Below are 57,671 nucleotides of genomic sequence, written 5' to 3' on the forward strand. Positions count from 1 at the left end.
GTAAAGAAACAGCACAAAACAAAAAAGCTTGTAGAAAAAACACCGTTTTCTCTACAAGCTGAGCCAAGGCTGAATGCCTTGGCTTGGCTTATCCTCCGATCATCTGCACGAATACAGGGATGACCAGAACCGTGACCACTCCTACTACGACAACCGCAATACTCGCCATCGCAGCTTCGACTTCTCCCATCTCGATCCCGACCGCTACACCGAGTGCGTGTCCGGACGTACCGAGAGCCAATCCTTTAGAAATCGGATTCTTCACTTTAAACACCTTCAAGAACAATGCTCCGAGTGCATAGACAATGACAGCGTTAAAGATGACTGCAAAGGCTGTGATGTCGCTGATGCCTCCGATGTCTTTTGATAAAGGAAGCGCAATTGCCGTTGTAGCCGCTTGCGGAAGCATGCTTTTCATCACGGCCGCATCAAGGTGAATGCCTTTTGCAAGCAAATAAACAATCGTGACAGAGCAGATAGAGCCGACAATAATGGAGGCCATGATTTGCCACCAGTATTTTTTCAGCTTGTCTCTTTGTTTGTACAAAGGAATGGCAAATGCGATCGTCGCAGGTTCAAGGAAAAACTTAATGATTTCTCCCCCGTTATTATAGTCCGCGTAGGAAAAACCGCCGATTTTTAAAAATGCGATCCCAAGCACCATGGCCACAAACAAAGGAGTTAAAAGGAAGAATCCTTTCGTTTTTTTAAATAAAAAGGTGCCGATGCCGAATGCAGCAAGTGATACGACAATTCCGAAATAAGGACTCATTGTGCTTTCCATGTGATGAACCTCCTGTTTCCTTAATGGTGAACGAGCTCTTTATTGTTCTGCTGGTTTTGCACTGTTTTTGTTTTCATGTCCGCTTCCGTTTTGTGCTTTCCGCTCAGCGAAAGAATCAGCTGAGAAAATAATCCCGTAGCTCCCAGCAAAATGATCGTTGCAAGCAGAATGACAAGAACGATTTGCAGACCGTATTGCTGCATCACACCAAGCGAATTCATAACAGATATACCTGACGGGACAAATAAAAATCCGATCAATGAGGTTAAAGATGTTCCAAGCGTTTCTACTTGTTCCAGTTTAATGACTTTCAAACATAATAGGAGAAATAATAAGACCAACCCTACAACCGATGCGGGGATAGGTATTGGGACAATAGCTGCAATCATGTTTGAGACCAGCATAATGACGGCAAAAATAAATGCTTGTGTTAAAAACCCGTACACTTTTTTAGCACTCATTTTCTTCACCTCTTTCTCTTTGGTACCCTCATTATAAATAAGAACCGCCTCTCATGAAGCGCTTACAAGATAACATGTCGATTAACGGAACTGAGTTGCAGAATCAAATGGCTGAAATGCAAAAAGCCGCCCGTCAAATATGGAGCAGCTTTTTCAATTCCTTCGCATATGTCCGGCTGACCGGTATTTTCGAGCCATCTTTCATAATCAAGTTATACGTTGAATTAAACCATGGCTGAATTTCTTTAATATATTCAGTATTGACGACAAAGCTCCGATGGACGCGGATGAAATCAGGATCAGGCAGCTTTTTCTCAATGACAACGAGTGTATCGCTGACCTTGTAAGATGTATCAAAGGTTTTTACATTCACATGACGATCTTCCGTTCCGGCATAGATAATGTCCTTCGTATCTACGATCACTATCGATTCTCCTACAGATAGCGCAAGTTTGTGCGGGCCGGCATGGCTGCTCAGATCTGTTTCCGCAATATCCCGATTACCTTTTTTATATTTTTTCAGCGTTTGCTGAATTCTTTCCTCATCAAAAGGCTTGGTTAAATAGTCAAGGGCGTCCACCTCAAACGCTTTGAGCGCATATTGATCATATGCTGTCGCAAACACAACAGCAGGAGGATGCTTCATTTTCTTCAACCGCTTTGCGATATCAAAACCGTTTTCTCCAGATAAATCAACATCTAAAAACAGCAAATCGGGTTTTTGATCCATCATTTGGTCAAAAGCAGATTCAATATTTTTCGCTTCATTGATTTCCATATCCTCATTGGTCCGCTTGAGCAAGTAAGCCAGCTCATCCCTTGCCAGCATCTCATCATCAACTATTAACACCTTGAGCATATTCTTCTCCCTCTTTCATCTGTTGCATTGGCACTTGAAAGGAAAACTCTGTCCCTTTATGAACCTCACTCCTGATATTCAGTGCGGCCTGCTGTCCGAATAAACCGATCAGCCGCTGATTCAGGTTATAAAGCGCTGTACCGGTTCCCTCCTTAGATGGGAATGGTCTCTGTCCCAATTCCGGCAGGACGTCTGGCGGAATTCCCCGTCCATTATCAGTCACTTTCATATAAACCGATGTATCATCAGATAAGACACAGACCGTAACCTTACACATGTCTTGTTTTTTCGAAAACGCATGCCGAAGCGCATTCTCCACAAGCACCTGTAAGACAAATGGAGGGATTTTAATTTGCTCCAGCCCGCTGTCGATATTGAGCTCAATCTTATATTTCCCGGGAAAACGCGCCTGTTCTAATGACAAATAGGCGTGCAGGTGGTTCAGCTCCCTTGAAAGCGGTATGAGGAGCTGTCTGGCTCCCTGAAGGTTTGAACGAAAATAAACACTGAGCTGCAATAAGAGCTTACGGGTTTTTTCAACATCCGTGCGGCATAATGCAGAAATTGTGTTGATCGCATTAAATAAAAAATGCGGATTCACCTGTGCCTGAAGCGCTTTGATTTCAGCATCCTTGAGAAGTTTGCTTTGGAGCTCTGCTTCCCCAAGCTCAAGCTGTGTCGAAAACAGCATGGCGAGCCCCTCAGCAAGCTCCTCCTCAACCTGGTTTAATCCCGCTGGATTTTTAAAATACATTTTTAAGGTTCCGATTGTATTGCCGTTTGATGTCAGCGGCAATACAATCGCCGCATGCAACGGACATTCAGAATGCGTACATTCAATCTCTTCCTGAGAAATGGCCTTCATGATTTCTCCTGTTTTAATTACTTTTTTGGACAAGCCGGTGATCAAGCTTTTTGATGGGATATGGTGATCCATTCCCGCGCCGACATGCGCAAGGATCTTCTCTTTGTCAGTGAGAGACACCGCATCTGTTCCCGTCAGCTTATGGATAATGGCCGCCACACTTTTACAGGAGTTTTCATTGAGTCCTTGGCGGAAAAATGGGAGCGTCTGGTCAGCGATCGTCAGCACTCTATGCGTTTCAAGCGCCCTCGCCTGCTCTTCCTTGCGAATGATCGCCTGAATGATCGACAGAAAAATAAAACTGCCTGTTCCGTTGATGAGTATCATCGGTATCCCGATCATGCTGACAAGTTCCCAAGCGTTACTGAACGGCTTTGCCATCAATAAAATGATCACCATCTGCAGGGACTCCATGCCGATTCCCACAAGAGCGGCGATACGCGGTGTCGGCATTCGGTAGCGCTTTGTAAAATACCTGCCGATCAAGCCTGCAAGAACACCCGCTAAAACGGACGATACCGCACAGCTTAAGGCCGTGCTACCGCCGAGCGAAAAGCGATGCAGTCCCGCCAGTATGCCGATTCCAGCCCCTACAAACGGGCCTCCGAGAAGGCCTCCGATTTCCACGCCCAAAATACGGGTATTCGCAATAGAGCCCGATGGATCTATTGCAAACACCCAGTCATTGTTTACTATCATATTTTTTTGAATTTCAATGCCTGTATAATTGCTGATGATGCTGAAAAGAGAAAAAATAGAAATTAAAACCGCTTTTCCTTTATAGCCGTCCTGATTTTGCAGCGCCTGTCTGAAAAGCTTCGTATGGGCGAGAATGAAGCCCAATATAACGATAATCCCTACCCTCTCAAGCATCATAATCATTAAATGGATCATGCATGTCACCTGTTCTTTCCATTTTCATTCTAGCATGTTTTTATCTATATGACTGTTTTTTTAAAATCATCTGAAAACATATTTCACAAGACTTTTATCTATTGTAAAATAAAACATGAGCCTTTTGGCAGCAAGATTTGAATCTGAAGCAGAGGAGAAGATCATGAAAGCCGTATTTTTTGATTTAGACGATACACTACTTTGGGACGAGAAAAGCGTCAGAACAACATTTGCAGAAACTTGTTTACAGGCAGAGAAAAAATATGGCCTTGACCCGCAGGCATTCGAGGCAGCTGTTCGTGAAGCGGCGAGAGAATTGTACATGTCATATGAGACGTATCCATATACAGTGATGATCGGCATAAACCCGTTTGAAGGACTGTGGTCCAATTTCTCAGAACCGATCAGTGAAGGATTTCAGAAGCTGAACAAAATTGTGCCGGAGTACAGAAGAGACGCATGGACCAACGGACTGAAAACGCTTGGCATCGATGATCCGGCATATGGCGAATACTTGGGAGAGTTTTTTGCGGCAGAACGCAGAAAACGCCCGTTTGTATATGATGAAACATTTGCTGTGCTCGATCAATTAAAAGGCAAGTATGAATTACTGCTTTTGACAAACGGCGATCCGAGTCTGCAAAAGGAGAAGCTCGCCGGCGTGCCTGAGCTCGCCCCTTATTTCAATGAAATCGTCATCTCCGGCGCTTTCGGAAAAGGGAAACCCGATGTTTCCATTTTTGAACACTGCCTTAAGCTGATGAATATTGATAAAGACGATGCGATCATGGTCGGCGATAATTTGAATACAGATATTTTAGGCGCTTCAAGAGCCGGAATCAAAACCGTTTGGATCAACCGGACGGATAAGAAAAACGAAACCGATGTGACGCCTGATTACATCATCAGCAGCCTCCATGATTTGTTTCCTTTGTTAGAGAAATAAAAAAAGCATGATCTCTTCAATGAGATCATGCTTTTTATGTTATTTTTTCGCTTCGGCTACTGCCTTTTTCACAAACTCATCAAGTGAGATGGTTTCAGAGTTCTGCTCTCCGTACTTACGGACGTTTACCGCTCCGTTTTCTGCTTCTTGGTCACCGACCACAAGCATGTACGGGATTTTTTGCATTTGCGCTTCACGGATTTTGTAGCCGATTTTTTCATCGCGGCTGTCGACTTCAACACGCAATCCTTCACGCTGCAGGCGTTCCTGCACTTTTTTCGCATAGTCTAAATGCACAGCCGGAGAAACCGGGATGACTTGGAATTGAACCGGTGCAAGCCATGTTGGCAGCGCGCCTTTATGTTCTTCGATTAAGAAGGCAACAAAGCGTTCCATTGTTGATACGACACCTCTGTGAATGACAACCGGACGGTGCTGTTTGCCGTCTTCGCCGATATAAGTCAGATCGAAACGTTCAGGCAATAAGAAGTCAAGCTGAACTGTAGACAAGGTTTCTTCTTTGCCGATCGCTGTTTTCACCTGAACATCAAGTTTAGGGCCGTAGAATGCCGCTTCACCTTCTGCTTCGTAGTAGTCATGGCCGATTTCGTCCATTGCCGCTTTCAGCATGGATTGCGCTTTGTTCCACATTTCATCGTCATCAAAATATTTCTCTGTGTCTTCAGGATCACGGTAAGACAGGCGGAATGTGTAATCACTTAAACCGAAGTCTTCATATACGTCCTGAATTAAACGAACCGTACGGATAAACTCATCCTTAATTTGATCCGGACGCACAAAGATGTGCGCATCGTTTAATGTCATGCCGCGCACGCGCTGCAGGCCTGACAGCGCACCTGACATTTCATAGCGGTGCATCGTTCCCAGCTCTGCAATACGAATTGGAAGCTCGCGGTAGCTGTGAATGTCTTGTTTGTAAATCATCATATGGTGCGGGCAGTTCATCGGACGCAAAACAAGAGTTTCATTGTCCATTTCCATCGGAGGGAACATGCCTTCTTGATAATGCTCCCAGTGTCCTGATGTTTCATACAGCTCTTTGCTGCCAAGCACTGGTGTATACACGTGCTCATAGCCAAGGCTGATTTCTTTATCGACAATGTAGCGCTCGATGACGCGGCGAATTGTCGCGCCTTTTGGCAGCCAAAGCGGCAGGCCTTGTCCGACTTTTTGAGAATTCGCAAACAGCTTTAATTCTTTGCCGAGCTTTCTATGGTCACGCTCTTTCGCTTCTTCAAGCATGCGCAGATGCTCTTCAAGATCAGCTTTTTTGAAGAAAGCTGTGCCGTATACGCGCTGAAGCATTTGGTTTTTGCTGTCACCGCGCCAGTATGCACCTGCAAGGCTTAACAGCTTAAACTCTTTGATTTTTCCTGTTGAAGGAACATGCACACCACGGCACAGGTCAAAGAATTCGCCTTGCTCATAAATCGAAACGGTTTCTCCTTCAGGTATCGCATCCAATAGCTCCAGCTTCAAGTCGTCGCCGATTTCAGCAAAACGGGCTTTCGCTTCTTCACGGCTGACTTCTTTCCGGACGATCGGAAGGTTCGCATTGACGATTTTTTTCATTTCTTTCTCGATCTTCGGCAGATCCTCCGGCGTAATCGCTTCTTCCATTTCTACATCGTAGTAAAAACCGTTTTCGATAACCGGACCGACACCGAATTTGACATCTTTGTAGATGCGTTTAATCGCTTGAGCCAGCAAGTGAGCCGTACTGTGGCGCATAATCTGAAGACCTTCTTCGGAGCCTTCTGTAATGATTTCCACTGTGCCGTCTTCATTGATCGGCGTTTTCAGATCGATTTCTTTTCCGTTCAGTTTTCCGGCTAATGATTTCTTCTTTAATCCCGGACTGATGGATGCCGCGATATCTTCTGTTGTTGTTCCTTTCGCAAACTCCTTGACTGCTCCATCAGGGAATGTGATTTTCACCATATCTGACATCTATGTCACTCCTTTTTTTGCATATAAAAACCCCGCCCCCTATGAAAGGGACGAGGTTGAATAAACGGAATCGTGGTTCCACCCTTTTTTCCGCAAAGCCAATACTCCGGCATCTGCGGCTCTAAGCTCTGTAACGGGAGTTCCCGTCAGCCATTACTGCTCCTTATCAAAGGGGTTCACAGCTGAAGTTCAAAGGCGGTAAAGCGAATGGTCCTTAGCTAGGAAGCTTGCAGCCGTGGCTTCCCTCTCTTTGAGCCGGTATCATTCCTTCGTGTCCTTATCAATACGTGTGTCTTTCTTAATCTCCTATGTATTATAAATTGTTCAATCTAAAAAATCAACACGCTCGCATTTCCTTTTTTCAAACCGACAGCCTTACATATGGAGGCTGCCGGCCTTTATCCTTCCGAGTGCTTTACCTGTATTTCCGCGTCTGAAAAAGCGTGCAGCGGAAACAGTTCCATTCGCTCTTGAAATACGTTTTGAATGGTTCTTGCCATCATATGCTCCGGCTGGTCGGTATAAAGCACCACTTCATCAGGCGCGATGGAAATGAGCGGCGCCAGCAAATGAGAATCAATGTACATAGGATGATCCCGGAGAAACCGCCTGTCTATGTATTTCATCTTTTCCCGTTCCGGCACATAGCGCAGCTCCCATAACGTAAATGAACCATCATGGACAATATGAACCTTTTTGATTCGCGGCTGTTTGGCTGTTACATAGTCTCTGAGCGTTTGGATAAAGTTTTGATATTCCTGTTCCATCTTATATTCATCTACCGCCGCTTCCGTAATGTCTCTCAGCTGCTTGTAGTATTGTCCAAGCCGGAAGGTCTGAAAGGAGCGAATGGAAAAAACCCCTTCCTCTAAACAGATCGTTTTGAGTTCATCCAAAATAGATTGTTTCCGTGAAAGCTTCAGCGGCTCAAACGGAAGATCTTCCGCTTCTCCTTCAATAATACTATGTGCGAGCTGAAGGATTTGCTGCTGTTCATCATGATCGGTGAAGCAGTATGTTCTCTCAATCAACGACAGCATATACTCGTCTTCTTTGCATTCTAAAAAAAATTTGACCAGAATCGGCTCCATAAAACGCTGAATAGAGAGAGCCGGCTTCGCTTTTTCAATCCCGATTTTTCGTATGCCTTCACAGACAATGATATTGTCCCGATCGTCCGAATGCTGAATCAGATGTAAAAAAGCGGCTGCATCATGGTCGTCTTCAAAGATTATTTCAAGCATGTTTGTCCCCCCTTACGGCATCTGTTACAAGTATATGGGGGATGTTTTTAAAATAGACGTAAAGGTCATTGGCAAATCTAATTTGATTCCTGGAACAAGTTTCGCATTTTCTTTCTGAAGATAATCGGCAGCGAGATAAACACGATATACAAAGCGAGGACCAAAAAGAAAGCGGGCAGATTGCCAGCCAAAAAGCTCGCACCCAGAACATTAAGCGCAATGGTTCCAGGGATGATTCCCGCTGCCGTCGCCGCAAAATACGGCAGCGCTTTGACATTGGAAAGGCCTGCCGCATAGCTGACGAAATCAAAATTGATCGGCAGGATTCTTAAAAGAAAGATATAAAAAAATCCGTTATCCTCCATCTGCTTCTGAATGGCTTCCAGCTTTTCATAATGGCCGTTCTTTTTCGCCGCAAACAAACCTGCCGCAAAAAATGATACAGCAGAAGCGCACATCGAACCGAATAACGTGTAAAGTGTGCCGAAAAGCGGGCCAAACGCAAGTCCGCCCGCTATAGAAATAACAGACACCGGAAATAACACAAGAGGCCTGACAATGGATATCCCGATAAATATCAGCGGTGCAAAGACCCCAAATGACAAGACCCACACCCTGACCTCTTTCGGCGATACATTCAAATACCTTTTATTTCCCCAAAAGAGTAAACCTGCAACGGCCAGCACTGCCAGCCATTTAAGAGCGGTTTTTCGTTTCATACCCTCAGTTCCTTCCCCTTTGAACCGCAGCGATTACGAATGGCGGCGGTTTTCTCCGTCAAGGCGGATCGGAGCAGCCAAATATAATATCCGCTCCATTAATCTTGCCGCTTTTACTTCTTCCTTTTCTCCCCTTTGCGAATACGTAAAATGATGCTTCAGCTCGTCGGGTGAGAAATTAGAAGAAAAGAACGTCGGCAGCTGCTGGGACATTCTGTGCTGAAGCACCGTCCCGATGACTTCATCCCTTACCCAGCTCGTCATTGATTCCGCTCCGATGTCATCAAGCATCAATACAGGTGTTGTTTTGACCATATTGAGCTTCTCTTCCAATGAATGGTCTTGCAGGGAGTTCTTGAGCTCTCTCACAAATTCGGGCACATAGACGATCATGGAGGAATACTCTTTTTCCGCCAGCTCATTGGCAATCGCAGCGAGCATAAACGTTTTTCCTACCCCGAACTTCCCGTATAAATAAAGACCTTTCCCTTTTCCCGTCTCATTATAGCTTTTCAGAAAATCTGTAACATGCTGGAACATCGCGAGCCTGCTCGGGTCACTGATATCAACCTGCTGGAATGTCGCTCCGAGAAGGTCCTTTTGGATATACATGCTTTTCATAAGAGATTTTTGTTTTTTCTGCTGGTCGAGCTTCCGTTTGACCGGACATTCATAATACTCAATATCAATAGCGCGGCCATTGACAACAAGCTTAGGATGATAGCCCTCGAGCAGATTGTTGCAATTTTCATCTTCCGAACAATAGGAGCAATTCTTGCTTTGCCCGATATATTCATAAAGCTTATTTAAGCTCTTTTCGATCATTTTTTGGTCAATGATTTCTTCGTTTTCCTTCAAAAACACCTGAACATCTTGATCATTCATGACTTTTTCTTTCATTTGTTCAAGACGTTTTTGGAAATCCGGTCTGCCGGTTACGCCCTGCAGGGAACGGCCGATTGGTTCCATTTATTCCTTCACCCCGCATCTCTGTCTTTAATAGGCAGAGTATTTTTTCAGTTTTTGCATCTCTTCCATCATCTTTTTCTTCTGTTCTTCCAAATCCTGCGGCTGCAGCTTCTGCTGTCCGGATTCTGAATCGGACGCTTTCTCCTTTTCTTTCATCCAGTCAGGAAGCTTTTCTTCCCGAATCACTTTTTGGTTTCGTTTCGAAGGCTGATTTGCTTTTCCTTCCGCCCATTCAAGGTATTGGCGGTTTTCTTCTATCGCGAGCTTCATCGCTTCTCTGACCGTTTTTACCTTTTTGCGCGCCCAATGTGAAGCAATTTTTTGGATATAGTTTTTCGACAGCTTCATGTCGGTTTTCAGCATGACGTAATAAATTAACACATTTGTCACGCCTGGCTCGAGCTTCTGTTCAAACATAATTTCTTCTATGATTTTCAAATCAGCTTTTGATGGCTCTGTTCCGTCGGCAATGTCCTGCAAAAGCTTCTTCGGAGAAATCGCCTCCAGCAATGCAATCAGCTTTCCGTCCAGCGAATCCTCTTCCGCCGGTTTTTCGCCTTCACGCAGGTGCACCGGCTGTGTTTTTTCCACTAAGTCAGGCAGCTGTCCGTTTCGTTCGATTTGATACCAGTCGCTTGCCGCTTTTCTTAAAGCCTCCGTCGTAATGACGTCACGCTCATCAATTGCGCTCATCACGACACTTTGCATCTGCAAGGGATCTATTCCATACAAATAAGAAAGCTTTTTGATCGTGTCGCGCACCTGCTGGGTCATCGCTTTTCTCGGAATCATCGTCTCAGAAAGTCCCGCTAAAAACAAATCAAAATCAAACACTTCCTCCGTTATGGTGTAAGAAGGAGCTTGTCCGACAGAAGTGTATTCTGTGCCTTGCGCAAGCCTCACCGTTTCTGCCATATCAGATGTGAGATTCCATTCACTCGGCTGCAGCGATTCAAACGCATGATTAAACGGCCGCGTAATGTCCTTCGCATCTTCGGAAATGGCCGGGTGCGTGAAAAATTGTTTTAATTGCTGATATTTTGTTTTTCCGACCCTATTGTACAGGAAAACATTCAGCATTCCGTCTTCAAAAAATTCATTTGGCCTGAGCGGCGGAAGGAGTTCATATATAAAGAGGCGCTCCTGCCGCTCGGATTCTTTCATATATACTTTCAGCAATCCGATGCCCTCGAGCTTTCCTTGTTCCTGATGGATCGTCTTTAAGTTGGACTGTGTCATCCCCATCAGCTGCCGATGTGTGGACTCTCCGCCCCACAGACGGTTTTGTTCAAGCTCTCCCCACAATGTCATATAAAGAGAGAATGCAACAGGGCCGATTAAGGGCTGATACAGTTGTGTGATAATTTGTCTGTCTATATCCTGCAGCATCGATCTGCTTTTGACCACATACGGATCTACAGGCAGTACATCTTTCCAATAGTCAGCCATACATTCTCAAACCTTCCGAATTTGTTTCTATCTTTCATTTTACACCGTTTCTTCTATCTATCAAATGCCAATTTTGCACATGAGAAAAGAGCTAGAAGAATCCTCTTAGCTCTTTTATCGTTCTTTCTTTATTAAGTCTTTTAACTCGTCGATAAAGACGTTTATATCTTTAAACTGCCGATAGACGGACGCGAACCGCACATATGCGACCTCATCAATCTTAGCCAGCCGGTCCATGACCATTTCTCCGACGAGCTCGCTTTTTACCTCGGAGCAGCCTTGATTGCGAAGTTCTTTTTCAATATCAAAACACATGTCTTCAAGCGTTTTGAGTGAAACAGGTCTTTTTTCGCATGCTTTTATGAGGCCGCGCAGCGTTTTTTCTCTGCTGAATTCCTCACGTACTCCTTCCTTTTTCACGACGATGAGCGGGGTTTCCTCCACTTTTTCAAAGGTCGTAAACCGGTAGTGGCAGGATTCGCACTCGCGTCTTCGGCGAATCGATTTTCCGTCATCCACAGGCCGTGAATCAAGGACTCGCGTTCCGTTATGCTGGCATGAAGGACATTTCAATAAAATCAGCTCCCAACTATTTCGTTCCCTGCAATGTATGTTCGGCAGCCTCCGCCTTTTCAAAATAAATGTGACAGCCATCTGTCGGGAGAGCCGTTGTGTAAGGCTGTGGTTACAGCATCAGGTGGTTTATGAGAATCTCTTTATTATTTTACAAAAAAAATGAAAAAAGAAAAAGCTGGCCGCCCTTGTTTCTTTATAAAAATAAAAGGAGCATAAGCTAAAAAGCGCATAACGGCTTTCTAGCTTCAGCTCCCTTTGTGTTCGTGTTTACTATAGTACTTTCGCTTGCGCCTGTTTAATTTGCACAGGCCCCATTCCTCTTGGTATTTCAATGTTTTCTCTTGTATCAGCATGCAATGCCTCTGCGATGTAGTCAGCAGCGACATTAGGATCTAAGTCTCCACAAGTATAAACATCAATGCTCGCATATCCGTGCTCAGGAAAACTGTGAATTGTTAAGTGTGATTCAGAAATAATCACAACTCCGCTTACGCCTTGCGGTGCAAATTTGTGAAATGCAACCTCGCGCACCTCAGCACCTGATTTTAGAGCAGCATTTACAAACGTTTTTTCAATAAAATCCATGTCATTCAGCTTATCAAAATCGCATCCCCATAGCTCGGAGATAACGTGACGCCCCATTGTTTCCATAGTCATGGACCCCCCTTAACAAGAATTAAAAAGTGAAATTCCAACAACTGGGTCGGCCATTTACCACGGGGGAAAGTTAGTCCGGAGAGGTCCTAACCCTTTAAGTAATTCCGAAACAGTCTCAAGCAAGAAGTTCACGAAAAATAGTATACTGTGTTTAAGTCTAATTTGCAAGGTGCGTTTTTTCAGAAATAGGCTGTTAAGGGATTTTTCTTCAAAGTGCGTCCATGACCTTATTTTATACAGCAGACGGATGTTTCATTCTTGCCGCTACATGGCGAATCAAATCAACAACTCTGCACGAGTAGCCCCATTCGTTGTCATACCATGCGAGTACCTTTACTTTTTTGTCTTCCATTACCATTGTCGTAAGCCCGTCAATGACCGCTGAATGCGGGTTCGTATTGTAGTCAGTTGAAACGAGCGGCTCATCTGAATAATCAAGAATGCCGTACATCGACGTTTTGGCAGCCCGTTTAAATGCCTCGTTGACTTCTTCAGCCGTTACATCTGTCTTCAAATCGACAACGAGATCAACCAATGAGACGTTCGGAACAGGGACACGCAAGGCGAGGCCGTGAAGCTTTCCTTTCAGATGCGGCAGCACGAGCGAGAGCGCCTTTGCCGCTCCTGTTGTCGTCGGAATAATGGATTCACCGCATGCCCGCGCCCGGCGCAAGTCTTTGTGAGGGTTATCAATATTTTTCTGGTCATTCGTATACGCATGGACTGTGGTCATTAGCCCGCTCTCAATGCCAAATTCTTCATCCAGCACTTTGACAACAGGCGCAAGGCAATTAGTCGTACACGACGCATTTGAAATAATGGCATGGCGTTCAGCGTCGAATTGATCCTCGTTTACTCCCATCACAATGGTAACGTCTTCATTTTTCCCCGGGGCAGTCAGAATGACTTTTTTCGCACCTGCTTCTATATGGCCCATCGCTTTATCTTTTGAATTAAATTTCCCTGTTGCTTCAACAACAATATCAATATCAAATTCCCGCCATGGGAGCTGTTTTGGATCACGGCTGTTTAATAAAAGCACTTTCTTTCCGTTCACGATCAGGCTGTCTTCACCAGCCACAACCTCTTTGTCGTACCTGCCGTGAATTGTGTCATACTTTATTAAATGAGCCAGCGTTTCTGCGGAATAGCTGGCGTTAATAGCCACTACTTGAATTTGTTCGTCTAACATTGCTTTTCTAAAAACCATTCTTCCGATTCTTCCAAACCCGTTTATCGCTACTTTTACCTTCATGTTGGACACCCCTTATCAATTATGTCATTCTAATTTGTTGTCATCTGAAATTAGTATAACACATTAAAACAAATTCGCCAGTACATATTGATAAAAACAACGATTACAATGCTAATTTATGATCCATGATATGTTTTCTAGCACACAAAATCAGGCGTAAGAACCAAAAAGCAGCCAGCGCTCCGCACTGACTGCCCCCATGTTTATGACTCCTGTTTTAACTTATCATTGAGCACACTTTCTTCAAGAACAGAAAATGTATCCCCGTACACTCTGTTAATATGATTCGCTCCCCAATCACACAGCATATCTAAAATCCCTTCTAAGCTGCGGCCGTATTCGCTGAGCTCGTATTCCACTTTGGGAGGAACCTGATTGTACACGATCCGGTTAATGACACCGTCCGCTTCCAGCTCACGAAGCTGCTGCGTCAGCATTTTTTGCGTAATGTTGGGCATCAAGCGCTTTAATTCACTCGTGCGTTTTTTTCCGTGCGTCAGATGGCATAAAATGACGCATTTCCATTTTCCGCCGATCACTTCCAGAGTCGCTTCAACAGAAATGTTATATTTTTTCTTCTCCATTACAGTTCATTCTCCTTACAGGCACTAAAAAGTGACTATAGCACTTAAAAGTACGTACTTTTCTTTCTTGATGATATCTTTCATAATCACATTTGCCGGCTGATTTGAATCTGCTCTTTATTTATATAGCTTACTCGGCAGAATTTCAATCATACAACACATCAAAAAGGAGGACCATGATGACTTCAGCCAATAAAAAAAGCAGCATTCCTGCTCTCCTGGCTTTGGCCGTAAGCGCATTTGCCATCGGGACAACAGAGTTTATCAGCGTTGGCCTTTTGCCGCTGATATCTGATGACATGCATATTCCGGTCACAACAGCGGGATTGACCGTTTCCCTTTACGCGCTTGGCGTTACGGTCGGAGCGCCTATCTTAACTTCATTGACCTCAAGCATGTCACGCAAGACGTTATTGCTTTGGATCATGTTCATTTTTATTGCCGGGAATACAATGGCCGCTACCGCCTCAAGCATCGGGATTTTATTAGCAGCACGTGTGATATCCGCTCTTTCACACGGTGTGTTTATGTCGATCGGTTCGACGATCGCTGCAGATATTGTCCCTGAGGATAAAAGAGCCAGCGCGATTTCCATTATGTTTACGGGCCTCACTGTGGCAACTGTAACCGGAGTTCCTTTCGGCACGTTCATCGGCCAGCAATTCGGCTGGCGTTTTGCCTTTATGGTCATTGTCGCAGTCGGAGTCATTGCTTTCATTACAAATGGCATTCTTGTCCCGTCCAAATTACGAAAAGGGACGAAAACAACGATGCGGGATCAATTGAAGCTAGTGACAAACGGCCGGTTATTGCTTTTATTTGTCATTACAGCGCTTGGATACGGAGGAACATTCGTTGTATTCACGTACCTGTCTCCCCTGCTTCAGGAAGTAACAGGTTTCAAATCCGGAACTGTAGCAGTGATCCTGCTCGGATACGGAATCGCTATCGCAATCGGCAATATGATTGGCGGAAAGCTGTCAAACCGAAATCAGCTTGCAGCTTTATTCTATATGTTTATCATACAGGCAATTGTTCTGTTTGTACTCACATTTACCGCTCCATATCAAACAGCAGGACTCATCACCATTCTCTGTATGGGCTTGCTGGCCTTTATGAATGTGCCCGGCCTTCAAGTGTATGTCGTCATGCTGGCTGAGCGCTTTGTCCCGAGTGCAGTTGACGTCGCATCCGCAATAAATATCGCTGCCTTTAATGCAGGGATTGCGCTTGGCTCATATCTTGGAGGTGTGATCACCGATTCAATCGGGCTGATTCACACTGCTTGGATAGGCGGATTAATGGTAGCCGGCGCAGTTATCTTAACAGGCTGGAGCCGCATGATGGAAAAACGGGATCTGCAGGAAGCCTGATCATTTCAAAGGAGGAAATCAACATGACAACACATTTACAAGCAACATCAACACTTTATAACGGAGTAAAAATGCCTTGGTTCGGCCTTGGCGTCTTCCAAGTGAAAGAAGGATCAGAACTGGTAAACGCAGTGAAAACTGCAATTGTTCACGGATATCGCAGTATCGATACTGCCGCTATCTATGGAAATGAAGCTGGCGTCGGAGAAGGGCTTCAGCAAGGCATTGAAGAAGCAGGCATCTCAAGAGAGGATCTGTTTATTACATCAAAAGTGTGGAATGCGGATTTAGGCTACGAGGAAACACTCGCCGCATTTGAAACAAGCCTGTCAAAACTCGGTTTGGACTATTTAGATCTATATCTTATCCACTGGCCTGTAGAAGGAAAATATAAAGAAGCCTGGAGAGCGCTTGAAACGCTGTATAAAGAAGGCCGCGTCAAAGCGATCGGCGTGAGCAACTTCCAAATCCATCATCTTGAAAACCTGATGGCTGCGGCTGAAATGAAGCCTATGATCAACCAAGTGGAATTTCACCCTCGCCTTACACAAAAAGAGCTGAGAGCATACTGCAAAAAACAAGGCATCCAGATGGAAGCTTGGTCACCTTTAATGCAAGGTCAGCTGCTGGATCACCCTGTACTGGCTGAAATCGCTCAAACCTATAACAAATCCGCAGCACAGATTATTTTACGCTGGGATCTGCAGCATGGCGTGATCACGATTCCTAAATCAACGAAGGAACACCGCATTAAAGAAAATGCCAGTGTATTTGACTTTGAGTTAACACAGGATGACATGAATCGAATCGATGCGCTAAATGAAAACCTGCGCGTCGGTCCTGATCCGGACAACTTTGATTTTTAATGACAAAAACACCGTTCATATTGAACGGTGTTTTGTATTATGCCCAGCGGCTGATGATTTCATCAAGCTGCTGCTTGGTCTCTTCAAGCGTGCCGCTATTGTCGATGACCTGATCTGCTTTTTCTGTTTTTTCCTTCAAAGGCATTTGAGCGCGGATACGACTGACTGCTTCTTCTTCCGTCAGCTGGTTGCGCTTCATCAGACGTTCCAGCTGAAGCTCCTTTGTCACACTGACCACAATAATTTGATCAACCAAAGATTCCAATTTACTTTCGAATAATAGCGGGATATCCAATACAACAAGCGCCTCCTGATTTGCAATCGCTTCATCACGGCGCTTAAGCATTTCCTGCCTGACTGCGGGATGTACAATTGCATTTAAAGCAAGACGCTTTTGTTCATTTGTAAATACCAGTGCCCCAAGCTTTTTTCGATCTATATCACCGTTTGGAAGCAGAATGTCTTCACCGAATTCGTCAATGATTTGCCGGTAGGCCGGCATCCCTTTTTCTACCGCTTGTTTGGCTATTGTATCTGCATCTATAACTGTTATTCCTTTTTCAATCAGCATATTGGCGACAGTGCTTTTGCCGCTTGCTATTCCTCCCGTTAAACCAATGACAAAGGTCAAGAGATCCACTCCTTTTTACAATTTCCAGAGACCAATCGTGATCAGCAGAAGCCCTGGCAAAAACGCCATTTTATCAATCCATTTCCACTTAGACAGAAAATGGCCGGCATTGATTCCGATTGATACAAATAATGAACTCATGACGGCCACGGCAATGCTCATCACAATCGGTGAAAAACCGAGAATGGCTGCGCCTATCCCTGCTCCGAAGGCGTCAATTGATAAGGCAAATCCCAATAAGACCGCCTCAATCCCGTTGATCACACCCGATTTGTCGATATCCGCACTCATGGGTTTTCTCAAAATATGAATCACAATCCCTAATGACCGGACCTCCAAATTAAGCAGCGTTTTTTCATGTAATAAGTATTCTTTGTCTTTTGTCGGTTTAAAAAACTGATACAGAACCCACGCTCCGATTCCGACCAATATCAAACCGCCAAGCTTCTCTGTCACATATACAGGAAAAAATTTTGTGAGAAAGCTTCCGATCAGCATGGAGATAAACATGACAGCACCGGAACAGCAGGCGATAACTAAAATCGCTTTAAACGGTATTTTCATTTTTCTCAATCCGTACGTAAATCCGACTGAAAAACTGTCCAAGCTGACAGCCAACGCCAGCAGCAGTATAGAAACCATTTGCATATCCGTTTCTTCCTTTCTGTTGGTGCTCTTGTATCAGATGTGAAATGCCCGGGTTCTTCACCATCATATATATGGAAAAGTGAAAAATCCGTGTTTCGAAAATGGCATTCTCTATTACAGAGTTACTGATATATGCACCGACAGCTTGGACGATGAAGCTTTATCTGCTTTTTTTCTGGCATTTGGCGCAAAAATGCGTGCCCCTGCCTCCGACGACGATTTTTGAGATCATTGTTCCGCAATTTTTGCACGGCTCGTCTTTTTTTCCATATACAAAATGCTGCAGCTGGAACATCCCGATTTCCCCTTGGGAGTTGATATATGAGCGGACAGTGCTGCCGCCCGCGTCAATTGCTTCCTGCAGGGTGTTTTTGATTTCAGCGTGAAGTGTTTTGATTGTCTTGTCTGATAATTGATTTGCTTTTGTTTCAGGATGGACACCCGCTCTGAAAAGAGCCTCGTCCACATAAATGTTCCCGAGTCCGACAACTGTTTTTTGATCCAGCAGGGCGGTTTTGACGGCACGGTTTGTTTTGGCAAGCCGTTCTTTTAAATACGCACTCGTAAATTCTTCTGCGTCCGGCTCAGGCCCTAATTGAGAAAGAGGGAGCTCGCCCGCTTCCTCTCCCGGTTTAAATAAGTGCATGGTGCCGAACTTCCGAACATCTCTGTAACGAAGCTGGGTTCCATCTGTCATCGTGAATATGACATGCACGTGTTTATCGTCTGGCTCCTCCGCTTGATGAAGCCCGTATTTCCCTTCCATTCGCAGGTGGGAAACCAAGACATAATGATCTAAATGAAACAGTAAAAACTTTCCCCGTCTTCCGACAGACTGTATCGTTTCTCCTGCTAGTTTTCGCGCAAATTCCTCCGGTTCGGCAGGCCGTTTGATGATATTCGGCCATCTGATCTCTACCGATTTGATTGTTTTTCCCTTTACAAGCCCGGTCAGCGTGCGCCGGACCGTTTCAACCTCTGGTAATTCCGGCACATCCATCACTTCCTATCTCTGTTTATTTCGCATCGTACCAAGACGGACCAGATGCATAGTCCACCTTTAACGGCACATCTAATGCAAGCGCATGCTCCATCACTTCAGGAACAAGCTTTTCAAGAATTTCAATTTCTTCCTGCGGCGCTTCAAAAATCAATTCATCATGAACTTGAAGCAGCAGCCTTGCCTTCAGCTGTTTTTCTTTCAGCTTGGCAGCCATATCAATCATGGCTTTTTTGATAATATCAGCGGCGCTTCCTTGAATCGGCGTATTCATTGCCGTCCGCTCCGCAAAACTGCGGATATTAAAGTTTCGGCTCGTCAGCTCGGGGATGTAGCGGCGGCGATGCATAAGCGTTGTCACGTATCCTTTTTGCTTCGCGTCCTGAACTGAATCTTCCATATATGCTTTTACGCCCTGGAAGCTTTCCAAGTAGCGGTCGATAAACGCTCCCGCTTCCTTTCGGGTTATGCCGAGGTTCTGTGACAGCCCGTAATCACTGATGCCGTATACGATGCCGAAGTTGACCGCTTTCGCCTGCCGTCTCATCGCAGATGTCACTTCATCCTCAGCGACATGGAACACATCCATCGCCGTTTTCGTATGAATATCCATATCATTCGTAAAAGCTTCGATAAGATTTTCATCCTTTGAAATATGGGCAAGCACCCGCAGCTCGATTTGTGAGTAATCGGCTGCAAAAATGAGCCAGTCTTTTTCAGACGGAACAAAAGCTTGGCGGATCTTGCGCCCTTCTTCAAGTCTGATCGGAATGTTTTGCAGATTCGGATCAGTGGAGCTGAGGCGGCCTGTTTGCGTTAAGGCCTGATTAAAGCGCGTGTGCACCTTGTGCGTATCTTTTCTTGTCACCTTTAAAAGCCCTTCGATGTAGGTTGATTGCAGCTTGCCGATTTGTCTGTACTGCAGAATATAGTCGACAATATCATGCTTGTCAGCCAGCTTTTCCAGCACATCGGCAGACGTTGAATAGCCCGTTTTCGTTTTCTTTACGACAGGAAGGCCGATTTTTTCAAACAGGATGACGCCGAGCTGCTTTGGAGAATTGATATTAAACGGCTCTCCCGCAATCTCATGAATTTTTTCTTCATATTCCTTCAGCTTCGCGCCCAGTTCTTCACCCATCCGTTTTAAACGGTCAACATCGACCTTGACACCAGTTGATTCCATTTCACCGAGAATAAGCGCCAGCGGCATTTCGAGCTCTTCAAACAGTTCAAGCTGATCGTTGTTATCCAGCTCTTGAACAAGCTTTTCCCGCAGGCTTTGAATCGCTAACGCTTTTCGGACAAGGTGCTCAGACAGTACATCTTCTGACGGAACCGCCCGTTTTGCTCCTTTGCCGTAGACTGATTCGTCGCTTGATACGATGTGCAGGCCGTAATCTTTGGCCACACTTGCAACGTCATCATATGAATTGCCCGGATTGATAATATATGCCGCAAGAAGCGTATCAAACTCGGCTCCTTTCAGCTCAATGCCCTGCCAGCGCAAAGCAACAACAGCCCGCTTGCTGTCGAAAACCCATTTCTTCTGGTCGTCATTTTCCACCCATTCTTTAAACACCTCAGACTCCACAGCAATGTCTTTCGGAATAAAATAAGATCCCGTTTCATTGACTATCGAAAATCCGAGAATCGGCTCTTCATGATAATTGTCGCCAACCTGTTCAACGACAAAGGCCGATGGAGAAGCCAATATGCCGCTTGTTACGTCTGTGACTGTTTCGATATTAATTTCTTCTAATGCCTGATCCTGCTCCGCTTCTTCACTGTCTTCTCCAAGACGTTCAAGAAGCGTGTTGAATCCTAGATCTTTAAAGATGGCAATGACCTGCTCACGATTAAAGCCTTGATATTCCAGAGCGGAAACAGACACATCAATCGGCGCGTCCGTCATTATTGTCGCAAGCTCCTTGCTCATCAATGCCTGATCCTTAAATTCCTCAAGCTTTTCCTTCAATTTCTTTCCGCTTACCTCGTCAATGGACTCCAGCAGCTTTTCAACAGAATCGAACTGTTTTAAGAGCTTAATCGCTGTCTTCTCACCTACGCCGGGTACACCCGGAATATTATCTGAGGCATCGCCCATCAAGCCTTTCATGTCGATGATTTGCTCAGGGGTAAGCCCGTATTTCTCCTTGACGTGCTCCGGTGTGTAAAATTCAACATCGGTAATTCCCTTTCTCGTGATGGCAACTGTCGTTTTGTCCGTTGCCAGCTGAGTTAAATCCTTATCTCCTGAGAAAACCTTTACTTCAAATCCGTCTTTTTCAGCCGATTTGGCTAATGTGCCGATAATATCGTCCGCTTCGTATTGTTCCAGTTCGTAGCGGCTGACCTGGTAGGCATCCAGCAGCTCGCGGATAAATGGCATTTGCTCTGAGAGCTCAGGCGGGGTTTTCTGTCTGCCGCCTTTATATTCTTTAAATGTGCCGTGACGAAATGTTGTTTTCCCGGCATCAAAGGCAACCAGCATGTGCGTCGGTTTTTCATCCTCAAGCATCTTCATCAAAATCATCGCAAAGCCGTATACGGCATTCGTATGAACACCTTTATCATTGCTTAACAGCGGCAATGCAAAAAACGCCCGGTAAGCCAGACTGTTTCCGTCTACAAGCACTAATTTTTTTCGTTCCGTCATTCAATATCCTCCTAAGAAGCCTCAAGCTTCTATTCATCTCTTACATAGTCTTTAGCTCCTCTTATTTTAACAAAGTTCAATTTGAAAGGAAAATACGTGAACGAAAAGAGAAGACGCAAAAAGGACGGGAACACAAAATGGTTCCCGCCGTCAAAATTGGCTCCTTGGATGAAGGGGTTCTACTACATCCTACCAGCTTAGGTTTAATCGTGCATAAAGATATTGTTAAACCTTTGTAAACATTAGGCGGATTTTTCAGCGGCCCGTTTCAGCGTCACGATAAAGACCGTTCCCCACCCCGGCTCGCTTGTGACATCGATTTTTCCTTCATGAGCCTCTATTAAATGTTTTACGATCGCAAGGCCCAATCCGGTTCCGCCCGAATTCCTGCTTCTGTCTTTATCTACACGGTAAAAACGTTCAAAGATGCGCGGTATTTCTTCTTTCTGAATGCCGATTCCGGAATCGGCAACTTCAATCTGAATGTCTTTTTCCCCGGGCTTTACATTGATGGCTACAGATCCTCTCTCAGGCGTATAAGTTAACGCATTGTTTACGAGATTAAGAAACACCTGTTTCAGCCTGTGCGGGTCACCTGATACATAGAGCGGGTCTTTCGGGACATTCAGTTGTAAGGAGATGCCTTTCTCATCCGCCTTATGCTTAAGCAGTGTTTCAATCTCACCAAGCATTTTGGCCGGCTCGAAGGTTTCAATGCTGAGCGTGAAATTTTGCTGCTCGATTTTTGAGAGATCCAGAAGGTCCTGAACCAAAGACTGAAGCCTTTCGCTTTCCTTCAAAATAATAGAGAGAAACTCAGAAAGCGCCTCTTTGTCCTCCATTGCCCCGTCCAATAATGTCTCCGTAAACCCTTTAATAGACGTAATCGGCGTTTTCAGCTCATGAGAAACATTAGCCACAAAATCCTTTCTCATCTGCTCTAACTTCTTCGTCTCCGTCATGTCATGGAAAACGAGCACAATTCCTTTCCATTCATCGTCCGGTCCCATAATCGGCACGCCGTCCACTTCAAAATATCGCCGTTCAATTTTGATCGGAAGCCTTAACAGCTTGCATTTTTTCGTCTCCGTCATAAAAATGTCTTCGACAAGCTGGATCACTTCTTCATGTTCAAATGCATCATGATAAAGACGGCGAAGCATCTGATTCGGATTGATATGAAACTGCTTAGCGTAAGACCTGTTTACGAGATTGATAAAGCCTCTTCCGTCGATCATAATCAGCCCGGAGCCGATATTTTCAATGACTGTCAGCAGCCGGTCGCGCTGCATTTCCTGCGTTCTCGTCATTTCCATCAGATCAACGGCCAAGCTGTTCATCGCACGGCCGAGCTTATCAGAGCGCCTGATATAGCCGCCGTACGTCCGGGCATCATAGTTGCCCTTGGACAGTTCTGTCGCTACGTTTGTTGCTGCTTCAATTGACCTTTTATAACGTGAGGTCATACTGGAATAAAAATAAATAATGACAATAAAAGCGGTACAAAGACTGGCCGTCAGCATCCCCCACATTTCGCCTTTCATGCCGTCGCTTTTTTCAGAAGCCGATAGCAGCACATATCCTGTTTTTTCACCTTTGCTTCTAAGCGGGAGTCCGTAATAAAGCTTATCATTCCCTGTTGAAAGGACACCCTCATGGCCGGAAACAAGAGCCCGCACCTTGTGAGAATCTGCGGCTCTTCCGTTTGACCCGTACAGCACCTTGCCGTCCGAATCGATAACGGATGCGCTCACATCAAGCGCACCGCCTGCATCTTTAATGATTTTCTCATTTGCAGGATCATCCAGATTGCCGGCATCAAGAAGCGCAGCCATGTATTTGGCTTCTTTTTTTATGTGTTCCTCTGCTTTTTTTTGCTCAGATGTTTCAAAGAGCTGCTGCAAAAACAGCCCGAGAACACTGAATACCAGAATCATACAGACAACGAGTACAGAAAAAAGGCGCACACGGTATTTACTCATTCATTTTTGGCTCCTCCAGTTTATACCCCAATCCCCTAATCGTTTTAATATAGATCGGTTTTTTCGTATTGTTTTCAATTTTGTCGCGGAGATGGCTGATATGCACATCAACGATTCTCGTATCTCCGGCAAAATCATAATTCCAGACAGCGCTCAGCAGCAGATCTCTCGTCAGCACTCTGCCTTTATGTCTGCCCAAATAGAGCAGCAGTTCGAATTCTTTCGGTGTCAGTTCAAGCTGATCTTCTTTAAAGTACGCTTCATAATGATCAGGCAGGATTTTCAGATCGCCAATCACGATCTGGCCTTCTATTTCATCGTTCTTCATTTCACTAGAGGGCGCAGCCATTTCCGAACGCCTTAAAATCGCTTTGACTCTTGCATTTACTTCCCTTGGACTAAACGGCTTGGTCATATAATCATCAGCACCGAGCTCAAGCCCTAATACTTTGTCGAATTCTTCATCCTTGGCTGTCAGCATTAAAATCGGAAACATCAGTTTTTGCTGCCTCAGCTGCTTGCATACTTCGATTCCGTCCAGTTTTGGAAGCATCACATCAAGCACAATCAAATCAGGCTTCTCTGTTTCCGCTTTTTTGAGTGCTTCTTCCCCATCCGAGGCGGTAATGACATGATAGCCTGACCGTTCCAAATTGTACTGTAAAAGAGTAACAATAGATTCTTCATCATCCACAACTAAAATTTTCTTGTTCATGCTGTGCCTCCAGTATCAAATTCCCCGACATCCTATTTGTCTATTTTATGTCATCTTAACATGTTTCATGATTTTATTTTAACGAAAGCAGGACATTCCGACAATTCGCCTTTTACACCATTTTTAAAAGAAATAAAGAAACTAATGATAACGCTTTCATTTATAGCAAAAAGAGAAAGGCTTTATCAAGCAAGCCTTTCTCTCTTTTTATTAAGATAATACTTTCATGACATTTTTGACAGATTCAACTGATTTATTCAGCTGTGCTCTTTCATAGTCTGTCAGTTCCAGTTCAATAATTTGCTCAAGACCGTTGCCGCCTACTATTGTAGGAACACCAAGGTAGATGCCTTCATAGCCGTATTCCCCTTCAAGATAAGCAATTGTAGGGAGGACGCGGCGCTGATCTTTCAAGATCGCTTCGACCATTTCTGTCAGTGAAGCCGCAGGCGCATAATACGCGCTTCCGTTCCCAAGAAGATTCACGATTTCGCCGCCGCCTTTTCTCGTGCGCTCCACAATGGCGTCAATCCGCTCTTTCGGAATGAGGGTTTCAAGCGGGATACCGCCAGCATAAGAATAACGCACAAGCGGCACCATATCATCACCGTGTCCGCCAAGAACGAAACCAGTCACGTCTTTCACTGACAAGTTTAATTCCTCTGCGACGAATGTTCTGAATCTTGCCGTATCAAGCACACCGGACTGGCCGATTACGCGCTCTTTAGGAAAGCCTGATTCTTTGTACACCGCATAAGTCATCGCATCAACAGGATTTGTCAGCACCACAATGATAGAGTCAGGAGAATATTTCACGATTTCTCGTGTAACGCTCCTCATAATTTTTTCGTTAGTAGAGACCAGATCATCTCTGCTCATGCCAGGTTTTCTTGCAATACCGGCTGTGATCACAACAATATCAGAACCCGCTGTATCCTCATAATTGGATGTTCCCGTAATTTTCGCGTCAAAGCCTTGAACAGGGCTTGCTTCAAACATATCGAGCGCTTTTCCCTTTGTCGGGTTCTCCAGCTGCGGAATATCAACGAGAACCACGTCTGCCAGCTCTTTTTGAGCGATTAAAAATGCAGTTGTCGCGCCAGTAAAACCTGCTCCGATAACAGAAACTTTTTTACGAGTATTTCCCATGTCTCTCTTCCCCTTTATGGCTAATTTTAGGCTGTTTCCTTGCTTAGTCCATGTTTTTAATCAGTTCTTCTCCGAACTCTGAACATTTCACTTCAGTCGCGCCATCCATTAATCTGGCAAAATCGTAAGTTACGACTTTGGAAGCGATTGTTTTTTCCATAGATTTGATAACCAAATCAGCCGCTTCGTTCCATCCTAAATGCTCGAGAAGCAGAACGCCTGAAAGAATAACTGAAGATGGGTTTACCTTATCAAGGCCTGCATATTTAGGAGCAGTTCCATGTGTCGCCTCGAAAATCGCATGTCCTGTTTCGTAGTTGATGTTCGCTCCAGGAGCAATACCGATTCCGCCGACTTGCGCAGCAAGCGCATCAGAGATGTAATCTCCGTTCAGGTTCATTGTCGCAACGACATCAAACTCGTTCGGACGCGTTAAGATCTGCTGAAGGAAGATGTCAGCAATGCTGTCTTTAATAATAATCTTGCCTGCTGCTTCCGCTTCGCTTTGCGCTTTGTTGGCAGCGTCTTTTCCTTGTTCTTCAGCAATACGGTCATATTGAGCCCATGTGAAGACTTTATCGCCGTATTCTCTTTCAGCCAGTTCATAGCCCCAGTTTTTGAAGGCGCCTTCTGTGAACTTCATGATGTTTCCTTTATGAACAAGCGTTACAGATTTGCGGCCATGCTCGATTGCATAATCAATGGCAGCTCTGACCAAACGGCTTGTTCCTTCTTCAGAAACAGGCTTAATGCCGATACCTGATGTCTCAGGAAAACGGATTTTGTTGACGTTTAACTCATTTTGCAGGAAGCTGATAAGCTTTTGCACTTCTTCAGAGCCTTTTGCGTACTCGATACCTGCGTAAATATCTTCTGTATTTTCACGGAAGATGACCATATCAGTATCTTCAGGGCGTTTTACCGGTGACGGCACACCAGTAAAGTATCTTACAGGTCTTAAGCAGACGAATAAGTCAAGCTCTTGTCTGAGCGCTACGTTCAAAGATCGGATACCGCCGCCGACAGGTGTCGTTAACGGCCCTTTAATCGCGATGAAATATTCGCGGATCACATCTAATGTTTCAGCAGGAAGCCACTCACCTGTTTTATTATAAGCCTTTTCTCCGGCATAAACTTCTTTCCACGTAATTTCCTTTTCGCCTTTGTATGCCTTTTCTACTGCTGCTTCCAAAACCTTCGAAGCCGCGTTCCAAATATCAGGACCGGTTCCGTCTCCTTCAATAAACGGGATAATCGGGTTGTTTGGTACGTTTAATACTCCGTTAGAAACTGTAATTTTTTCACCTTGTGCCACAATAAAAACCTCCCAGTATGTAATTCATATTTAGAAAACATTTTATTTTTCTGATATAGAAAACAAAATGATTTTTCTTAACATTCAATTTAAAGTGTAAACCATTTTTGATGTTCTGAACAAGAGGCTAACCTCATTGACGCAAGCCAGCCTCTAATGGTTCTTTAGGCTCTTTCTTCAATCGGAACAAATGCTTGTTTATCAGGACCTGTATAATCTGCGCGCGGGCGGATCAGACGATTGTTGTCATACTGCTCAAGGATATGAGCGAGCCAGCCGGACATCCTGCTTACAGCGAAAATCGGTGTAAACAAATCATGGTCAATCCCGAGGCTGTGATAAACAGAAGCCGAATAGAAATCAACGTTAGGCGGAAGCTTTTTCTCTGATGTGACAATGTCTTCTATGCGAATCGACATCTCATACCATTTGCTTTCGCCTGTCAGATTGGTCAGGCGCTTGCTCATTTCTTTCAAATGCTTTGCGCGCGGGTCGCCATGCTTATACACGCGATGGCCGAATCCCATGATTTTTTCTTTCTTTTCCAGCTTCGCGCGGATGTACGGCTCAGCGTTTTCCACTTCACCTATTTCAGTCAGCATCTTCATGACGCCTTCATTCGCACCTCCGTGAAGAGGTCCTTTAAGCGCGCCGATTGCTGCAGTAATGCCCGAATAGATATCAGAAAGCGTTGCGACGCAGACCCTTGCTGTGAACGTTGATGCGTTCAGTTCATGATCGGCATGTAAAATCAATGCTTTATTGAAGGCTTCAACCTCAATTGGCGAAGGCTCTTCACCGTTTAATGTGTAAAGGAAGTTCTCCGCAATACCGTAATCTTCTCTCGGTTCAACAGGCTCAAGACCTTTGCGAATTCTGGAAAACGCTGCAACCAGGCCAGGCACCTTTGCCTGAAGGCGGATCGCCTTTCTGTAGTTGGCTTCCGGGTTCATGGTATCAGCCTCGCTGTCAAGCAGGCCTAGTAATGAAATTGCTGTCCGAAGAGCAGCCATGGGATGAACATTTTCGAGGGAATAAGATTTGAAGTGCTCAATCATTTCTTGCGGAACGGCAGCTTCCTTTGCAAGCTGCTGCTTTAACTCTTCAAGCTCTTTTTTATTTGGCAGCCTTAAATGCCAAAGCAAATAGATGATTTCTTCGAAACTTGCATTCTCTGTTAAATCATCGATATCATACCCCACATATGTAAGGGTATCATCAATAATCGAACTAACAGATGATGTTGTTGCTACAACCCCTTCAAGACCGCGTGTCGCTGTCATATATAACATCTCCTTTTCAATAAATTTCCCCTTTAAGAGTGTTGTAAAAACATGTGGCTTACTTAAAAAGCATGATGCAAGTATCTCCTCTCCCCCAAAAAGAAAATGCTTACATTTTACTGCCTGCTGGTACTGAAACCCTTTGCTTATGAAAGAACATAACAAATTCTTATAAGCTTATTTAAGTTTAAGCCTATTCTCATTATAAACAATAATCAGACATTTGTTAAATGTTTACCTATAATTTTTTTTTTCATTCTGTGATTTTCCCGAAAAAACGCCTTTATTTGCGGGTTTTTGCATACAAAAAAAAAGCGGCTTTAAGGCCGCTTTTTTATGAAGTGAACAGTTTTACGAGCTGCATGGCAATATAAGCAATTCCCGCTCCGATCAGCGGACCCACCGCTACTCCGCCAAAAAGCGCCACTGCGAGAATGGTTCCGATCACAAGAGCAGTTGTGATATGCGGATCATTTTCCAGCAGAGTCAGGCCGTTTTTGGCAATCAGCGCCACTGCGATTCCCGCTCCCAAGGCGATCCATGCGTAGGAAGACCGCATCGCTTCTCCAAGCTGCTTAAATCCGATTTCTCCCGTGGCAATCGGAACTAGAACGGCGATGGTTATCACAGTCACACCCCAGTTAATGCCCTTTGACTGAATGGATGGAAATAATTTCTGGTCAAGTCCAACGATTTTGATAATCAAAAGGACGGATACAGCAAAGAGCAATGATTGGTTTTTTGCGATAAGTGCGATAGCCAAGAGTAAAATTAAAAATAAATTCGCTTGTGTAAACACATGCCATCCCTCCTTTAAAATGAATGTATTCATATTCAGACGGAGCGTGAATACATATAAAAAATAGGACATGCTGACGAGAGGAGGACCGTTATCATGAATCAATCTTATCTCACGATTTTTTTCAGAACCCTCTTTGTCATATCAATTACCGCAGGATTGATTGCTGCGGCCTATTATTCGTTTCCGTTAACTTATCCGTTCCTGATCGCCCTTATTCTTTCATCAGCAATTCATCCTGTTGTCGACTATTTAGACAAAGTGACAGGATTTCCGCGAACGATAAACGTTCTGGGCGTGCTTGCTTTTTTTCTTCTCGCAGCCTTCGGCGTACTCACCATTCTCGTAGCTGAAATCGTAACGGGAACAGCCTATCTTGCAAAAACACTGCCTCCGCATATCAGCACGTTTATCTCATATTGTGAAAAACTGTTTTCAACTCATATCGAGCCGCTCTATAACGAACTGACCCTTTTGTTTCAAGAATTGGAGACCAATCAGCAGGCTTCCATTGTCACTCATATTCAGGCACTCGGTGATTCCGCCGCTAAAAATGCCGGTCTGCTGCTGTCGCACATTCTAGAAATGATCCCGAGGTTTTTCGCGCTTCTTCCAAACACGGCGGCGGTTCTGATTTTTTCACTTCTCGCAACATTTTTTATGACAAAGGATTGGCACAAGCTAAAAGCCATGCTCGTTTCGGTTCTGCCGGATCGGGTCATAGCTAACAGCAGTGCGATCAGCGGTGAATTAAAAAAAGCAATGACCGGGTTTATCAAAGCGCAGGCCGTTCTCGTATTCATTACGATGGTGATTGTATTTATCGGCCTTTCGCTCTTAAAAGTTGAACACGCGGCAACAATTGCTTTTTTAATCGGGGTTGTTGATCTTCTCCCTTATTTGGGTGCGGGCTCTGTGTTTGTGCCGTGGATTTTATATCTATCGGTTACGGGTCAGCTGCCTCAGGCAATCGGAATCGGCGTGCTGTACCTTATCGTTCTTATTCAGCGGCAGCTGACAGAACCTAAAATACTCAGTAAGTCTATTGGGATCGATCCGCTGGCTACGCTCATTGCCCTGTTTGCCGGTTTTAAAGCATTCGGGTTTTTAGGACTGATTGCCGGGCCTGCTGTTCTCGTCATCATCCAAGCCTTTATCACAACAGGCACATTAAAGGAGATATGGTCCTATATCACCGTTCAGCAAAAATAAAAAGCAGCCCATATTGCATGGCTGCCGTTTATTATTTGACGATAATCCGCTTGTTCTTCGACATTCCTCTCAGCCATTTGAACAGAATCGGCTTACACCATCTGCGGGTAATCGGAATCAGCAGACAGGCGCCGGCCAAATCTGATAAAAAGCCCGGAAGCATCAGCAATAGACCGCCAATAAAAATGCACAGGCCGTCAGCAATCGCTTCTCCAGGCATTTTACCATATTGAAGATCACGCTGAACCTTGTAATACACTTCGGTTCCTTGTTTTTTTGCAGCTGCCGCGCCGATAATGCCTGTCAGAATCATGAGAAGGACCGTCGGCAAAATGCCGATCAGCTTGCCCGAAAAGAGGAATATGCCGATTTCTATTGCCGGAAACACAATAAAAAGCAAAAATAAATATCTCATATCCAAGCCCCCTACCCGTGTAACACGCCTCTGTTCAGCATAAGGCAAGATAAAGAGAAAAGGAAGGGATTCCCCTTCCGTTTTCATCTGTGATTAAAGGACGCTCGCACGGCCTTGGTAGACAGCGCCTCTGGCAGCGTCAACTGTAATTTCCTGGCCTTCTGTCAAAATTGAAGTCGCATTTTCCAAACCAACGATTACTGGAATGCCAAGACTTAATCCGACGACCGCAGCATGACTTGTTAAGCCGCCTTCTTCAGTAATAAGAGCAGACGCTTTTTCAAGAGAAGCGATCATATCACGGTCAGTGCTCTTTGTTACAAGTACCGCACCGTCAATCATTTTTTGCTCAGCTTCTTTTGTATTTTGTGCGATCACAACCGGACCGAAAGCTGATTTGCGTCCGATGCCTTGACCTTTAGCGATGATATCGCCGACAGTATGAACTTTCATTAAGTTCGTAGTGCCGGACTCACCGACAGTACCTGCCGTAATGACGATCAGGTCGCCGTGTTTTACCATTCCGCTGTTCAATGATTTTTGGACAGCGTCCTCAAGCATCTCATCTGTTGTGTTTGCGTTTTGGCCGCTTTCAGCGAATACGCCAGATACAAGCGCAAGTTTTCTGGAAACAGATTCATTTACAGTAACCGCAACAATTGGCGCCTTCGGACGGTATTTCGCGATCATGCGCGCTGTATGGCCGCTTTCAGTCGGTGTTACGATCGCAGCAGCACTCAAGTTAATCGCCGTATGTGCGACAGATTGTCCAATTGCATCTGTAATCGTCATGCCTACTTGATCTCTGCGTCTTGAAAGAATTTCTTTATAATTTAAAGCTTCTTCAGAACGAGACGCGATGTTATGCATTGTTTGAACCGCTTCAACCGGATAGTTTCCGGCAGCTGTTTCACCAGAAAGCATGATTGCATCTGTGCCGTCAAAGATCGCATTTGCAACGTCACTTGCTTCCGCACGAGTCGGACGCGGGTTGCGCTGCATGCTGTCAAGCATTTGAGTCGCTGTAATAACAGGTTTGCCAAGCGCATTGCATTTTTTGATCAGTTCTTTTTGCACGAGCGGCACTTCTTCAGCTGGAATTTCCACACCTAAGTCTCCGCGTGCAACCATTAAACCGTCAGACACTTCAAGAATCGCATCGATGTTGTCAACGCCCTCTTGGTTTTCGATTTTAGGAATGATTTGAATATCCTGAGCGTTGTGCTCTTCAAGAAGCTCACGGATTTCAAGCACGTCCGTAGAACGGCGTACGAAAGACGCTGCGATAAAGTCTACTCCCTGCTCAATACCAAAAACGATGTCTCGCGCATCTTTTTCAGTGATGCCTGGAAGGTTAACGCTGACGCCCGGTACGTTAACACCCTTTTTATTTTTAAGCGTTCCGTTGTTTAATACTTTTGTTTTGATCTCGCCTTTAGCGGCATCAACAGCAAGCACCTCAAGACCGATAAGTCCGTCATCTAACAGGATTGTTGAACCTGTTTCAACGTCATCAACTAAGCCTTCATATGTCACTGAAATTTTATCCGTTGTTCCTACTACCTCGTCCATTGAAATGATAAGCTCTTTGCCTGTTTCAAGCTCAATGCCGCCGTTTTCCATTGTATGTGTGCGGATTTCAGGACCTTTTGTATCAAGCAGGATACCAACGTTTTTGCCAAGCTTTTTGCTTGCTTCGCGAATATTTTTAATTCTTGCACCATGCTCCTCAAAATCTCCGTGAGAAAAGTTCAAACGAGCCACGTTCATTCCTGACTCCATTAATTTCGTAAGCATTTCAATGCTTTCACTTGCCGGACCAATAGTACAAACAATTTTTGTTTTTCTCATTTGGTTCACTTCCTTCTGAAATCTTCAGCCTTCAGCTGTGCGTTAAATAGACAATTCTTTTGAAAGCTGATACATGTTTTGCTCAACTGTGTGTTTTGTCTCCAGTATTTCTATAATATCATGGTCTACAAGCTTATTGTTTTGTATACCTACACAGCGTCCGCCTTTTCCTTCAAGCAGCAGTTCCACTGCATATGCGCCAAGACGGCTTGCCAGCACGCGGTCAGCAGCGCTCGGAGAACCTCCGCGCTGGATATGACCCAATACAGATACCCGAGTTTCAAGATTTGTTTCTTCTTCAATGCGTTTCCCGAACTCAACACCGCTGCCTACACCTTCGGCGACAATAATAATACTGTGTTTCTTGCCGCGTTCGTGGCCGCGTTTTAAGCGGGCAATGATTTCGTGCATGTCATAGTCTGCCTCAGGGATTAAGATTGATTCAGCGCCCCCCGCAAGACCGGCCCACAGTGCGATATCGCCGGCATGGCGGCCCATTACTTCGATCACATATGTACGTTCATGAGAAGTCGCTGTATCACGAATCTTATCAATTGCGTCAATGACTGTATTTAAAGCTGTATCGAAACCGATTGTAAAATCAGTGCCCGGAATGTCATTATCAATTGTACCCGGTACACCTACACATGGAAACCCGTGTTCCGTTAATTTTTTCGCACCCATATAGGAACCGTCTCCGCCGATGACAACAAGGCCTTCAATACCAAGCTTTTTCAGGTTTTCTATCCCTTTTTCGCGGCCTTCAACCGTTTTGAATTCAGGACATCTTGCCGTATAAAGCTTTGTTCCTCCGCGATGTATAATATCGCCTACAGATCCGAGCTCAAGCTTTTCAATCTTTCCGCTGATCAATCCCGTGTATCCGTTATAAATGCCGTACACTTCAACATCATGATAAATCGCTTTTCTGACTACTGCGCGAACTGCAGCATTCATTCCCGGGGAATCCCCGCCGCTCGTTAATACCCCTATACGTTTCATTTTCATTCACCTCAGCAACATATATGATTAAACATAACATGATCATTGCCCTAAAAACAATGAAAAGGGATCTCCATCCTCCCTATGAAACCCTACCTATTATACAATTAAATAAATTGTTTTTAAATAAAATTTAAAGAATGTCACAAAAAATAAACGTGAGCCAAAGGCTTCACGTTTATTTAGTTTGCCCCGATATATTGATCTTCAGCCGAGACTTTGCCAATTGCTTTATATTTTTCATAGCGCTGCTGAACTAATTCTTCTTCGCTCAGCTTCAGCAAAGTTTTTAACGATTGTTTAAGGGTTTCATCCATATAGCTTGCCTGCAGCTTCACATCGTGGTGCGCTCCGCCTTTTACTTCTTTTATCATATGATCTATAATACCTAATTCTTTTAAATCAGGCGCAGTGATTTTCATTGTTTCTGCTGCTTTTTTAGCAAGACTGGAGTCCTTCCATAAAAGTGCCGCAGCACCTTCAGGAGAAATAACAGAATAAGTAGAGTTTTCCAGCATATGCAAGTGGTTCCCTACACCCAGACCAAGTGCTCCGCCGCTGCCGCCTTCACCGATGACGATGCAGATCACAGGCACTCGCAGACCGGCCATCTCAAACAGGTTTTTGGCAATGGCTTCGCTTTGTCCTCTCTCCTCCGCTGCTCGTCCAGGGTATGCTCCCTTCGTATCAATAAAACAGATAATCGGCCTGTTGAATTTGTCAGCCTGTTTCATGAGACGAAGCGCTTTTCGGTAGCCTTCAGGATGCGGCATCCCAAAATTGCGGACAAGGTTTTCCTTCGTATCTTTGCCGCGCTGATGACCGATTACCGTTACAGGAAGGCCATGGAACTTCGCTATTCCGCCGACAATAGCTTCATCGTCCCCGTACGCTCTGTCTCCGTGGCATTCAAAAAAGTCGGTAAACAGGTGTTTGATATAGTCAAGCGTTGTCGGACGGTCCGCCAGACGGGCAATTTGAACACGGTCCCACGGCTTCAGATTTTTGTAAATATCATCCTGAAGTTTAGCGAGACGGTCTTCGAGCCGTTCGATTTCCGTGCTTAGGTCCATATCGGAATCTTGGGTGAATTTTTTTAGTTCGGCGATTTTTGTTTGCAGTTCAATTACCGGTTTTTCAAATTCTAATCTTGCAGCCACTCAATGTCACCTCCTGTTTGATGGATATCCAGCAGATTTCCTAACGTTTTTTTCATGTCGTCTCGGTGAATAACCGCATCAAGCTGTCCATGTTTTAATAAAAATTCAGCCGTTTGGAAGTCCTCAGGCAGTTTTTCTCCTATTGTCTGTTCAATAATCCGTCTTCCGGCAAAACCGATCAGCGCACCAGGTTCAGCGAAATTGTAATCGCCAAGAGATGCAAAGCTTGCAGATACGCCCCCTGTAGTCGGATGCGTCATGACGGAGATAATGAGGCCCTGTTCGTCACTGAACAGTTTTAAGGCAGAGCTTGTCTTAGCCATCTGCATCAAGCTTAGTATGCCTTCTTGCATTCTCGCGCCGCCTGAAGCCGTAAAAATAATAAATGGAACTTTATCAGCTTTCGCTTTTTCAATCGCAAGCGTGATTTTTTCACCGACGACTGAACCCATGCTGCCCATTCTGAATGAAGAATCCATAACGGCGACAACAGCCGGGTGCCCGCCGATGGTGCCCTTGCCTGTCACAACAGCCTCGTTTAAGGATGTTTTCTCGCGATCTTTTTCAAGCTTTTCCAGATATCCCGGGAAACCGAGCGGGTTTTCCGATAACATTCCTTGGTTGAATTCCTCAAAGGATTGTTCATCCATCAAGCTTTCGAGACGCTGTTTTGCGTTCATCGGGAAATGATAATCGCAGTTCATGCATACCCGCATATTTTTATCCAACTCTTTAGTGAGCATGATTTTTTTACACTTAGGACATTTTGTCATAATGCCTTCCGGAACATCGTGCTTCGCTTGATCAGACGGTACGGAAGCATACTTTTTCTTTTTAGTGAATATATCCTTTAACAAATGATTACCTCCCTTTGTGAAGGGTCCTCTTCACCGCATGCCATCAAATAGATAGACTTGCTAATAACTTTACCGAAACTATTGTACTTTTTTTGTCAAACGCTGTCATCCTCAATTCGACAACTTTTTATTCGATGACGTGCTCGGAAAGGCTTGTAAGAAATCAGATAAGGTGTTGAAACAACAAGGTTGACAGCGTATTCAAAAATAATGTTAAACACGGCTGAAATTTTTTTAAGGTTGCCCCCCTAAAAAAATTTCAGCCGCCAGTTTAACTTGAGAACAGCGCGCGGTCTCCGCCAACGCGCTGCCATTTTTGGAACGAATTAAAATTATTCACCAATAATCGTAAGGTTTCTCGTTTTTTCAGCAACTTCCTCAGGGTCAACAGTGATTCGAGCAACGCCTGTTTCCATTGCCGCTTTTGCCACAGCTTTCGCAACTGCAGGCGCAACGCGTTTATCAAACGGTGCAGGGATAACGTAGTCTGCGCTAAGCTCATCTTCTGAAACCAATGAAGCAATGGCTTCAACTGCTGCAATTTTCATTTCTTCGTTAATGTGAGTGGCGCGAACATCAAGCGCTCCGCGGAAAATGCCCGGGAATGCAAGAACATTGTTTACTTGGTTCGGGAAGTCAGAACGGCCCGTTCCAATAACGCTTGCGCCAGCTTCATGCGCATCTTCCGGCATGATTTCCGGGTTTGGATTTGCCATCGCAAAGATAATCGGATCTTTTGCCATGGTTTGAACCATTTCTTTTGTTAACGCTCCCGCTACGGACACACCGATAAATACGTCAGCGTCAACGATAACATCTTTCAGAGAACCGTCTTTGCGGTCTTGGTTCGTGAATTTCGCCACTTCGTTTTTGACATCGTTCATGCCGTTCGGGCGCCCTTCATAAATCGCTCCTTTTGAATCGCACATCATGATGTCACGTACGCCGTAATGATGAAGAAGCTTGATAATGGCAATACCAGCCGCACCGGCGCCATTTGCAACAACTTTAATGGATGACATGGTTTTTCCAGACAGTTTCAGCGCATTTACAAGACCCGCTACCGTTACAATGGCAGTACCGTGCTGATCATCATGGAAAACTGGAATGTTTGTTTCTTTTTTGAGCCGCTCTTCAATGATAAAGCAGTTTGGCGCTGCAATATCTTCGAGGTTGACGCCGCCAAATGTCGGTTCAAGCAATTTAACCGTTTCAACAATTTTATCAACATCGTTTGTGTTTAAAGCAATCGGGAACGCATCTACGCCCGCAAAGCTTTTGAAAAGAACTGCTTTCCCTTCCATAACAGGAAGCGCGGCTTCAGGGCCGATATTTCCAAGGCCAAGCACAGCTGTACCGTCAGTCACAACTGCTACCATGTTCCCCTTCATTGTATAATCATATACTTTGTTAATGTCTTCATGAATATCCTTACACGGTTCTGCAACACCAGGAGAATACGCAAGGCTTAAATCTTTCGCGTTTCTGACTTCTACTTTCGATTTAGACTCCAATTTCCCCTGATTGACTTTATGCAGGTGTAATGCTTCTTCTCTTAATGACATTTTCCTAAACACTCCTTATGGATATTTTTTGATTCGTATACTGCTGCGGTGATTGCTGCATTCTGCGGAGTTGTTCTATCTGAATATTTAAACAGGATCGCATAATTGCTCCAATTGTATAATAAAAATCCAATCGTTACCACTGTTTTAAAACGACGTTTTTTTGCCCCAACAGCTCTTTTAAGCGATATAACACCTGATGATCCGCATGGATATGAAACGACTCAGGAAGCTTAATCGTCTGTTTTTGTCTTTCATAATAGAGATAAACGCCGGTTTCCCCTTTATGCTCCAGCAAAATGCGCTTAATCTTTGCCAGGATCTCCTGACTGTGCTGACTGCTTTCTATTTTTATATAAACCGACGGCACTTTCTCTGCATCCATATTTTCTAATAATTCTGCCCGGGACATGATGAACTGGACCTTATCTTGTCTAACTTCACATTTTCCCGCTGTGAACAAAAGAGCGCCTTCTCTTAAAACGGGAGAAAGCTGTCTGAATTGTTCAGGGAAGACTACGGCTTCCATTTCGCCGGTTTCGTCACTGAGCGTTAAAAACGCCATGTTTTGACCTGTTTTTGTTCGAATCGTTTTGATTTTCGACAGCAGGACTCCAAGTGAAAGCTGCCTTTTGACAGCCTGCCCGGCCTGCAGTATGGGCACTGCTCCGTGTGCTGCCAGCTGTTTTCTGTAGGCAGAGAGCGGATGATTTGAAAAATAAATGCCTAGCGTATCTTTTTCAAACGCAAGTAAATCCACAAGCGGAAGCTCATCAGTCTCGACATACTTCGGCTTAATCGAAAACGATTCATCTAAAAACAATCCCATTTGGTCATCGTCCGCGGCGAATAGCTCAGCGTGTTCTAAAGCAACATCAATGGATGCGAGCAGCGTGGCCCGGTTTTGGCCGAATTCGTCCATCGCACCAGAAAAGATAAGTGCTTCAAGCGTTTTGCGATTTACGCTTTTTGACGGCACGCGAAAGCAGAAATCGAAAAGATCTTCAAATGGTTTTTCTTTTCTCGCTTTATATATATCTTTGACTGCTGAGACGCCTACACTTTTTATCGCGCGGAGGCTGTATCTGACAGATCCGTCTTCAACTGTAAACGGAAAACTGCTTTTGTTCACTGACGGAGGAAGGATACGAATCCCGCTCCCCTTTGCTTCGTAAAGATATTGAGCGATTTTATCCTCATTGCCAATGACGCTTGTCAGCAATCCGCACATAAAATATAACGGATAATGAGCTTTCAAATACGCAAGCTGGCAGCCGATCATGCTGTATGCCACTGCATGGCTTCGGTTAAAGCCATAGTTTGCGAATTTGACGATTAAATCGTAGACTTCATTTGCAGTGTCTACAGAATACTCCTTTTTTAAGCACCCTTCAACAAAATGGCTTCGCTCTTTGTCCAGGATTTCTTTTTTCTTTTTGCTGACCGCCCGTCTCAGCAGGTCCGCCTCGCCTAAAGAAAACCCTGCCATGCGGGAAGCAATCATCATAATTTGTTCCTGATACACAATGACGCCGTATGTATCTTCCAAGATGCTCCTTAAATCTTCATGGGGGTAGTGAACAGGCGCCCGGCCGTGTTTACGGTCGATAAATAACGGAATATGTTCCATCGGGCCTGGCCGGTACAGCGCATTGACCGCCACAATATCCTCCAGACCCGAAGGTTTTAGCCGCTTCAGAACGCTTCTCATCCCTGAAGATTCAAGCTGGAAAATCCCTGTCGTATCCCCTTTTGACAGCAAGGAAAACGTTTTGTCATCATGGTAGGACATGTTTGAAAGATCTATTTTAATATTTTCTTCTTTTTCGATCATTGAAGTGATGGATTCAATCAGTGTCAGGTTTCGCAAGCCTAAGAAATCCATTTTTAAAAGGCCCAGGTCTTCAAGATGGTCCATCGCGTATTGCGTCAAATAGATCCCTTCATGCCCTTCTTGAAGAGGGACAACATCCGTTAACGGTTCTTCACTCAGGACAACGCCCGCTGCGTGGGTTGATGCATGCCTTGGCAGTCCTTCTATTTTTCGGGCAATTGTATAGACTTGCTGTAGCAGGCTTGACTCCTGAAGCCGCTTATCCAGCTGCGGTGACTGCTGTCTCGCTTCATCAAGCGTCATGCCCGGCCTCGAAGGAATGAGTTTTGCAAGCTGATCTGCTTCCTTCGGACTGACGCCGAATACTCTGCCGACATCCCGAAGCGCAGCTTTTGCCGCAAGTGTTCCAAAGGTGATAATCTGCGCGACGTGCATCTCACCGTATTTCTGCTGAACGTACTGAATGACCTCATCCCTTCTTGTATCCGGAAAGTCAATATCAATATCAGGCATGCTGATTCGTTCGGGGTTTAGAAATCGTTCAAACAGCAGGTGATGTTTGATCGGGTCAACATCTGTGATATACAGCACATAAGCCACAAGAGATCCTGCCGCAGACCCCCTTCCCGGTCCTGTCACGATCCCTTTTTCATGGGCGTGCTTCATAAAATCCCATACGATCAGAAAATAATCGCTGAACTTCATGCGCTTGATGACATCGAGCTCATATTGAAGACGGCGAAGGTATCGTTCATCAGGGGTGCCAAAGCGGCTGCGGAGTCCTGCCATACAGATGTCCGTTAAATAATCATCAGCGGACGTTCCGTCTGGAGTCGGGAAAGACGGGAGACGGGTCTGCCCGAGGCTGACGTCAACCCGGCACTGTTCCGCGATCTCAACAGAAGCTTGCAGCGCTTCTGGATGCTCCCGATAAATGTTTTGCATTTCTTCGAGTGGTTTCAAATCAAGATCGGGAAGGTCTTCGGCGGGTGCATCCGTCAGTTTCTCACCTGCTTTAATCGCTTTCAGACAGCGGTAAGCAGCCTTATCTTCTTTCCTGATGTAATGCACATCCCCCGTCGCCGTTACACGAATGCCCGTTTCTTCAGAAAGCCGCAGAATCTGCTCAGACAAAGCTTGATTCCCTTTAAAAGGCTGATAGGAAAAATAAAAGGCACCCTTTCCGAATATAGACTGAAAGTCACGCGCGGTTTGAGCGGCCTGTTCAAACAGCCCTCCTTCAAGAAGCGTTTCAATATATCCTTTTTCACCGGGCGTCAATGCGATAATGCCTTCTCGATAACTGTGAAGCCATTTCGGCTTTAGCCCGCCTTTTGATTTCGATTGCAGGACGCTGCTGATTTTCAGCAGGTTTTGATAACCTGTATTTGATTTGGCCAGCAGAACGAGCGGGTAAGCTTCAAGCTCGTTATCATCTGTGAAAACAGAGGCCGTCAAACCGATTATCGGATTGATCCCTCTCGCCTTGCAGGCTTTATAAAATTGGATAGCTCCGTACATGACATGATCATCTGTCAGCGCCAAAGACGCATATCCGAGCCTGTCAGCTTCACTGACGAGCTCTTCCACAGCCGCGGCGCTGTTTAGCAGGCTGTACCCGCTATGCACTTGCAGGTGAACAAAAGACATGCTATCACCTCTTTCTCTTACGATCCATTTCTTCCTTCATTATAAGGCGGGTTTTCGAAAGAAACAAATGTTCTTTTTTGACTCGTCATCATACTTGTCCTGAAAGCTCAATATGATATAGAAGGTGAGGTGATAAGGATGGATCAGGAAGCAGGATTTATGGTGAACTTTATCAATAGCTATTTCATTGCATTAGGGGTGCTGATCGGAGGGGCGCTCATCGGAGGGCTCGGAGCATATTTGGCAGGCGAAGCCCCGCTTACTGCAATTACAAAGCTTGCGAACCGGTTAAAAATATGGGCGCTTGTTGCGGCTATCGGAGGCACATTTGATGCGGTATACAGCTTTGAACGGGGCATTCTTGAAGGCAATACGAGAGATATCTTTAAGCAGCTTCTTTTGATTATCTCGGCCATGGGCGGCGCGCAAAGCGGCTGGCTCATTATTTCATGGCTGACCCAGGAGCACCTTTCTTCATGAGGGTCCCCCAGCATTACAAAAAACCGGGATGGCAGCGTTTTTTTGCGGGAATGATGTGCGGAGCCGTAATCAGCTGGTTCTTTTTCCTGTTTACTTACGGAACATTCCAAGAGGAGCAGGTCAGCCTCATCGAAAAACAAAAAGAGCACGTAAAAGACTTGAATAATCAAATTTCGATCTACCAAGAAGACCTCCATAAACTGAATGAAGACAATAAAAGAAAACTGCTGATTCAAAGCGTCAGCGTTAAATTGCTGAATGGGGACAAATATAAAATATCGCAGCCGGATAAAACGAAATTTGAGGAGCATGTAAAGGATGATATTTCAGAGGTCATTACAAAAGACATAGAGAGCGTCTATCAAACAAAGGATCTTTTAAAACGGACAATTGAAAATAAAGTCTATGTGATCAATGAAAAAAAATACGAAGCAACCGTCAAGGAATTAACGATTTATACAAGACTGACAGTAGAACTTGAAATATCTTTCGCCGCGTAATTATGGATTTTTTTCTAAATCCTCCAAACTTCTGTCGCTTTTTCCCATTCTTTTTTATAAACTATATGGGAGGCTTAATGGCGAAAGGAAGGAGGAAGGGAAATGGAGGTTTACAGTGACCGTCAGTTAGCAAAAGATCATGCAGCCCGTCTCAGACAAGGTTTTTCTGCCTATGCCGAAACAAACTCACTCGCTTCCCTCATCAAAAAAGAACTTCAATCTCACAATCTCCAAGTCTACGAAGACCTTACTGATTTCGGCTGCTGGTTCATCCCCGTCACAGATGAACACTAAGAGAGAGGGTCTCCCCTCTACTCGTGTTCTTTACATAATGTTTCCAGATCAGCCAAAATTCGATCAGCTTCATCCCAGCTGTAAATAGAGGCGCCTGAAGCAAGCGGATGCCCTCCGCCGTTATATTTCCGGGCAAGTCCGTTAATGACAGGCCCCTTCGAACGGAATCTGACTCTGATTTGATCGTCTTCTTCTACGAAAAACACCCAAGCGCGAATACCCGAGATATTGCCAAGCGTCCCGACAAGCTGTGATGCTTCTGAAGCCGTTGTGCCGAACTGTTCAAGCGTATCCTTTTTGATGAAAACAGAAGCGGCGCCGTTTTCGGACAATGACACATTTTGAAAGATAAAGCCGTTAAGCTTCACCACATTCAGCTTTGTTTCATACAATTGATTAAACAACTCTGAGGAAGAGAATGGATACTCAATGAGCTCGCTTGCATATTTTAATGTTTTTTCCGTTGTATTCGGAAACAAGAAGCGGCCGGTATCTCCGACAATGCCGGCATAAATCAGCTCTGCCGCTTTCGTATTCAGCTTCCAGCCGTGTTCTTTTCCTTCTAAATACAGCTCGTAAATCATTTCACTTACTGAGCTTGCGCTTGTATCGACCCAGAGGAGGTCCCCGTATGGATCTTCGTTCGGATGGTGGTCGATTTTCATCAGTTTGGCGCCTGAAGGATAACGCTGATCATCGATTCTTTCCTGATTCGCCGTATCACAGACAATGACAAGCGCGCCTTCATATGTTTCATTGTCCACCTCATCAAGGGTATATAAGAATGAGAGGGACGGTTCAGGCGTGCCGACCGCGAAAATATTTTTTTCAGGATACGTTTCACGCAGGATTTCCGTAAGTCCGCACTGTGATCCATAGGCATCCGGATCAGGACGCACATGTCTATGTAAGATAATCGTGTCATATAATGATATGGTTCTGATTAATTCTGTTTTCATTTGATACTCCTTTATTGTTTTTATTCATTAAATCACATTCTCTGCCGACGGAAAAGAAAAATAACGTCAAAACCAAGCCCGTTTTTGTATAGAATGGGTTTGTAAACTTTTACGATGGAGGATTTCATTTATGCTGGTTCTTGTTTTTTTGATTGGGCTTTCAGCCTGCTTTTATGTGTACTATAAAGTAAAAGACATACGGGCAAAACAAGCGTTGAAAAAAGAAATCTGTTCAGCAAAATCAAGCATGGCCTTAGGGTCTCTCGTCCTGTTCTACGGGATCAACCAAATGCTATTATTCCATTCAGTATTAACGTTAGTAATCGGCGGTATTTTTATCGTCATAGGAGCAGGAAGCGCTTGGGCAGGTTATAAAGCCTACAGGCATTACAATCCCCTTTACGCCAAAGAAGCTGAAAGAGATCACGCGTAAGGGGCGCCTGAACGTCCCTTAGCTTCTTTCCATCAGCTGAACCATCAGCATCGCTTTAGACACGATATGGCCTTGGCTGTGCACCTCAACTTCCATTTTTCCGAACTTTCTGCCGGCCTCCAAAATGCGCGGTTTGACTTCGATGACCGATTCTATTTGAACAGGCTTCAGAAAGAAAATGGTGATGCTTTCGATTACGAGTTCGCCGCGTTTTTTCGAACGCAAAAATCGGTTTGCCGCTTGCGTTAAAATGGTCGTAAACACACCATAAGATATGGTTCCGAGCTGATTTGTCATTTGCGGCGTGACTTCATACTCGTAAACCGTTTGATCCTCTTTATCATTATCCTCATCTTTAAATCCCCTTGAAACGATATCATCAAGCTTCTCCCCGATCTGGGGCTGTTTTTGAATCATTTGCAGAGCTTTTAACACGTCTTGGCGGCTGATCATGCCGATCAGTTTTTGGTGTCCATCAGTGACGGGAAGCACTTCGATCCCTTCCCATACCATCATTTGCGCCGCTGAGGCGACAGATGTTTTCCCAATAACCGTAACGGGATTTTTGGTCATGACCTTTTCGATGGGCGCGTTTCGATCATGGCCGGCAATATCTTTTGGTGTCAGGATGCCGTGGATTTTCATCTGCTCGTCAACAACCGGGTACCTGCCGTGCCCCGTTTCAAAATTTTTCTCATACCATTTTTCAAGTTTATCCTTCGGCGAAAGACATACTGTACGATCCGCGGGCGTTAGAATGTCCTCCACCAGAACAATTTCTTTTTTGATCAGCTGGTCATAAATCGCCCGGTTAATCATTGCGGCGACTGTAAACGTGTCATAGCTCGTGGATAAAATCGGCAGCTCAAGCTCATCTGCCAGCTGCACAATGCTGTCATCCGTGTTGAAGCCCCCGGTCACCAAGACAGCCGCGCCCGCTTCAAGCGCCTGTCTGTGTGCGTTAATTCTGTTTCCGACTATCAAAAGATTCCCCGCTGCCGTATAACGCATCATCGCGTCCAGCTCCATCGCGCCGATGACGAATTTATTCAATGTCTTATGGAGTCCGGCCCGGCCTCCGAGCACCTGTCCGTCTATGACATTTACGACTTCTGCGTATGTAAGCTTTTCAATATTCTCTTTTTTCTTTTGCTCAATCCTGATTGTGCCTACACGTTCAATCGTGCTGACAAATCCTTTATTCTCAGCTTCCTTGATCGCTCTGTATGCGGTCCCTTCGCTTACTTTCATTTCCTTTGCAATTCTTCGCACAGAAATTTTTTCACCGACAGGCAGTGAATCAATATATGTTAAAATTTGTTCATGCTTCGTTGCCAAGCCTTTCACCTCTAAGGACAGTCTTCTGTTTTCATTATAAGGGCTCGGAGGATTCGTACGCAATGAGGCTGGAAAATAAAAAAAGAAGCCTCCCCGGCTTCTTACAGCGCTGATTTCTTTCCAATCAAGCAGCAAGGACCTCGCGACTCCTTTTACCTCGTAAAGTCTTTATTTTTCTTTTAAATAGACATCAACCGCTGTCTTAGCAATATCTCGATTCCCTATTTTAGATAAAACGAATAAAACAGCGAACAGCCAAATTGCTCCTATCGCCGTATAGATCAATGGATAAACCGCTGTGTTTTCGATCCATTCATTTATCAATGTTCTGGCATTTACCAGAATGATAAATCCTCCGACAAGCACACCCATCAATTGCGGGTGAAATTTCTGAACCAGCCATGCTGCGATAGGAGCGGCGATGATTCCGCCGGCCATTAACGAACATACCCATAACCAATTGACATCCTCCCATCCTAATGAAATAAAAAAACCGGCAGTTGCAGATACTGCGATGGCAAATTCACTTGTATCTACTGTCCCCACTACTTTCCTCGGGCTCAAGCCTTTGCGTGATAATAAAATCGGCGTTGTGACAGGTCCCCAGCCGCCTCCGCCTGTGGCATCTGCAAAACCTGCGATCACTCCTAACGGAATGGATTGTTTTCGGCTTAACGGCACGTATTTTTTCTCAAGAGCAGGCTTGTAGTGAAATAAAAATCTAATCAATACATATCCGCCCAGCAGGAGCAAAAACAAAGAAATAAAGGGTTTCGCCACATCTCCCGGTAAGTGGCTGAGAAATGCCGCACCTAAAAAAGCGCCTATTGAACCAGGAATGACAAGCTGATAAACGGTTTGTTTGTCAACATTTCCAAATTTAATATGTGACACTCCCGATGCGGCAGTTGTTACGACTTCCGCTAAATGGACAGAAGCCGAAGCCACAGCAGGTGTGATGCTGAAAGCCAATAACAAAGAAGTTGAGGTCACCCCATAAGCCATTCCTAACGAACCGTCTATTAATTGCGATAACAAGCCTATAAATGCAAAAACAATTAATTTCTTCATCAAAACACCTCAATCAGATATTTTTGGCTCTTCATTCCTGCGTAGATCAATGTAATAGTCTCTTAGCGCCTTCATATAAAAAATAAGAGGCTTTTATAATGGCAGTTTCATCAATTGTAAAGGCCGGGTGATGCCAATCATGATCGCCGCCCGTTCCAAAAAATGCAAATGAGCCGGGTATATGTTCTAGATAGTAAGCGAAATCTTCTCCGGCAGTTGACGGATTGGGATCAATGACTTGAAGCCTTGCTTTATGTGCAGCGTCTCGCACCAGCTCAGTTATTGCCTCATCATTACAAAGCGGCGGCGGTCCGGAATGCCACTTCACATTTGCCTTTAACGAGAAAGCAGAAGAAATCTGCTCTGCGACAGCCAAAAAACGCTGCTGTACTTGATGACGAACCTCTTGATCAAAAGTACGGACAGTGCCCTCGAAAGAAACGGCATCCGGGATGACATTCCATGTGCTTCCGCCATTGATTTTCCCTACGGTGACAATTGCGCTTTTTAGCGGGTTTACATTTCTGCTTACAATCGTTTGCAGGGCAACGATAAGCGAAGAGGCGCCTACAATGGGATCAAAACCATTATGGGGCAATGCTGCATGAGCACCTTTCCCTTGTATCTCTACTTTAAATCGGTCAACAGCAGCCATAAGAGACCCTGTTTTTAACCCTACCGTGCCGACCGGTATATCTGGTTTATTGTGAAGACCAATCACTGCATCAATACCATCCAACTGGCCGTCCTCAATCACTTTGGCAGCGCCGGCACCTGATTCCTCTGCCGGCTGAAATAATAAACGAACTTTCCCTTTCAGGCTGTCTTGATTTTCCTTTAATAAAAAGGCCGCACCCAGAAGGGCTGTCGTATGAAAATCATGCCCGCACGCATGCATGATTCCTTTACGTTTAGATGCATAAGGCAAGCCTGTTTTTTCTTCAATTGGCAAGGCATCGATATCAGCCCTCAAAGCAATCGACGGACCCTCTGACTCTCCTGCTATGTCTGCGAATACTCCCGTTTTCAGTGAAGTAGGGCGAATCTGTATCCCCTTTTCTGTCAGGCATTTTTTTATAAAATCCGTTGTTTCAAATTCTTCCTTTGACAGTTCAGGATATTGGTGCAGGTGGCGGCGAATGCCGATGAGCTGTTTTTCCAGCGTTGTAGAATATTCTTCATTTTCGTTCTGAAATGGATATGCGCCTTCTATATTTCTCCAATAATCCAAAGACATGTTTCCCGCTCCTTTCCCTATCCCAATCTATTTTCTCCCGGCTCTTCAATATAAGCAGCAACAAACCGGCTCAACTTTTCAGTAAGACCGCCCGCCCCAAATTTGATATACTTGCTGGAAGTTTTTTGATCGCCTTCTTTTAAAAAGCTTAAAAAAGATAAAATATAAATGCGCCTGTAGGCAATTTGCGTAATTCCATACTCGAAAAACCAATTGTCAATGACATTGTATACACCTCGGTTGATGCCATACAGATCGTTACATTTCTTGTAAAAATAGAGATCCGGAAGATTCAATTCCTGATGGGAAATCAGGTTTTCTTTTTTGTTTTTTGTCGTCATTCCAATCAGCTCAAAGCGTTTTGCCGCGCATGAAATATCTTTTGTAATTTGCTTTTTTAAAGACTCCAAAGAATCAAACCTTCTTTCTTCTCTCATTTTAAAGAGAATGCTGCATTCGATCTTTTCTCCATAAATGTCTCTATGAAAGTCAAACAAAAAAATCTCCAATGTTTTTTTAAGGTGAGAGCCGACGGTCGGTTTCACTCCGATATTCATCACCCCTAAATAAAATTGATGATCGACTAACACCAGACCGCCATAAACCCCATCTTGCAGCCCATTCAATTTCGCTGCTACATTTGCCGTGGGGAATCCAAGCTTTCTGCCTAATTGTTTGCCTTTCACAACCGTACCTGCAATGATCGTCAAAAAAGTCATCCTCCCTTCCGTTTTGATCAAACGGTACCTAATTTGATGAATGTAACACGGTCTGATGCAGCGGAATGCCAAGACCGAGGTTTTCCCGCAACGTCCCGCCGTGATAATCTTGATGATAAAGCTCTCGTTCTTGCAGAATCGGAATCACTTTTTCTACAAAAGCATCAAGTGTTCCCGGTATATCCGACCCGATGATAAACCCATCAGCCGCCTCAGCTTTGAACCAAGTCTCAATTAAAGATGCGACATGCTCTGGTGTGCCCATGAATAAAGACCGCGGAAAAGCCGTTTCCTGCGCTACCTCCCGCAATGTCAAATTTCTGGCTTTTGCTTCTCTCTTAATCCGGTCCGTTGTGCTTTGAAACGCATTCTTTCCGACATCGCCAATATCGGGAAACGGTTCATCCAGCGGGTATACACTCAGATCGTAATCATCAAAAAAACGAGCCAAATAGGTAACAGCATTGTCAATCGGAATCAATTCTGCAAATTCACGGTACTTCTCTTCTGCCTCTTCTTCTGTATCTGCCACAATCGGGCTGATTCCCGGAAATATCCGCACACTGGAAGGATCGCGTCCTTCGGCAGCAGCTCGCCTTTTCACATCCGCATAAAACGCTTTTGTCTCTTCTAGTGAATTGGAATGGGTAAAAATCGCATCCGCATTTTTGGCGGCAAACTGCCGGCCTGTTTCTGATGAACCCGCTTGAAACACTACAGGCTCTCCCTGTTTAGAACGCCCGATATTCAAGGGCCCCTCTACTTGAAAATACTTTCCTTTGTGATTCAGGCGATGAAGCTTCTCCGGTTCAAAAAATTGCCCTGTTTTCTTATTGTGTATAAATGCGTCATGCTCCCAGGAATTCCACAGCCCGCGCACAACATCCAAATGCTCCTGCGCGATTTCGTAACGCTCAGTGTGTTCAGGCAGATTGGACTTACTATGATTGCGCGCCGCCCCTTCCTGCGGCGAAGTAACCAGATTCCAGCCGGCCCTGCCCCCGCTGATATGGTCCAGCGACATTAATTGTCTGGAGATGGTGAATGGCTCAGTAAAAGATGTAGAGAACGTCCCTACTAAACCAATATTTTTGGTAACCGACGCAAGCGCCGATAATATCGTCACAGGCTCAAACCGGTTTAAAAAATGGGGAATTGATTTTTCAGAAATAAATAAACCGTCCGCAATGAAAATAAAACTGAACAACCCCTTTTCCGCTGTTTGCGCTTTTTGTTTGTAGAATTCAATATTCGTACTTGCCCCGGGATCCACATCGGGATGGCGCCAGCCGTCAGTCGTTCCCCCGACACCGTGAATTATGGCTCCAAACTGAATAAAATCAGAACGTGTCATCTTTTTGCCTCCTTTATCTGTGCATACTCGGCAAGTGCACGGCCAAGGTGTTCAATCCCGATTTCAGTAATCCCCTGATACTGATTGCCGCTCCCGATTTCGACCACAGGCACATGGCGTATCCCATATTTCGCCTGCAGAATATCACGCAGCTCTTCTTTCTCCGACACATCGATATTTTGGAACGCTATCCCTTTTTCATTTAAGTAGTTCTTGACTTCTTCACAATATGAACAGCCTTTTTTACTCCAAACCACAATGTTCATCACGTCACTCATGCTTCCATCCCCCTTTAACGTTTGGCGGCTAAAACCGCATCGCTCAGCAGCTGGTAAGACAGCTGTTTTTCGCCAGCATGTTTCATCGGTGTAAAAATAACAAAATCATTGATGCCGTATGTGTCGGATAAACGGTTTAACTCATCTGCAGCCTCTTCCTTCGTTCCAGCAATCACCCCGGTTTTTTGCACAATGATGTCATAGGGCTGGCTGACGTTTTCAAGATAGGCCTCAGCCTGTAGACGGGAGCCGACGTTGACTCTCCGCCCGTCTTGTAAAACCACCTTTATCGTTTCACGCGACACAATATGTTTTTCCGCTTCTTCTTTCGTATGTGCCGCAAAAACAGCGGGAGCAAGGTGGAATTCAGCATCAGATCCTGGAGGCAGATGCGCGTCAAAGGCTTGGCGTGCTCCTTTCAGCACTTCCTCTTCACCGTTGATAAAGTAAGCAAAGACAAAAGAGATTCCAAGTTTGGCAGCCGAAATGGCACTCTCCGCGCTTCCTCCCAGCAGAAAAATCCCAGGCTGCTGGTCAACCCGCGGAGCAGGACGCAGTGCCGCGTAGCGGTGGGTATTAGGAAAATCATTTCGAATGAAATGAGTAAGTTCCTCCAGTTTGTCATCAAACTGACGCGCCGGTTTTTCAAATTCGGCCTGCAGCGCGTCGGTTGACAGCTGAAACCCACCGGGCGCTTTGCCCACTCCGAGAGCTATACGGCCGGGCGCTAATGCCGACAGAAGATGAAACTGCTCCGCCACTTTGTAGGGGCTGTAATGCTGCAGCATCACTCCGCCTGATGCTAAATGAATGTTCTTTGTACTTGCGGCAAGATAACCTAAAAGAACCTCTGGCGCAGATCCTGCGATTTCTTCATTATTGTGATGTTCAGCCACCCAAAACCGGTGATATCCATACTCTTCAGCCATCTGTGCCAATTTCACCGTTTGCTGCAGTGTATCAGCCGCTGTCTCTCCTTCACCAATCAAACTTTGATCTAAAATACTTAAGCGGATCATATCACCGGCTCCTTTATGAATTCTTTTGGTTCATATAAATATTCCGGCGAAACGCGGCGGAGAAACTGTCTCGTTCTTTCTTTTTTGGTATAGCGGAAGACTTCTTCCGGGGTGCCCTGTTCAACTATGACTCCTTCATCCATAAAAACAACTTGATCAGAGACCCTTTTTGCGAATTCCATTTCATGTGTAACAACAATCATGGTGGCACCGGTTTTTACAATCTCCAGCATCACTTCCAGAACTTCGCCGACCAGCTCCGGATCAAGCGCAGCCGTCGGCTCATCAAACAGCAGCACATCCGGATGGATGGCAAGCGCCCTCGCTATTCCGACTCTCTGTTTTTGTCCACCCGATAACTGACTGGGATAAACATTTAATTTGTCTTGAAGCCCGACCTTTATCAGTTCATTCTCTGCTACGGCATATGCGTCTTGCTTTCTCATTTTCCTGGCGATCGTCAAGCCTTCCATGACATTTTCAATCACCGTTTTGTGAGCAAACAGATGATATTGCTGGAACACCATTGCGGTCTGTTTTCTAAGCCAGTAAATATCTTTTTTGGACGGATAGCTGCAATTAATGACTTTGTCTTGTAAAGAAATAACCCCTTCGTCTGGCCGTTCTAATAAGTTCAAGCAGCGTAAAAAGGTGGTTTTCCCTGATCCGCTCGGCCCGATAATGGTCACAACCTCTCCCTTGCGTACTGTGAGATTTATCCCTTTTAATACATGGTGGATGCCAAACTGTTTATGGATATTTTTAATCTCAATCATCATGTGCCTCCTTGAAATTTGGCTGTTCTTTTCTCGAGGATCCCGCTAACGGTTTCGATCATAAGAGTCAGAATCCAATAAATCATTGCAGCTCCGATAAAAGCTTCCAGAAAAGCGTAATTATCCGAAGCAACGATGGTCGCCGTCCCTGTTATTTCAGGAACAGCCACAATAGCTGCGATAGAGGTTGTATGCAAAAAGCCGATGCCTAAGTTAGTGAAGTTTGGTATAGAAACCATCAGCGCCTGCGGCAATATCACCCGGCGAAAGGTTTGCCCCGGTGTCAGGCCGACTGAATAAGCCGCTTCTACCTGCCCGGTATCCATCGCCAGAATGCCCGATCGGATGATCTCTGTCAGATAAGCTCCGGCAGTTAAAGACAAAGCCATTATGACAAACACGGCAACCGGTATTTCATTGGCGGACCAGCCGATATGAAAAAAGCTGCTGATTTGATCTGCAATCGGCGGTATCCCTAAATAAATCAGCATGATATGAAGAATTGCAGGTGTACTTCGAAAGAATGACACATAAAACCTTGAGCAAGCCACCAACCACTTTATTCTAAAGATTCTGACCATTATATTTACAAGAGCCACGAGAAATCCAAACACGAACGGCAAAACAGCCATTATCAATGTCAGCGGAATGGTCTTTATCATTTCTTTCATGGCGGAAGCAATAAACGGAAAGTCAAATGGCAACCTTCTCCCCCCTCATCCCTAAAATTACGTCAATGTATGTTCATGTCAAAAACGGTAACAAGTCTTGTTTGATTTTTTTTGATACGTTTTTCGGCTACTCTAAAAAACCATTCGAATAAAACCGCTACGGCATAATAAACAACGGATAATGCAATGTACACTTCAAGAGAATGATTGCTCGAAGTGATCAGGGTTTGACCTCTTCCGGACATATCCATGACACCTATTGAAAAAGCAAGAGACGTGTCTTTTAAAGAACTGATCACCATGTTTCCCATATTCGGAAAAGCCTGCACAAGCGCCTGGGGCAGAACGATGCGCCTGAAGGCTTGGCTTCCGCTAAGGCCGATACTGTACGCCGCTTCCGTTTGGCCTTTATCTACACTGCCCACCCCACCTCGAATGATTTCAGCGGCTGCAGCAGCGTTGCTTAACGCGTAAGTTGCAACAGCAGCATAAAACGGGTCCATTTTTGATGTATCTATCCCGATAAGCCCAGTGAGCGCCGGAATTCCATAAAACACGATGAAAAGCTGCACCATAATGGGCGTTCCTCTGAAAAACGAGATATACACTTTTGCCAATTGACTCACAATTGGAATGTTGTAAATCCGGGGCAGGGCCAAAAGAAGCCCCAAAATATAACCGAAAAGCAACGACAGCGCCAGAATTTCTAATGTAACTGGCAAATAACTGATTAGCGTTGGCACAAAATCTGTAATCATGTTGATATCAAACGCTTTTTCCATCACTGCTCCCTCTCTTTTTCCTTAATACTGCTCCTTGGAATAGTCGTCACCAAGCCATTTTAAGCTGAGATTTTTCAGTGTTCCGTCATCAATGATTTCCTGTAAGGCTTTATCAATATCGTCACTTAACGTTTGTTCATTTTTGTTAAACATAAAATACACTTTGGCATTCGAAAGCACGTCACCGACCGTTTTTTCTTTAATGGCACTCGTCTTGTTTTGAAAGTCTACTGCAAAAGGCGTTGAAATCGTGGCGTCGGCACGCCCTGATTTCAGCTGATTCGCAGTCTCATTCGCGCCTTGTCCCTCATAGGCAATCTCAAATGGGCGTCCATTTTCCTCATTCCATTTTTTCAGTACAAGCGCCCCGTTGGAGGTTGCGCTCGTAATCACCCGTTTCCCTTTTAAATCTTCAATTCCGTTAATCGTATCGTTATCTTGAAGCACGGTTATTTTAAGAGGAAAATGATTGTAGGCTACCTTATTGAACAGAAATTTTTTCTCACGCTCTTGGCTTTTCTCCATTTGGTGTGCCACAATATCGACTTTATGCTGTCCAAGGCTGACAAGCAGGTTGGAAAATTCCATTGTTTTAAACGTGAATTTATAATTTGGCAAACGTTTATCAAGTTCTTTGATCAATTCGACATCATAACCCGTTAACTCGCCTTTATCATCGATAAAGCATATATTCGGAAATTGAGTTCCAGTCCCAACCGTGATTGTCTGTACCTTCTTTTGCTCAGCCCCTGTCGTTTGATTGCCCGCGCTGCAAGCCGACAGAACCGTCATAAGTGAACATAATATTGTCATGAATGCTGCCTTTGTTCTCATCTCATCGCCCCATTTATTGTTCAAAGCTTGATTTTGAATAATCTGCACCAAGCCATTTTCGGCTTAGTTTTTTTAATGTCCCGTTTTTCTCCAGCTTTTTAATCGCTTGATCCGTGTCGTCGGCCAAGGTTTGGCTCCCTTTATTGAACATAAAGTACACCTCGGTATCCAATAACACATCGCCGACTGTCTTTTGGCGGAAGGCGTGCGTTTTATTCTGAAAATCAACGGCAAACGGTGTTGCTATTGTTGCATCGGCACGACCGGTTTCAATTTGGTTTGCAGTGTCATTGCTTCCCTGTCCTGCGTATTTCAGATGAATCGGATTGCCGTGCGTTTTGTTGTAATTCGTTATATATTCGGCCGCATTTGATGTGGCGCCGACAATGACGGTTTTTCCATGCAAATCTTCTAATGTATGAATCTTGTTATGATCCTCTCTCACCGTGATGTACATTGGCGAATAGTTATAAGGCACTTTATGATATAAAAAACGCTTTTCTCGTTCTTTATTTTTGGCCATATTGTGCGCGATCACATCAATTTTTTTATTACTGAGGCTCGTCAGCAGATTTGCGAAATCCATCGTTTTAAATTCAAATGTATATTGCGGCAATTCTTTATCGATGGCTTTCATCACTTCAATGTCATAACCGGTCAAATCGCCTTTTTTATTTAAAAATGCAATATTCGGAAAATCCGTTCCAGTACCGACTATGACTGTTTGAACCTGACGATCTGTTTTACTTATTGATGAACTGCACCCGTCAAGCAACACAAACACTGACAGCAGCAAAACCAGTCCCATTCGCTTATTCATAGGCTGCCTCACATTACGCCCAGCTGGGCACACCTAAAAGCGCCGGGTCAAATCGTTCCGGAATCAAAACCTTATGCATCATCACACCTATGTCTCCGTCTTTTTCCTGCTCAAAATACACTTCATACCCTCTCCTTCTGTACATGTCGGCAAGCCAAGGGTGTTTGCGTGCAGAAGTGCCGAGCGTCAGCGCAGGCGCCTTCAGCATATCGCGAAGCAGATTTTCTTCAACGTGCGTCAGAAGCTTACTTCCTGCGCCTTGCCCTTTATAGTCCGGCAGCGTGGCAAACCACCAAACAAATGGATATTTTGAAGGCGGCTTCTCACTCTCCCATGGAAATCTGATGGTAATCGTTGAAATCAGCTTCCCATCCCGCTCCAGCACGATTGCTGAATGATTTTCAATATTTTCTGACACCATCTGGATATCTGCCCTCGTGGAAGGCCAATCAATATCCATCTGCCGAACTGGCAAAAAAGCGCTGTTTACCAGATTCAACAACTCCGGTGCATCTTCAACAGTTGCCAATCGAAAAATATCCTCACTCATTTCCGGCACTCTCCTTCATAAAATACATAATTCCTATTTGTTTACTAAGCTTTTATTGTTTATACTATAAAGCATACTTTTATCTTTGACTAATCAAAAAAAGTAAACCTTCACTTCAGTAATTTTAATGATGAAAAACAGGGGGGAGCACAGTGGAGTTTCGCTCAATTAAAACGTTTCACACGATTGTCAAATTCGGAAGCTTCTATAAAGCTGCGGAAATACTGAACTACTCGCAGCCGACGATATCCATGCGTATGAAGCAATTAGAGCAGGATTTAGGCGTGCAGCTGTTTGAAAGGGGAAAAAACCTGCAGCTGACAAAAGCGGGGAAACTTTTTTATGAACGAACAGGAGATCTTTTGACTCAATACGAGGTGCTTAAACACAACCTCTCCGACTTAAAGGAAGAGGAGGCAGGCATTATTAACATAGGAATTTCAGAGCCGACTGCCAGTTTGATATTCCCTGATATTTTAAAGGAGTTCTTAAAGGCTTATCCGAAGATAACCGTTAATGTCAACGTTGATGACGCTAATACGTGCAGTCAAAAGCTCTTAGACGGAACGATTGATTTTGCAGTCTGCGGCGAGCCGGAATTGATTCTTGAAAACTTCTATCTTCCCATTTTTTATGACACATTAAATGTGATTGTATCTGATCGACATCCTCTCGCTCAGAAGAAAGCGGTTCATTTATCTGATTTAGAAGGAGAATGTTTTATATTTACGCCCGCCAATTGCCCCATTCGCATCCAAATGGAACAGCATTTACATAAAGCACTCGGCAATCGTTACAAAAAAATGGAGCTCACAAGCAGCATGGCACATGAATATTACGTACGGGAAAACATCGGGATTTCAATCTTTACTAGTACCGCACATTCTAAACCGCTTAGCGGCACTACTGTTATTCCTATTTTGAATCTGGATATTTCTCCGCCTTTAGGGCTGTTAACAAATCGAAAAGCAGATCATTTTGACCCCGCAACGAAAGACTTAATCGATCGGCTGACCAAACATTTTCATCAGCGCAGTAAAGAATTAAGAAGAGATCCGGAAGAAAAACCTCACAAAGCAATCACGGGATAATAAGGTACTGTCACTGACTTATCCGTACGTTTTTTCAAAACAAAAAACATCTCCTGATGAATCAGGAGATGTTTTCACACATTTAAAGCTCGATCGTCTCACCGGCCGCCATGACTTTACCGACTCCGCCCGGCAGGCTGTCAGCGAATGCCTCAGGGTCTTGTTCGATCACCGGAAAAGTATTGTAATGCACCGGCACGACCTGTTTTGCTCGCAGCCATTCAGCAGCAAGCTTGGCGTCTTCAGGCCCCATTGTAAAGTTATCGCCAATCGGCAGGAAAGCAAGATCAATATGATTCAATTCGCCAATCAGCTTCATGTCAGAAAATAGAGCCGTATCGCCTGCGTGGAAAATCGTTTTATCTTCGACAGTCAGCAAAATACCGGCTGGCATACCTGTGTACGTAATCGTTTTGTTTTCTTCATCTGTGACGGCTGACCCGTGAAAGGCTTGTGTGAGCTTCACTTTTCCAAAATCGAACTGGCGGGAGCCGCCGATATGCATGGGATGAACATTCAAGCCTTTCCAGCCTAAGTACACGGCGAGCTCGTTCGGAGCTACAACCAGCGCGTTGTTTTGCTTGGCAATTTGCTCAGTGTCGCCGACATGGTCATTGTGGCCGTGCGTCAATAAGATGACGTCTGCTTTTACATCCTCCGGCTTTATATCTGCTAATGAATTCCCTGTTAAAAACGGATCAAAAATAATATGATGGTCCTTCGTTTGCACTGTGATTACAGAATGTCCGTGATATGTCACTTTCATTATTTTCACCTCGTCACGCGATTTTGATTTGTTATTTTCCCTTTTTAAAAAGCTGAAAAACTTATGTTGTTTGATTCTTATTAATGACATTGAGGCCTCCGGTAGCTTCAATGACAGTCCCTGTCACAAGGTCTGAGTTCTCCTCACACAAGAAAGCGATAATCCGGGCGATATCCTCACCTGTACCGGATCTTCCTATCGGCGTTTTTTCTTTGCCGATTCGCCTTCTGGCATCTTCTATCGACGCTTCCTTCATGTCGCCGACAATGTCCCCCGGGCAAACCATGTTCGCGGTTATGCCGAATTCGGCTTCTTCGATGGCAATGGTCTTCGTCAAAGAAGCCAAACCCACTTTTGCAGCGCCAAACGCCGACCGATGAAGCCAGCCTGGTGCGTGCGCCGCACCTTGGAATCCGTACGTGATGATTCGTCCGAATTGCTGTTTTCTCATCATTGGAATTACCGCTTTGAACAAATGAAAGACGGCGCTTAAATTTCCTTCAAGCATGCCGTACCATTCATCATCCGTATAATCGGCTAACTTTTTACGTTCAAATATGTACGGTCCCGCGTTGTTAATTAAAAAGTCGATCCTTCCAAAGCGGTTAAAGGCAGCCTCTGCCATACGCAGCAGATCTTCTTTTTTGGTGACATCACCTTTTACAAATTGCAGCCGGTCAAGACAATCAGGACAGGCCTCCTTCAGGCGGCTGACAGCCTCCTCGTCCTGCCTGTAATTGACTGTTACTGAATACCCTTTTCTAAGCAACGTCTCAGTCACTTTACGGCCTAAACCCTTCGAACCGGCAGTAATTAAAGCATGTCGCACATGAATACCTCCCAAGCAACGTCGCCGCTTTCAATAAAGTGTTTCTTCTTCTACTTTACTATAAAAGCCCTGCAATATCACTTTTTACACTTTGGCATACAAAAAAGCTGCCTGTATAGACAGCTTATTCTGCAGAAGATGAAGGCTCTTGTTCATGCATATCGACATAACCGCTTTGATATGCTTCTGAAATGAGCCTTGTCGTCTCCTGGCTTTCTTGTTCATCATAAATATAGCGTTCCGGTTCTTTTTTCATCATTCTGCCTCCCATCATTATAGAGATAGGTTGGCTATCATGACTGGATTTTATGAAGGAAATTTTAACAAACTCCGGCTGCTACGCAGGCTTTCGCTTTTTCAAGTGCCTGCCCCACCTGTTTGAATCCGGTGCCTCCGGCGCTCATTCTTTTTTCAACTGCATGGTAAGGATCTAAGACCGTGTAAATGTCTTCTTCGAAAAGCGTACTCGCCTGCTGAAAATCGCCAAATGGCATATCGCTTAAATAGATCCCTTTTTCAATGCATGTGTACACAAGTTTTCCAACCACTTCATGCGCTTCTCTGAACGGCATTCCTTTTTTCGCTAAATAATCGGCCAGTTCCGTCGCATTTGAAAAGTCTTGTTTCGTCGCTTGCTTCATGACGTCTTTGTTTACAGTCATCGTTTGGAT

At 44.7% G+C, this 57,671-nt stretch carries 56 protein-coding genes and 1 pseudogene (1 of these 57 running past the window's edge); 9 read left to right on the forward strand and 48 right to left on the reverse strand.

Annotation, left to right across the window (positions count from 1 at the left end; translation table 11 throughout):
- Window positions 1-88 precede the first annotated feature (88 nt).
- From lrgB to lytS, 4 genes are all read right to left on the reverse strand, one after another.
- Entirely contained in the window at window positions 89-784 is a 696-nt protein-coding gene (lrgB, locus tag V756_RS0110010; protein WP_024714542.1) for an antiholin-like protein LrgB, read from the reverse strand.
- A gap of 20 nt (window positions 785-804) precedes the next feature.
- Window positions 805-1,245 carry an antiholin-like murein hydrolase modulator LrgA gene (gene lrgA / locus V756_RS0110015; protein ID WP_024714543.1) on the reverse strand — a complete coding sequence of 147 codons (441 nt, stop codon included), beginning with the start codon at window positions 1,243-1,245 and terminating at the stop codon, window positions 805-807.
- A 133-nt stretch (window positions 1,246-1,378) separates the two neighbouring features.
- On the reverse strand, window positions 1,379-2,104 hold the full coding sequence (locus V756_RS0110020) for a LytR/AlgR family response regulator transcription factor (RefSeq protein WP_024714544.1): 726 nt from the start codon (window positions 2,102-2,104) through the stop codon (window positions 1,379-1,381).
- Complete coding sequence (lytS, locus tag V756_RS0110025; RefSeq protein WP_024714545.1) at window positions 2,082-3,863, reverse strand: two-component system sensor histidine kinase LytS; 1,782 nt, start codon at window positions 3,861-3,863, stop codon at window positions 2,082-2,084. Before lytS ends, V756_RS0110020 begins: the two co-directional genes overlap by 23 nt.
- Window positions 3,864-4,026: 163 nt before the next feature.
- Here lytS and V756_RS0110030 point away from each other — a divergent pair, with 163 nt between their 5' ends.
- Window positions 4,027-4,809: an HAD family hydrolase gene (locus tag V756_RS0110030; protein ID WP_024714546.1), complete on the forward strand. Its 783-nt coding sequence runs from the start codon at window positions 4,027-4,029 to the stop codon at window positions 4,807-4,809.
- Window positions 4,810-4,848: 39 nt separating this feature from the next.
- On the opposite strand, the gene thrS is transcribed toward V756_RS0110030, so the two are convergent.
- From thrS to V756_RS0110080, 9 genes are all read right to left on the reverse strand, one after another.
- Entirely contained in the window at window positions 4,849-6,780 is a 1,932-nt protein-coding gene (gene thrS, locus V756_RS0110035; protein ID WP_024714547.1) for a threonine--tRNA ligase, read from the reverse strand.
- Window positions 6,781-7,178: 398 nt separating this feature from the next.
- The gene (ytxC, locus tag V756_RS0110040; RefSeq protein ID WP_024714548.1) at window positions 7,179-8,024 is read right to left on the reverse strand and encodes a putative sporulation protein YtxC; all 846 of its coding nucleotides are present in this window, start codon (window positions 8,022-8,024) and stop codon (window positions 7,179-7,181) included.
- Between the two features lie 77 nt (window positions 8,025-8,101).
- Window positions 8,102-8,743, reverse strand: a complete 642-nt coding sequence (locus tag V756_RS0110045) for a TVP38/TMEM64 family protein (RefSeq protein WP_024714549.1) — start codon at window positions 8,741-8,743, stop codon at window positions 8,102-8,104.
- A gap of 33 nt (window positions 8,744-8,776) precedes the next feature.
- A complete protein-coding gene (gene dnaI / locus V756_RS0110050) occupies window positions 8,777-9,712 on the reverse strand; it encodes a primosomal protein DnaI (RefSeq protein WP_024714550.1) in 936 nt (311 codons plus the stop codon).
- A gap of 27 nt (window positions 9,713-9,739) precedes the next feature.
- Complete coding sequence (gene dnaB / locus V756_RS0110055; protein ID WP_024714551.1) at window positions 9,740-11,161, reverse strand: replicative helicase loading/DNA remodeling protein DnaB; 1,422 nt, start codon at window positions 11,159-11,161, stop codon at window positions 9,740-9,742.
- A 114-nt stretch (window positions 11,162-11,275) separates the two neighbouring features.
- A complete protein-coding gene (gene nrdR, locus V756_RS0110060) occupies window positions 11,276-11,734 on the reverse strand; it encodes a transcriptional regulator NrdR (protein ID WP_024714552.1) in 459 nt (152 codons plus the stop codon).
- Window positions 11,735-12,007: 273 nt separating this feature from the next.
- Window positions 12,008-12,388 carry an adenosylmethionine decarboxylase gene (gene speD, locus V756_RS0110070; RefSeq protein ID WP_003223584.1) on the reverse strand — a complete coding sequence of 127 codons (381 nt, stop codon included), beginning with the start codon at window positions 12,386-12,388 and terminating at the stop codon, window positions 12,008-12,010.
- 238 nt (window positions 12,389-12,626) lie between these two features.
- Entirely contained in the window at window positions 12,627-13,649 is a 1,023-nt protein-coding gene (locus tag V756_RS0110075; protein ID WP_024714553.1) for a glyceraldehyde-3-phosphate dehydrogenase, read from the reverse strand.
- Window positions 13,650-13,852: 203 nt separating this feature from the next.
- The gene (locus tag V756_RS0110080; RefSeq protein ID WP_024714554.1) at window positions 13,853-14,233 is read right to left on the reverse strand and encodes a winged helix-turn-helix transcriptional regulator; all 381 of its coding nucleotides are present in this window, start codon (window positions 14,231-14,233) and stop codon (window positions 13,853-13,855) included.
- A gap of 179 nt (window positions 14,234-14,412) precedes the next feature.
- Between V756_RS0110080 and V756_RS0110085 the strand changes: the two genes are divergently transcribed.
- Both V756_RS0110085 and pgoN read left to right on the forward strand, forming a co-directional pair.
- Window positions 14,413-15,606, forward strand: coding sequence for an MFS transporter (locus tag V756_RS0110085; protein WP_024714555.1), 1,194 nt, complete (start codon window positions 14,413-14,415; stop codon window positions 15,604-15,606).
- 23 nt (window positions 15,607-15,629) lie between these two features.
- Window positions 15,630-16,472, forward strand: coding sequence for a glyoxal/methylglyoxal reductase (pgoN, locus tag V756_RS0110090; protein ID WP_024714556.1), 843 nt, complete (start codon window positions 15,630-15,632; stop codon window positions 16,470-16,472).
- 37 nt (window positions 16,473-16,509) lie between these two features.
- Here the strand turns inward: pgoN and coaE are convergent, their stop codons facing one another.
- The 10 genes and pseudogenes from coaE to V756_RS0110140 form a co-directional block, all read right to left on the reverse strand.
- Entirely contained in the window at window positions 16,510-17,103 is a 594-nt protein-coding gene (gene coaE, locus V756_RS0110095) for a dephospho-CoA kinase (RefSeq protein WP_024714557.1), read from the reverse strand.
- Between the two features lie 15 nt (window positions 17,104-17,118).
- Window positions 17,119-17,769, reverse strand: a pseudogene (gene ytaF / locus V756_RS1000000123435) (sporulation membrane protein YtaF); the annotation flags it as partial.
- Between the two features lie 142 nt (window positions 17,770-17,911).
- Window positions 17,912-18,745 carry a DNA-formamidopyrimidine glycosylase gene (gene mutM, locus V756_RS0110105; RefSeq protein WP_024714559.1) on the reverse strand — a complete coding sequence of 278 codons (834 nt, stop codon included), beginning with the start codon at window positions 18,743-18,745 and terminating at the stop codon, window positions 17,912-17,914.
- A 22-nt stretch (window positions 18,746-18,767) separates the two neighbouring features.
- On the reverse strand, window positions 18,768-21,410 hold the full coding sequence (gene polA / locus V756_RS0110110) for a DNA polymerase I (RefSeq protein ID WP_024714560.1): 2,643 nt from the start codon (window positions 21,408-21,410) through the stop codon (window positions 18,768-18,770).
- Between the two features lie 242 nt (window positions 21,411-21,652).
- Complete coding sequence (gene pnpS / locus V756_RS0110115) at window positions 21,653-23,392, reverse strand: two-component system histidine kinase PnpS (RefSeq protein ID WP_024714561.1); 1,740 nt, start codon at window positions 23,390-23,392, stop codon at window positions 21,653-21,655.
- Complete coding sequence (gene phoP, locus V756_RS0110120; RefSeq protein WP_024714562.1) at window positions 23,385-24,107, reverse strand: two-component system response regulator PhoP; 723 nt, start codon at window positions 24,105-24,107, stop codon at window positions 23,385-23,387. Before phoP ends, pnpS begins: the two co-directional genes overlap by 8 nt.
- 210 nt (window positions 24,108-24,317) lie before the next feature.
- Window positions 24,318-25,256 carry a malate dehydrogenase gene (gene mdh, locus V756_RS0110125; RefSeq protein ID WP_003223559.1) on the reverse strand — a complete coding sequence of 313 codons (939 nt, stop codon included), beginning with the start codon at window positions 25,254-25,256 and terminating at the stop codon, window positions 24,318-24,320.
- Window positions 25,257-25,299: 43 nt separating this feature from the next.
- Entirely contained in the window at window positions 25,300-26,571 is a 1,272-nt protein-coding gene (gene icd / locus V756_RS0110130; protein ID WP_024714563.1) for an NADP-dependent isocitrate dehydrogenase, read from the reverse strand.
- A 164-nt stretch (window positions 26,572-26,735) separates the two neighbouring features.
- Window positions 26,736-27,854, reverse strand: a complete 1,119-nt coding sequence (gene citZ / locus V756_RS0110135) for a citrate synthase (RefSeq protein ID WP_024714564.1) — start codon at window positions 27,852-27,854, stop codon at window positions 26,736-26,738.
- A gap of 334 nt (window positions 27,855-28,188) precedes the next feature.
- Window positions 28,189-28,653, reverse strand: a complete 465-nt coding sequence (locus tag V756_RS0110140; RefSeq protein ID WP_024714565.1) for a DUF441 domain-containing protein — start codon at window positions 28,651-28,653, stop codon at window positions 28,189-28,191.
- A 96-nt stretch (window positions 28,654-28,749) separates the two neighbouring features.
- Between V756_RS0110140 and ytvI the strand changes: the two genes are divergently transcribed.
- Entirely contained in the window at window positions 28,750-29,865 is a 1,116-nt protein-coding gene (gene ytvI / locus V756_RS0110145; RefSeq protein ID WP_024714566.1) for a sporulation integral membrane protein YtvI, read from the forward strand.
- Window positions 29,866-29,896: 31 nt separating this feature from the next.
- On the opposite strand, the gene V756_RS0110150 is transcribed toward ytvI, so the two are convergent.
- From V756_RS0110150 to dnaE, 7 genes are all read right to left on the reverse strand, one after another.
- On the reverse strand, window positions 29,897-30,280 hold the full coding sequence (locus tag V756_RS0110150) for an FxsA family protein (RefSeq protein WP_024714567.1): 384 nt from the start codon (window positions 30,278-30,280) through the stop codon (window positions 29,897-29,899).
- Window positions 30,281-30,373: 93 nt separating this feature from the next.
- Window positions 30,374-32,131 (reverse strand): pyruvate kinase, encoded by a 1,758-nt coding sequence (gene pyk, locus V756_RS0110155; RefSeq protein ID WP_024714568.1) that lies wholly within the window; start codon window positions 32,129-32,131, stop codon window positions 30,374-30,376.
- A gap of 42 nt (window positions 32,132-32,173) precedes the next feature.
- Window positions 32,174-33,133, reverse strand: coding sequence for a 6-phosphofructokinase (pfkA, locus tag V756_RS0110160; protein WP_024714569.1), 960 nt, complete (start codon window positions 33,131-33,133; stop codon window positions 32,174-32,176).
- 182 nt (window positions 33,134-33,315) lie between these two features.
- A complete protein-coding gene (gene accA / locus V756_RS0110165; protein WP_024714570.1) occupies window positions 33,316-34,293 on the reverse strand; it encodes an acetyl-CoA carboxylase carboxyl transferase subunit alpha in 978 nt (325 codons plus the stop codon).
- Window positions 34,278-35,150 (reverse strand): acetyl-CoA carboxylase, carboxyltransferase subunit beta, encoded by an 873-nt coding sequence (gene accD / locus V756_RS0110170; protein ID WP_024714571.1) that lies wholly within the window; start codon window positions 35,148-35,150, stop codon window positions 34,278-34,280. Before accD ends, accA begins: the two co-directional genes overlap by 16 nt.
- Window positions 35,151-35,482: 332 nt before the next feature.
- The gene (gene ystJ, locus V756_RS0110175) at window positions 35,483-36,715 is read right to left on the reverse strand and encodes an NADP-dependent malic enzyme (protein ID WP_024714572.1); all 1,233 of its coding nucleotides are present in this window, start codon (window positions 36,713-36,715) and stop codon (window positions 35,483-35,485) included.
- Window positions 36,716-36,851: 136 nt separating this feature from the next.
- Window positions 36,852-40,199: a DNA polymerase III subunit alpha gene (dnaE, locus tag V756_RS0110180; protein ID WP_024714573.1), complete on the reverse strand. Its 3,348-nt coding sequence runs from the start codon at window positions 40,197-40,199 to the stop codon at window positions 36,852-36,854.
- A gap of 138 nt (window positions 40,200-40,337) precedes the next feature.
- Between dnaE and ytrH the strand changes: the two genes are divergently transcribed.
- The 3 genes from ytrH to V756_RS0110195 all read left to right on the forward strand — a co-directional run bounded on the left by ytrH (window position 40,338) and on the right by V756_RS0110195 (window position 41,473).
- Window positions 40,338-40,679 (forward strand): sporulation membrane protein YtrH, encoded by a 342-nt coding sequence (ytrH, locus tag V756_RS0110185; protein ID WP_003223537.1) that lies wholly within the window; start codon window positions 40,338-40,340, stop codon window positions 40,677-40,679.
- Window positions 40,676-41,179 carry a sporulation membrane protein YtrI gene (gene ytrI, locus V756_RS0110190; RefSeq protein WP_024714574.1) on the forward strand — a complete coding sequence of 168 codons (504 nt, stop codon included), beginning with the start codon at window positions 40,676-40,678 and terminating at the stop codon, window positions 41,177-41,179. Before ytrH ends, ytrI begins: the two co-directional genes overlap by 4 nt.
- A 102-nt stretch (window positions 41,180-41,281) precedes the next feature.
- Window positions 41,282-41,473, forward strand: a complete 192-nt coding sequence (locus V756_RS0110195) for a YtzJ family protein (RefSeq protein WP_024714575.1) — start codon at window positions 41,282-41,284, stop codon at window positions 41,471-41,473.
- A 17-nt stretch (window positions 41,474-41,490) separates the two neighbouring features.
- Here the strand turns inward: V756_RS0110195 and nrnA are convergent, their stop codons facing one another.
- Entirely contained in the window at window positions 41,491-42,432 is a 942-nt protein-coding gene (gene nrnA, locus V756_RS0110200) for a bifunctional oligoribonuclease/PAP phosphatase NrnA (RefSeq protein WP_024714576.1), read from the reverse strand.
- A 130-nt stretch (window positions 42,433-42,562) separates the two neighbouring features.
- On the opposite strand from nrnA, the gene V756_RS0110205 reads away from it, so the two are divergent.
- On the forward strand, window positions 42,563-42,865 hold the full coding sequence (locus V756_RS0110205) for a YtpI family protein (protein WP_024714577.1): 303 nt from the start codon (window positions 42,563-42,565) through the stop codon (window positions 42,863-42,865).
- Window positions 42,866-42,883: 18 nt separating this feature from the next.
- Here the strand turns inward: V756_RS0110205 and V756_RS0110210 are convergent, their stop codons facing one another.
- From V756_RS0110210 to V756_RS0110270, 13 genes are all read right to left on the reverse strand, one after another.
- Window positions 42,884-44,203, reverse strand: a complete 1,320-nt coding sequence (locus V756_RS0110210) for a CBS domain-containing protein (protein ID WP_024714578.1) — start codon at window positions 44,201-44,203, stop codon at window positions 42,884-42,886.
- 168 nt (window positions 44,204-44,371) lie between these two features.
- Entirely contained in the window at window positions 44,372-45,274 is a 903-nt protein-coding gene (locus V756_RS0110215) for a sulfite exporter TauE/SafE family protein (protein ID WP_024714579.1), read from the reverse strand.
- Between the two features lie 46 nt (window positions 45,275-45,320).
- Window positions 45,321-46,511 carry a M20 peptidase aminoacylase family protein gene (locus tag V756_RS01000000122240; protein WP_032682078.1) on the reverse strand — a complete coding sequence of 397 codons (1,191 nt, stop codon included), beginning with the start codon at window positions 46,509-46,511 and terminating at the stop codon, window positions 45,321-45,323.
- A gap of 17 nt (window positions 46,512-46,528) precedes the next feature.
- Window positions 46,529-47,221, reverse strand: a complete 693-nt coding sequence (gene ribR / locus V756_RS0110225) for an RNA-binding riboflavin kinase RibR (protein WP_024714580.1) — start codon at window positions 47,219-47,221, stop codon at window positions 46,529-46,531.
- Between the two features lie 37 nt (window positions 47,222-47,258).
- Complete coding sequence (locus V756_RS0110230) at window positions 47,259-48,584, reverse strand: LLM class flavin-dependent oxidoreductase (RefSeq protein ID WP_024714581.1); 1,326 nt, start codon at window positions 48,582-48,584, stop codon at window positions 47,259-47,261.
- Window positions 48,581-48,862: a glutaredoxin family protein gene (locus V756_RS0110235; RefSeq protein ID WP_024714582.1), complete on the reverse strand. Its 282-nt coding sequence runs from the start codon at window positions 48,860-48,862 to the stop codon at window positions 48,581-48,583. Before V756_RS0110235 ends, V756_RS0110230 begins: the two co-directional genes overlap by 4 nt.
- A gap of 14 nt (window positions 48,863-48,876) precedes the next feature.
- Complete coding sequence (locus V756_RS0110240; RefSeq protein WP_024714583.1) at window positions 48,877-49,881, reverse strand: LLM class flavin-dependent oxidoreductase; 1,005 nt, start codon at window positions 49,879-49,881, stop codon at window positions 48,877-48,879.
- On the reverse strand, window positions 49,878-50,657 hold the full coding sequence (gene tcyN / locus V756_RS0110245; protein ID WP_024714584.1) for a sulfur-containing amino-acid ABC transporter ATP-binding protein TcyN: 780 nt from the start codon (window positions 50,655-50,657) through the stop codon (window positions 49,878-49,880). Before tcyN ends, V756_RS0110240 begins: the two co-directional genes overlap by 4 nt.
- Window positions 50,657-51,361 carry an amino acid ABC transporter permease gene (locus V756_RS0110250; RefSeq protein ID WP_024714585.1) on the reverse strand — a complete coding sequence of 235 codons (705 nt, stop codon included), beginning with the start codon at window positions 51,359-51,361 and terminating at the stop codon, window positions 50,657-50,659. The genes tcyN and V756_RS0110250 overlap by 1 nt, the downstream gene beginning before the upstream one ends.
- Before the next feature lie 29 nt (window positions 51,362-51,390).
- Window positions 51,391-52,110 (reverse strand): sulfur-containing amino acid ABC transporter permease TcyL, encoded by a 720-nt coding sequence (gene tcyL / locus V756_RS0110255; protein ID WP_024714586.1) that lies wholly within the window; start codon window positions 52,108-52,110, stop codon window positions 51,391-51,393.
- Between the two features lie 21 nt (window positions 52,111-52,131).
- On the reverse strand, window positions 52,132-52,944 hold the full coding sequence (locus tag V756_RS0110260) for an amino acid ABC transporter substrate-binding protein (RefSeq protein ID WP_024714587.1): 813 nt from the start codon (window positions 52,942-52,944) through the stop codon (window positions 52,132-52,134).
- 13 nt (window positions 52,945-52,957) lie between these two features.
- Entirely contained in the window at window positions 52,958-53,764 is an 807-nt protein-coding gene (locus V756_RS0110265; RefSeq protein WP_024714588.1) for an amino acid ABC transporter substrate-binding protein, read from the reverse strand.
- A gap of 13 nt (window positions 53,765-53,777) precedes the next feature.
- Window positions 53,778-54,314: a GNAT family N-acetyltransferase gene (locus tag V756_RS0110270; RefSeq protein ID WP_024714589.1), complete on the reverse strand. Its 537-nt coding sequence runs from the start codon at window positions 54,312-54,314 to the stop codon at window positions 53,778-53,780.
- A 152-nt stretch (window positions 54,315-54,466) separates the two neighbouring features.
- Here V756_RS0110270 and V756_RS0110275 point away from each other — a divergent pair, with 152 nt between their 5' ends.
- The gene (locus tag V756_RS0110275) at window positions 54,467-55,405 is read left to right on the forward strand and encodes a LysR family transcriptional regulator (RefSeq protein ID WP_024714590.1); all 939 of its coding nucleotides are present in this window, start codon (window positions 54,467-54,469) and stop codon (window positions 55,403-55,405) included.
- An 82-nt stretch (window positions 55,406-55,487) separates the two neighbouring features.
- On the opposite strand, the gene V756_RS0110280 is transcribed toward V756_RS0110275, so the two are convergent.
- The 4 genes from V756_RS0110280 to argH form a co-directional block, all read right to left on the reverse strand.
- On the reverse strand, window positions 55,488-56,171 hold the full coding sequence (locus V756_RS0110280; protein WP_024714591.1) for a metal-dependent hydrolase: 684 nt from the start codon (window positions 56,169-56,171) through the stop codon (window positions 55,488-55,490).
- A 61-nt stretch (window positions 56,172-56,232) separates the two neighbouring features.
- The gene (locus tag V756_RS0110285) at window positions 56,233-57,000 is read right to left on the reverse strand and encodes an SDR family oxidoreductase (RefSeq protein WP_024714592.1); all 768 of its coding nucleotides are present in this window, start codon (window positions 56,998-57,000) and stop codon (window positions 56,233-56,235) included.
- 124 nt (window positions 57,001-57,124) lie between these two features.
- Window positions 57,125-57,256, reverse strand: a complete 132-nt coding sequence (locus V756_RS1000000124400; protein ID WP_032682079.1) for a hypothetical protein — start codon at window positions 57,254-57,256, stop codon at window positions 57,125-57,127.
- 64 nt (window positions 57,257-57,320) lie between these two features.
- Window positions 57,321-57,671, reverse strand: partial view of an argininosuccinate lyase gene (argH, locus tag V756_RS0110295; protein ID WP_024714593.1) — the end only. The gene runs 1,035 nt beyond the window's last position; 351 of the gene's 1,386 nt are visible here — the last part of the coding sequence; its start codon lies off the right edge, out of view; it ends in the stop codon at window positions 57,321-57,323.

Source organism: Bacillus tequilensis KCTC 13622, from assembly GCF_000507145.1.
GTDB classification, from domain to species: domain Bacteria; phylum Bacillota; class Bacilli; order Bacillales; family Bacillaceae; genus Bacillus; species Bacillus tequilensis.

Bases quoted from the DNA above. Each gene is read 5' to 3' on its own strand.
- lrgB (WP_024714542.1), bottom strand. From the start codon at position 784: ATGGAAAGCACAATGAGTCCTTATTTCGGAATTGTCGTATCACTTGCT.
- lrgA (WP_024714543.1), bottom strand. From the start codon at position 1,245: ATGAGTGCTAAAAAAGTGTACGGGTTTTTAACACAAGCATTTATTTTT.
- V756_RS0110020 (WP_024714544.1), bottom strand. From the start codon at position 2,104: ATGCTCAAGGTGTTAATAGTTGATGATGAGATGCTGGCAAGGGATGAG.
- lytS (WP_024714545.1), bottom strand. From the start codon at position 3,863: ATGATCCATTTAATGATTATGATGCTTGAGAGGGTAGGGATTATCGTT.
- V756_RS0110030 (WP_024714546.1), top strand. From the start codon at position 4,027: ATGAAAGCCGTATTTTTTGATTTAGACGATACACTACTTTGGGACGAG.
- thrS (WP_024714547.1), bottom strand. From the start codon at position 6,780: ATGTCAGATATGGTGAAAATCACATTCCCTGATGGAGCAGTCAAGGAG.
- ytxC (WP_024714548.1), bottom strand. From the start codon at position 8,024: ATGCTTGAAATAATCTTTGAAGACGACCATGATGCAGCCGCTTTTTTA.
- V756_RS0110045 (WP_024714549.1), bottom strand. From the start codon at position 8,743: ATGAAACGAAAAACCGCTCTTAAATGGCTGGCAGTGCTGGCCGTTGCA.
- dnaI (WP_024714550.1), bottom strand. From the start codon at position 9,712: ATGGAACCAATCGGCCGTTCCCTGCAGGGCGTAACCGGCAGACCGGAT.
- dnaB (WP_024714551.1), bottom strand. From the start codon at position 11,161: ATGGCTGACTATTGGAAAGATGTACTGCCTGTAGATCCGTATGTGGTC.
- speD (WP_003223584.1), bottom strand. From the start codon at position 12,388: ATGGAAACAATGGGGCGTCACGTTATCTCCGAGCTATGGGGATGCGAT.
- V756_RS0110075 (WP_024714553.1), bottom strand. From the start codon at position 13,649: ATGAAGGTAAAAGTAGCGATAAACGGGTTTGGAAGAATCGGAAGAATG.
- V756_RS0110080 (WP_024714554.1), bottom strand. From the start codon at position 14,233: ATGGAGAAGAAAAAATATAACATTTCTGTTGAAGCGACTCTGGAAGTG.
- V756_RS0110085 (WP_024714555.1), top strand. From the start codon at position 14,413: ATGACTTCAGCCAATAAAAAAAGCAGCATTCCTGCTCTCCTGGCTTTG.
- pgoN (WP_024714556.1), top strand. From the start codon at position 15,630: ATGACAACACATTTACAAGCAACATCAACACTTTATAACGGAGTAAAA.
- polA (WP_024714560.1), bottom strand. From the start codon at position 21,410: ATGACGGAACGAAAAAAATTAGTGCTTGTAGACGGAAACAGTCTGGCT.
- pnpS (WP_024714561.1), bottom strand. From the start codon at position 23,392: ATGAGTAAATACCGTGTGCGCCTTTTTTCTGTACTCGTTGTCTGTATG.
- phoP (WP_024714562.1), bottom strand. From the start codon at position 24,107: ATGAACAAGAAAATTTTAGTTGTGGATGATGAAGAATCTATTGTTACT.
- mdh (WP_003223559.1), bottom strand. From the start codon at position 25,256: ATGGGAAATACTCGTAAAAAAGTTTCTGTTATCGGAGCAGGTTTTACT.
- citZ (WP_024714564.1), bottom strand. From the start codon at position 27,854: ATGACAGCGACACGCGGTCTTGAAGGGGTTGTAGCAACAACATCATCT.
- ytvI (WP_024714566.1), top strand. From the start codon at position 28,750: ATGAATCAATCTTATCTCACGATTTTTTTCAGAACCCTCTTTGTCATA.
- V756_RS0110150 (WP_024714567.1), bottom strand. From the start codon at position 30,280: ATGAGATATTTATTTTTGCTTTTTATTGTGTTTCCGGCAATAGAAATC.
- pyk (WP_024714568.1), bottom strand. From the start codon at position 32,131: ATGAGAAAAACAAAAATTGTTTGTACTATTGGTCCGGCAAGTGAAAGC.
- pfkA (WP_024714569.1), bottom strand. From the start codon at position 33,133: ATGAAACGTATAGGGGTATTAACGAGCGGCGGGGATTCCCCGGGAATG.
- ystJ (WP_024714572.1), bottom strand. From the start codon at position 36,715: ATGTCATTAAGAGAAGAAGCATTACACCTGCATAAAGTCAATCAGGGG.
- dnaE (WP_024714573.1), bottom strand. From the start codon at position 40,199: ATGTCTTTTGTTCACCTGCAAGTGCATAGCGGGTACAGCCTGCTAAAC.
- ytrH (WP_003223537.1), top strand. From the start codon at position 40,338: ATGGATCAGGAAGCAGGATTTATGGTGAACTTTATCAATAGCTATTTC.
- ytrI (WP_024714574.1), top strand. From the start codon at position 40,676: ATGAGGGTCCCCCAGCATTACAAAAAACCGGGATGGCAGCGTTTTTTT.
- V756_RS0110195 (WP_024714575.1), top strand. From the start codon at position 41,282: ATGGAGGTTTACAGTGACCGTCAGTTAGCAAAAGATCATGCAGCCCGT.
- nrnA (WP_024714576.1), bottom strand. From the start codon at position 42,432: ATGAAAACAGAATTAATCAGAACCATATCATTATATGACACGATTATC.
- V756_RS0110205 (WP_024714577.1), top strand. From the start codon at position 42,563: ATGCTGGTTCTTGTTTTTTTGATTGGGCTTTCAGCCTGCTTTTATGTG.
- V756_RS0110215 (WP_024714579.1), bottom strand. From the start codon at position 45,274: ATGAAGAAATTAATTGTTTTTGCATTTATAGGCTTGTTATCGCAATTA.
- V756_RS01000000122240 (WP_032682078.1), bottom strand. From the start codon at position 46,511: ATGTCTTTGGATTATTGGAGAAATATAGAAGGCGCATATCCATTTCAG.
- V756_RS0110230 (WP_024714581.1), bottom strand. From the start codon at position 48,584: ATGACACGTTCTGATTTTATTCAGTTTGGAGCCATAATTCACGGTGTC.
- V756_RS0110235 (WP_024714582.1), bottom strand. From the start codon at position 48,862: ATGAGTGACGTGATGAACATTGTGGTTTGGAGTAAAAAAGGCTGTTCA.
- V756_RS0110240 (WP_024714583.1), bottom strand. From the start codon at position 49,881: ATGATCCGCTTAAGTATTTTAGATCAAAGTTTGATTGGTGAAGGAGAG.
- tcyN (WP_024714584.1), bottom strand. From the start codon at position 50,657: ATGATTGAGATTAAAAATATCCATAAACAGTTTGGCATCCACCATGTA.
- tcyL (WP_024714586.1), bottom strand. From the start codon at position 52,110: ATGGAAAAAGCGTTTGATATCAACATGATTACAGATTTTGTGCCAACG.
- V756_RS0110260 (WP_024714587.1), bottom strand. From the start codon at position 52,944: ATGAGAACAAAGGCAGCATTCATGACAATATTATGTTCACTTATGACG.
- V756_RS0110265 (WP_024714588.1), bottom strand. From the start codon at position 53,764: ATGAATAAGCGAATGGGACTGGTTTTGCTGCTGTCAGTGTTTGTGTTG.
- V756_RS0110270 (WP_024714589.1), bottom strand. From the start codon at position 54,314: ATGAGTGAGGATATTTTTCGATTGGCAACTGTTGAAGATGCACCGGAG.
- V756_RS0110280 (WP_024714591.1), bottom strand. From the start codon at position 56,171: ATGAAAGTGACATATCACGGACATTCTGTAATCACAGTGCAAACGAAG.
- V756_RS1000000124400 (WP_032682079.1), bottom strand. From the start codon at position 57,256: ATGAAAAAAGAACCGGAACGCTATATTTATGATGAACAAGAAAGCCAG.